The sequence below is a fragment of the Vibrio sp. 10N.247.311.13 genome, assembly GCF_041467595.1.
Classification (GTDB): Bacteria; Pseudomonadota; Gammaproteobacteria; order Enterobacterales; family Vibrionaceae; genus Vibrio; species Vibrio crassostreae_C.
Genome location: NZ_JBFSUX010000030.1, coordinates 1 through 52,102 on the forward strand (window position 1 = coordinate 1; position 52,102 = coordinate 52,102).

Consider the following 52,102-nt stretch of genomic DNA (forward strand, 5'->3'; position numbering starts at 1 on the left):
GACAGCTCTGAAGGATCCTTCAACCGATCGCTTTGGCTTTAACTGATCGGCATTAGAGCCTAGAGCTCCGTTTTTATTTGTCTGTATAAAATGACTTATACAACGAACAAGTTTAAGACCGTTAGATAGTCCAACTATTGCCCTTCTCAACCACGCTGTTTTCGGACGCATAAGAATTGATAATGGTAAAGCTCGACTCGACAGCTGGCTCTTGCCCAATTTGATTCATTGAAACTCCCTCATGATGCCCTTCTCTACAACTGCACTTCTCGCATACTTGCTTCAAAATATGCACGAGCCTCTCTTGGTTAAGCGGCAAAGGGTTTCCTTTAATCGCCACTGATTTGAGCGCGTCGGCAGACACCTCATCAAACTGGGCTTCACAGACACCAAATTCCAACAAGTTGGGTAACTTAAGCGTATCAAGCACTTCCGATAACCAAGAAATTGCCTCCTCTTCTATTGCTTCTACGTTACCTGTTACTATCTGAGCGATTCGCTGATAACGCGCTAGGATGTCGCTTCTTTGCTGCTCTTTTGCAACGGCTATGTTCTCCAACATCACAAACGGCGCTAAACGCGCGGTAATCACACTATGAGGCGCAGAAATCTTACCTCCTAGTGCGGAGGCTAAACCATGGGCTGCGCCAAGCTTGGCATTAGTTATCGCCATACCACCGAGCATAGAAGCGAAAGCAAGATCAGAACGCGCTTGAGGCTCATCATAAACACACGCTTTAACCACAGAACCACTCAACTTACGCAGCCCTTCTTCACAAATCATATCGGTTAACAGATTCGGTTCACCACACACGTAGGCTTCCATTAGATGAGTAAAGGCATCCATCGCACCTCGCCCAGATAGATATAGATTGGTTCCATGAGTTAGGGTTGGGTCGACAATCGCAACGTCGGCCAGCATGTCTGGGCTTCTCAGGCTGATTTTTACTTGGTCTTGGCCTGATTTCAGCACCGCGTTTTTAGTGACCTCGGCGCCGGTACTCGCTGTGGTTGGAATTGCGATAAACGGAAGTGGTTTGGTTTTAAGAGGAACATTACGCCCGACCACTTCAACATAGTCATATAAATTGCCTTGATTAGGTAAAACCGCAGCCAACGCTTTGCCCATATCGATGGCGCTACCGCCCCCCATGGCGACAACCATATCTGGCTTAAATCGACGAGCAGAAATAGCCGCCTCTTCAACCATTTTGATATTAGGTTCACCGGAAACGGCAATGTGCTGATAACGCATACTCTGCGCATCAAGATAGTCAGTAACAATTGAAGTGCGCTCTAATGTATTGCCTGTAACCAATAGCACGCTGTAGCCATATTGATTAAAGAGAGACAATGAAGCGGAAAGTGCTCCATCACCAAAGATGATCTTTGTAGATGTCATAAATTGAAACATGGTGCCTCCTGCGCCTATGACCGAACAAAACTGCGAACTCTTGGTTATTGGAATTTAGCCTTTATATAGTGCATCAGTATTAAGATGCCTCGTTCTGTATGCGCTTTTTTTGACGAGGTGCAACTTGTCGCATTAAAGATGGATTAATGTCGTATTCTTAGGGGTAATTCACACTCTTAAATTAAGGGTAATCAATCTGAATACCCATCAGAAATCAGCATGGATCCTTTTTGTGACCATTATTTGCTCTGATAGACAAAACCTATTGTATTAAGAGGTAATTCCATCTTTATTTCCCCATGGCATTGAGGCATAGTTGGTTTTATGAAATTTTGAGTGGCATTCACTAAAGAATAGTTAACATAATCGAGTTAACGAGCCTCATCCCGTATTTAGGAGAAATTAAATGTTTGTAGTTATTTTTGGTCGCCCTGCTTGCCCATTCTGTGTTCGTGCAAAAGAGCATGCTGAAACTCTTAAAGCTAAACGCGATGACTTCAACTACCGTTACGTTGACATCCACGCTGAAGGTATCAGCAAAGCTGATCTAGAGAAGACTGTTGGTAAACCTGTCGATACAGTTCCACAAATCTTCATCGACCAAGACCACATCGGCGGCTGCACAGAATTTGAAGCATACGCAAAAGAAAACCTAGGTCTTTTCGACTAAGCTAGGATTTCTCAAACGAGAATCAGGGCTAAAGCCTTAAACAGCTGACCCATTTAGGCGTTAGACTGTACGATTTATAGAAAGCCCGCTCACTGTAGCGGGCTTTTTTATGACCAGTTTTCATACGGAATAAGAATAAGGTCAAAATCAAGTAAATTAACAAAATATTGCTTATAATTTATTTATATTTAGATACAATTCACCTCTCAAACTTACCCTGTGTTCCACGCCAATTATTGAGCGACCACCGTGAATATCGACGTTGTTTTTCTGTTAGAACAAAACCCCATTCTCCTCATCTTTGTTGTTTTATCGATTGGATTAGCCATTGGTAAAATTCGTTTCGGTAGCCTCCAACTTGGTAATTCAATCGGTGTTTTGATTACTTCCCTTATCATGGGACATCTTGGCTTTTCTTTTAACGCAGATGCGCTCACCATTGGTTTCATGCTGTTCATCTACTGTGTTGGCATTGAAGCTGGACCAAACTTCTTCGGTATCTTCTTCAGAGACGGTAAGCACTACCTCATTCTGAGCCTTGTGGTACTTTCTACCGCAATTGCCCTAACCTATTTCAGTAGTCATTACCTTGGCCTAGGCTTTGGTTTATCTGCAGGCATGATGGCAGGTGCCTTAACAGCAACGCCGATATTGGTAGGTGCTCAAGATGCTCTGAATTCTGGGCTTGCAGAATTACCAAGAAACATGGACTTGAGCCTGATTATCGAAAACCTTTCAGTCGGTTACGCGATGGCTTACTTGGTTGGCTTAATCAGTATGATTATGTTTGCTCGCTTGATTCCAAAACTTCAAAAAGTGAACCTACACGACTCGGCAGAGCAAATCGCCCAAGAACGTGGGTTAGGCGCTTCAGGTCAGCGTAAGGTTTACTTGCCCATTATTCGTGCTTATCGAGTGGGACCAGAGCTCATCTCTTGGACTGACGGTAAGAATCTGCGTGAACTGGGCATCTATCGCCAAACAGGCTGTTACATCGAGCGTATTCGACGTAATGGTATTCTTGCCCATCCAGATGGTGATGCAATTCTGCAAGAAGGCGATGAGATCGCATTGGTTGGTTTCCCAGATAGCCACGCTCGTCTAGACCCAAGCTTCCGTAACGGTAAAGAAGTTTTCGACCGTAACCTTCTCGATCTGCGTATCGTGGAAGAAGAGATCGTCGTTAAGAGTGACAGTATCGCAGGTAAGCGCCTATCAGACTTAAACCTGTCTGAATACGGCTGTTTCCTTAACCGCGTAGTACGTGCTCAGATTGAAATGCCGATGGACTTAAACATCGTGCTTTCTAAAGGTGACGTCCTACAGGTGAGTGGTGAAAAGAGTCGAGTGCACGGCCTAGCTGAGAAAATTGGTTTCATCTCAATCCACAGCCAAATGGCGGATTTGATGGCCTTCTGTAGCTTCTTCATTTTGGGTATTTTGTTTGGTTTGATCACCATGACATTCGGTCAGGTATCGTTTGGGCTAGGTAACGCGGTTGGCCTGCTTCTATCGGGCATCATGCTTGGTTTCCTACGAGCGAACCACCCTACTTTCGGTTATGTGCCTCAAGGTGCTCTGAACATGGTCAAAGACCTCGGTTTGATGTTCTTTATGGTCGGTATCGGCTTGAGCGCCGGTGGTAAGATATTTGAGCACTTAACCCAAGTTGGCCCACAGGTAATAGGTATTGCCCTAGTAGTGAGTGTGCTGCCAGTATTCTTCGCTTACTTGGTTGGCGCTTACGTATTGAAGATGAACCGAGCTTTGTTGTTCGGTGCAATCATTGGCGCGCGAACTTGCGCTCCAGCGATGGACATCGTAAATGACCACGCTCGCTCAACGATTCCGGCTCTGGGTTATGCGGGTACTTATGCGATAGCCAATATATTGATGACCTTAGCAGGTACTTTCATCATCATAATTAGCTAGCATCTGCTGCATTAAAAGCAGCCAAGCTTAGATATTTCGAATGCACTAATTCACTTTGGGTTAGTGCATTTTTTATAACCTGTTTTAAGCGGTTCAAGCCTTCTTCCCCACTCCTGCTCTTAACTCTCTTCATCCCTTATTTCTACTCTTGTCCCCCTTCGAATCGCGGTAGCCGTATCCGCTCTTAAATCTCTTCGCATCCCGCCACTCGAATCCCATATCTGCTCTTAATCTCTTGAACCAAATAGCAGACAAAAAAATAGGCGCTCAATGAGCGCCTATTTCGTTTAGATTCGATAACTTGAATTAGATGTCAGCTACATCAAATTCAACAGCTGGGTTAACGTCAGCTTCGTAATCAACACCTTCAACACCGAAACCAAATAGCTTCAAGAACTCTTCTTTGTACTCTACGTAGTCAGTCAGTTCTTTTAGGTTCTCAGTTGTGATTTGAGGCCATAGGTTACGACAGTGATCTTGAATGTCTTCGCGAAGCTCAAGGTCATCTAGACGTAGACGGTTCACTTCATCCACTTCTGGCGCGCTGCCGTCTTCTTTGTATAGACGTTGGCTGAACATACGGAAGATCTGTTCCATACAACCTTCGTGAATACCTTCTTCACGCATCTTCTTGAACACCATAGCGATGTAAAGAGGCATTACAGGGATTGCAGAACTTGCTTGAGTCACTACAGACTTAAGAACAGCAACGTTTGCAGTACCGCCAGTTTGGCCTAGCTTCTCGTTCAGCGCTGTCGCTGCACGGTCTAGATCCATCTTAGCTTTACCTAGTGCGCCATCCCAGTAGATTGGCCACGTTAGTTCAGTACCGATGTAGCTGTAAGCAACCGTCTTACAACCGTCCGCTAGAACACCAGCTTCAGAAAGAGCATTGATCCAAAGTTCCCAATCTTCACCGCCCATTACAGTAACAGTGTCTTTGATCTCTTCTTCAGTTGCAGGCTCTACGCTTGCTTCGATGATTGTGTCTTTGTTCGTATCAACCGCAGTTGACGTGTACGTTTCGCCGATAGGCTTTAGAGATGAACGAATTACTTCGCCAGTCTCTGGCATTTTACGCACTGGAGACGCCAGTGAGTATACAACCATATCGATTTGGCCTAGATCTTCTTTGATCAGGTCAATTGTTTTCTGTTTCGCCTCGTTAGAGAAAGCATCGCCGTTCAGGCTTTTTGAATATAGGCCTTCTTCTTTAGCAAACTTGTCGAACGCTGCTGAGTTGTAGAAACCAGCTGTGCCAGGCTTTTTCTCAGTACCGGCTTTCTCAAAGAAAACACCGATAGTTGAAGCGCCGCCACCAAATGCAGCCGCAATACGTGAAGACAAGCCGTAGCCACTTGAAGAGCCAACAACTAGTACACGTTTAGGTGCGTTTGCGATTGGGCCTTGAGCTTTTGTGTAAGCAATTTGTTCTTTTACATTAGCTTCACAACCGACTGGATGTGTTGTAGTACAGATGAATCCGCGAATTCGAGGTTTGATGATCATATTCAACTTCCTTAAAAAATCAGGTTAAGGATAAAAGTTTCGTACGCAAATGGCATCTAATTTCTGTAAAAATGTGGTGAAAATGCAAGTGGTTGGAGCACTCAGCTGATATTTGCTGACTAAGTCACCATTTGTTAACGCATCTATTGCGACTTCTACGACAAAAACAAAAAAGGCACCTAATTAGGTGCCTTTTGTCATTTCTTTATCTAAGCAACGCTATTTAGCTTAGGTTTTAACTCTTTTCGCGTCAAAGTTTCACTGTAATCATGACTGAAGTGGTCAACTTGAATCGCTGCGTAGCGAAGTTTGTCTGCTGCAATGATTTGGTCAACTTCGTCTTGAGTAAGAACATCTGCCGCCAGTGCTTGAGCAAGTTTATCTTGCAATAGACCTTTACGAGCCACTTTGCCCTCTTTCACTGCTTTGAAGATCTTACGTTCGAGAGGCTTGATGCTGTACATCGCATTGAACGCATTCTCCATTAGGCCAACACTATCCTCTTCTTCTTTGCCTATGTAGCAAAGGTGAGTTAGACGTTCACGGTGTGCACCCGGAGTCATCAAGCTTTCTGCCAGTTGTACCGTTAGATTATCACTTGGTTTTTCAAAGTGGTTACCGACAGGGAAAACTAGACCTTTAAGTACTTTACCTACCATCTTGTTCGGGAAGTTTCTGTACGCTTCTTGTAGCGATTTAGCCGCGTTATGGAAACAGTGTTGAATCGCGTAGTGTACGTAGTCTAGGTCAGCTTGTTGACGACCTTCATCTTCATACTTCTTAAGCGCTGCAGACGCCATGTATAGGTAACTTAGACCATCACCTAGACGTGCAGAGATAAGCTCTTTACGTTTCAGTTCGCCACCTAGTGTAAGCATTGCGAAATCCGCACTCACTGCAAGCGCACGGCTCAAGCGAGTTAAGTCTTGGTAGTAAGGCTTCGTTGGACCGCTCATATCCGCTTTAATGAACTTAGAGCCTGTCAATGCCGCACCGAACGCACCAAACGTGTTCTTAGTTGCGTGAGAGATATGCTTGAACAACAAGTTATCGAAATCCTTCGCACCTTGCTTCTCATCTGGGTTTGCTGCCGCTTCCATTTCGCTTAGCACGTATGGGTGACAACGTGTCGCACCTTGACCGAAGATCATCAGGTTGCGAGTTAAGATGTTCGCACCTTCTACTGTGATAGCAACTGGAATACCTAGGTAAGGCGCAGCTAAGTAGTTCATTGGACCATCTTGAATTGCACGACCAGAGTGGATATCCATTGAATCATTCAGGATAGTACGCGCCATTTCTGTCATGTGATATTTCGCGATAGCCGTAACGATACCCGGCTTCTCTTTCATATCGAGTGAAGTAGTTGTTAGTGTACGAGTCGCTTCTAGTAGATATGTTAAGCCACCAATACGACCTAAACTCTCTGCAACTCCTTCAAACTTACCAATCGACATACCGAACTGCTTACGAACATAAGCGTATGCGCCGGTCGTTTTCGCCGTTAGGTGGCCCATCGCCGTGCCAAGTGCGGGTAATGAGATACCACGACCTGCAGACAGACATTCCACCAGCATACGCCAGCCTTTACCTGCGTAATCGGCACCACCGATTAACCATTCCATAGGAATAAATACATCGTGACCGCGTGTTGGACCATTCATAAACGCAAGACCAAGTGGGTCATGACGCTCACCAATCACAACACCTTCGTGGTCAGCCGGGATTAGCGCACAAGTGATGCCAATGTCTTCTTTGTCACCCAGTAGCTTTTCTGGATCGTGCAGTTTGAAAGCCAGACCAAGTACCGTCGCCACTGGTGCTAGTGTAATGTAGCGTTTGTTCCAGTTAAGCTTGATACCTAGCGTCTCTTTACCTTCGTGCATGCCCATGCACACAGTACCGACATCAGGGATACCACCCGCATCAGAACCCGCTTCTGGGCCTGTTAGTGCGAAACATGGGATATCTGTACCGTCAGCAAGACGAGGTAGCCAGTAGTCTTTTTGGTCTTGAGTGCCGTAGTGAGACAGCAGCTCACCAGGACCAAGAGAGTTTGGAACCATTACTGAAACCGCAGTACTGATACTGCGAGTCGCAATCTTAGTTACGATAGTTGAGTTAGCGTGTGCTGAGAATTCACGACCGCCATACTCTTTCGCAATAATTAGCGAAAAGAAACGCTCTTTGCGTAAGAAGTTCCACACCTCTTCAGGAAGGTCTCGATCTTCTTTTACAATTTGGTGGTCATCAAGCATAGCGAGCAAGGTTTCAAGCTCATTATCCATGAACGATTGCTCTTCTGCTGTCAGCTGAGGTTTTGGGTATTGATGCAGCTTAGTGAAATCTGGTTTACCAGAAAACAGCTCTCCGTCCCACCACACGCTACCCGCTTCCATCGCTTCTTTCTCGGTGCTAGATAGTGGTGGTAGTACTTTTTTAAAGAGTTTAAAAGCTGGGTCACTTACCCATTTTTGTCTTAGAGAGCTCATAGTTCAGATCCTTTTGTTCACTATATTGGTTGTGAATGTTTCGCTTTTTATTGTTTTATTCTTCTGCTGACATGCCTGCGGCTAAATATGGAATAAGAATATCGACCACTGCCTTAGCATCTATCTTTCTGTCATAGTCATTCTCTGCAATTTCTACCAGAGCCTGACTTGATGCCATGGTGAATACACAAGTCCCTAGGGTGAAGTGTAATCGCCAAAATAACTGTTCTTGAGTGAGGTTCGGATTCGCCTTCATTACAGATGTCGTAAACAAAGAAAGTACTTCGCTGTAGCGAGTAGTAATGAACCAACGCAAGTGTCCTTGCACATCCGTATAGCCTCTGCCGATAAGTAACATGAATCGGCTTGTACCATTTGGCCTAACATCATTAAGTGCTCTTAGTGGCTGTCTCAACGACTCAAACACGTCACTCATAGAATACGTTTCGTTCAAGTTTAAGTTCACTAATGCATCTTGCAGTGCTGGCATAAATGCTTCTAAGTAACGATTGAGTACCGCACGAACCAGAGTCTTCTTATCGCCAAAGTGATAGTTCACTGAAGCTAAGTTGACATTCGCTTTACTCGTAATCGTACGTAAAGAGGTGTCATTAAAACCGTGCTCAGCAAATAAGCCTTCAGCCACATCTAAGATTTTGTCTTTGGTTGTACTTCTTGGTGCCATTTCAATCACTCGTATTAAACAACTGTTTGAAATATACGCTTAGTACATTTATTTAACAAGCAAGCAACATCACATTTTCACAAATTGGTCGTACCAGTTAATAAAACTCAGCACTAAACGATTGAATCGCTGTGTGTTTATAAAAAAATAAAAAAATAATGAATTTTCTTGGAACTGAAATGGAAATGGAGAGTCCTAAATTAGGTAGAAAACAGCGTATTTAGAAGTTTAACAGGCCGTCAAACTTGTTCTTCTCACTGCTTTCTTAATTACTGCATTTTCCTTATTAACTCCTATACTTGTATCCGCCCAAACCACGTTGGTTTGGGCTTTTTTTTTGTTTGTTGTTTGGGACGAGAGTGAGCCTTACTTACCCCTCTTCACAGCTACTAACTACAACCTGAACAGCGCGACCGCCTCTTTATATGCTGTCATTTCTTCCTAAGAGTCGAACTACCATGCTTGGTACATTGTTATCACTGGAACTCGTATTTCAAACAACCTACTAGCCAACGTTTACCTATCTGAGTCCAAACCTAATACTACGTTTCCTCTATTTACGGTGCATCCATTCGAAGCTTGCCACTTGCTACTATTGGTAAATTAATCAATAAGGATAGAGACTTACATTCGAAATAAAGCCAACAAACTTAGCAATTTCTTGCAGATGTCCTAAGCTTCGTTTAATACCCTTTTCAATTAAGTAGTTAAACGCTTGTTGGGAAGCGGCGGGAGCTTTTAAAAGTAGAAGGAGACCTACTTTGAGACTGTTGAAATTACCTATTATGTGTTGCTTAGTTATTGCAGCTCCACTCTCTGCTCAAACTTTAGAACAGGCCGTAGCCATTACCTTGGCTACCAATCCTGAGATAAAGAGTATCTTTAATGAGTTTGTGAGTGTACGGAAACGAAATGACGCCGCAGGTGGTGCTTATAGACCTAGTATCGACCTGGATGCTGGTATTGGTTACGAAGGCATAAACCCTGCACCAAATAACGGCCCCGATACCGATCTCACAAGAAAGGAAGCGACGATTTCCCTCACTCAGTTGCTGTGGGATGGTTCATCGACTCTCAATGATATTGATCGTACTGCCGCAGAAGCAGAATCGGTTCGTTTGCAATTGCTCGCGGATGCCGAAGACAAAGCGCTAGAGGTCACACAGATCTACTTAGACGCAGTCAAAGCAACTGAAGTTTTAGCCCTTTCGGAAAGTAACCTCGCTATCCACAAGAAAATCTATAAAGACATCAAAAAGCGTGCAGTCTCAGGCATAGGCTCAACCGCAGATGTATCTCAGGTAGAAGCAAGGATTGCAAAAGCTCACGGCAACTTATTAGCCGCACAGAACAACCTAATTGATACCCACACCCAATTTAGAAGAATAGTGGGTCAAGAACCGCTTGGCTTAGTCTACCCAAGAGCCGATATTTCTATGATTCCTCTGTCATTATCAGACGCGCTTGTTGATGCTCTGGACCAACACCCAGTCATCAAAGTCGCGACTGCAGATGTCGATTCAGCGCACTTCCAGTACAAACAATCAAAAGGGGTTAACTACCCGACGTTCTCTATCGAGGCATCTCAATCATGGCGAGATGATGCTGGAGGCGATGAAGGTTCGAGCCAAGAGACTTTGGCAATGTTGAGAATGCGATACAACCTCTACAACGGTGGTACCGATAGTGCTAATTCAGAAGCTGCAGCTTACCAACTCAATAAAGCAAAAGATCTAAGAGATCGTGCTTATCGACAAGTTGAAGAAGGCCTTCGCCTCTCTTGGAGTGCATTGGATCTGACGTTACAACAAAAGAACTTCTTGTCTGATCACGTGGATTCGGCATCAGAAACCGTTATCGCTTATGAGAAACAATATCGAATCGGTAAACGTACGCTACTGGATCTGCTTAACACTGAAAACGAATTGTTTGAAGCCCGCAAAGATTACTTAGATGCGCATTACTCTGAACAGTACGCTAAATACCGTGTAATGAACGCGACAGGCTCTCTATTGAACGCTCTACTGGTCGACATTCCAGACGAGTGGACAACGGCAGTGGAGTATTAATGATGAAAATACCTTACTTATTACTTCCCGTGTTAACGATGACTTTATTTGCCTGTTCAAACCAGCAGGAAGAGGCTTATATCGAGACACCTGAAGCAGAACAGATTGCAGACCTGCAAGACGATGATAGAGATGGTGTGGTGAACGCTCGTGATATCTGTCCAGGTACGCCTGAGACATCACAAGTCGACAATGATGGTTGTGGCGAAACGATTCGTGCGGAAGAAGTCAGACAGCTAAAAATACTCTTTGCTCATGACTCATTTGAAGTGAACCCAATCTTCTCAGACCAGATCAGCACGATGGCAGAGTTTCTTGAAACCTACAAAAGTGCCTCGATTGAAATACAAGGCTATGCGAGTAAAGTGGGTTCTAACGAGTACAACTTAGACCTATCAAAAAAACGAGCAAACAATGTTCAAGACGAGTTACTATCGAATGGTATCGAACCAGAGCGAGTGCGAATTATCGGCTATGGTGAAGAGCGCCTAGAAAGCGATGGCGACGACCCTACTTCACACGCATTGAACCGTAAGGTAACAGCGACGGTGGTAGGGTTAAGTGAACAAATCGTCGAGGAGTGGACCATATTTACCACACTTGAAAAATAGCGTGACATTGTCACTGTGGATCTAGATGTGACATAGAGCGAGTGTCGAACAACAGCAGCTTAGTTATAAGATCAATAAAGCCGTGATAGGGTTGCCCATCACGGCTTTTTTGTTCTTTGTCGTCACATAAGTCGAGGGAGACTCTGTGACTCTTCTTGCTACTCAGAAGTTGACTTGTTACTCAGTGAGTAGGCTCCCTATTAAGCGAGCCGACTACCGATTATAGTTTTACTTCTTGATGCTTAGTTTTCGGTAGAGAAATACTTAGCAGGAAGTAACCTAAGATAGCTGCAGTCGTTGAGCCCATCAGGATACCTAATCGAGCAAGCGTATCAAAATCTGCGTTCGTTGGACCAAATGCCAGTGACGAGATAAAAATAGACATCGTAAAGCCAATACCACACAACACAGATACCGCGAAGATGTTCATGAAGTTCACACCTTCAGGAAGCTTAGCTACGCCGGTTTTCACAGCACCCCAGCTGAATAGGAAGATACCCAGTGGCTTACCAATCAATAGACCCATAGCAATACCAAGCGGTAGCATACCTGTAAGGTTTGAAATTGAGATGCCTTCTAGTGAGATACCTGCGTTTGCAAATGCGAAGATTGGCAAAATTGCAAAAGCGACGTATGGGTGCAGAGCATGCTCTAAGTGTTTCAGCGGAGAACGCTCCCCTTTATTACCTTTCAGTGGGATAGCAAAACCAATTACTACACCTGCCAATGTTGCGTGAACACCAGACTTCAATACTGCGAACCACAGAATTGCACCAACAATAAGATAAACACTCAGCTTAGTCACATGCTTGTTGTTTAGCATGAACAACACACCAGTCGCGATGAAGCCAACTGTAAGTGCAAGTGTTGATAGGTCGCCTGAGTAGAACAGTGCAATGATAACAACAACACCTAGGTCATCGATAATTGCCAATGCTAGTAGGAATACCTTCAAGCTTACCGGTACACGGTTACCAAGAAGAGCCATAATACCCAATGCGAATGCGATATCAGTCGCTGCTGGGATAGCCCAACCTTGAAGCGCTTCAGGGTTACTTGAATTAAATAGCACGTAAATAAGTGCAGGAGCTAGCATACCACCCACAGCTGCGATAGCTGGGAAGATTGCTGTCTCTTTAGACTTTAATGCGCCTTCTAAAAGTTCGCGCTTAACTTCTAAGCCGATTAGAAGGAAGAAGACAGCCATTAAGCCATCGTTAATCCAGTGAGACACAGACATACCAAGAACGTAACTGTGAAGTACACCTTGGTACATTTCGTTCAGTGGTGAGTTTGCTACAAACATTGCGATCGCCGCAGCGATGACTAGTATGATGCCGCCAGCAGATTCCATTTTAAAGAAGTCACGGATGACGTCGGTCATGATTTCGCCCTTATATTTATTATTTAAATAAACGAATAACAAAGAATAACCACGAGTTTATATCCAAGTTTAATTGATAGATAATCACTTCTTCGGATGTTTAACTTCGGTTTTTCCTACAAATACTAAACAATACGTCGTATATTCCATAATGTTGTTATGCACCATGAATTAAGTATAGATGAGATCATCGAACCTGTATGCACAATTCATTGGGGGTGGCTAAAAGTCGCAGGCATAAAAAAAGGCTATCAAATGATAGCCTTAGGTATTTTTTAGTAGCCAGTTAACTGCATAAAGCCTGTCGCTTCATGACTCCCGCTCGCCTTAATTGGCCCTTCCCAATATGGTATGACAAATGGAAGCCACATATCCCTGCGTATAATACGTGTCGTGAGGTTGATATCATGCTTAGGGACGTTGATGATCCACTGTAAAGGCATCCGTCTTCCATTCATCAACGTTGTATTTTGCAATGGTTGAATGGAAATGTCGGATTCCGTTAATTGGTAAACTTTGCCTGAGCGCGTTGCTAATGTCCCGAATATGTAAGGCAACTGTTGGTTATGACGATAGCGGTTAATGCTCAGCGCTGTGCCGTCATCGAGGTTAAATACAAACCAATCCCAACCTTGTTGGCCCACTCCAAGTAAGCCACTGCCCCACTCTTTATGTACCCACGCAGTTCCTTCCACTTCCTTGGTAACGCCGTCTAGGTTCAACACACCGCTCAACGATAAAAATGGAGCGCTGAAGTTATAAGACGCGACAGGTAATAAGTCGTGCTTTTTCTGATAACCGTTATCGCCGTTGAGCACATAGGGCCCTTTTGCAATGGTGTCGAGTTCTAGTCCAAACGTATCAGTTTGCACTTGAAGGCGCCCGGGGAATGGGGTGTTGCCGAGTGCACGCCAGTTCCAGTTATCAATCCAAAGCCTGAATGGACGATTAGTCATTCCCGCTTGGCCAATACCGCCACGAGCCATGCGCTGTTCTTTCCATACTTTGGACTTAGAAGAGGCCACCACATTTGAGATATAGACTTGAGGGCTTTGCCACCCCGGTGTTTCACGTTCGTCCGTTGCGATACGAAAAAAACTCCACTGAACCGAATAGTCTTTACCATCATCACCTTTCAAAGATGCAAAGTAATGCCACCACTCGTGCTGAAACTCTGGGTGGAACTTAAAATCTTGTGGTAGCGAAACATTACGGTCTGGCAAAACAGGTTCGAACACATTGAAGTGTTCATTAACCAATATTGAGTTAACTTCATTCACGCCCTTTTCACCAGGATCGATGAAATAGGAGTAATAACCCCAAACACTTAAAAAGATGCCGAAGAAACTGATTAATAGCAGAGAAGACAGGATTCGTTTTCTTAACTTATTTGAGGTATTCCGTAAAAACATACTAAAGCGCATCCCTCAGTGACTTCATCGGAGTGTTCCGAATCATTCTCATCACTGGTAAAGCACCAGCTAGCATCAATGCTGCCATGGCCCATGCAAATGTCTGCAAATAGTCCCAAGGAATCACTTGTAACTCGAGTGACCACCCAAAAGACTGCTTTATCACGATATCAACAATTAGGCTCGCTAACGCCAATCCGAGCGGAATCGCAATTAAGGAGGAAATAAGCCCAAACACAAACAACTGCAAACTACCTGTCAGGATCAGCTCTTTCGCCGAGACACCCAAACAGCGCTGCAAGGAAATATGCCTTTGGCGAGACACTTCTCCCGCAACCGTCGCAAAGAAAATACCGAAGACGGCGATAACCAAGGTGATGTTACCTAATGTATCTGCAATCGCGAACGTCCTATCGAACACCCGCATTGCTTGACTGTGAATATTGTTGTTATCGAAAACGCGCTCGGAGCCAAGCCTGAATACGCTTTCTAATCGGCTGCGAAGCCCTAATGAATTCACATCGTTTTTGAGTATTACCCCAAGGCCGACATTACCCCGCCCTGCAAAGCCATACAGCCAGTTTCGATGCGACATCATGACTTGATGGTAAGGATTACCGTAATCGTAATAAACACCGACAACCTGCCAACCAGAGCCGAGACTATCATAGAGGTCAATGTAGTCGCCAGGGCGAATCCCCAGCTTGAGAGACATCGATTCACTGATCAACACACCTTTAGAGTGATGTAAGTGATACCAGTAATTCGGAATACCTAATTTGATCGTCAGCGCTTCTAGCTCACCTTCAGAAGGCCCCGTACTGACCACCTGAATACTACCGACTGGAGACGCCACATCTTTCTCCCAACGCCACCAAACCGAATCCACTTCAGGTTGGTCAGATAACCAATTACTCATACGAGCAGCGGCATTGTTGGTTGGGTAGATATACAGATCGGCAGCCAAACGCTGTGTTAGCCATTTATCAGTGGTATCTCTAAAGCTACCGACCATGGTTTCTACACCAATATTGGCTGTTAAGGCTAACATAAACGCCATCGTCGCCACGCCACGGTAGCTCATACTGGAAGCTGCATCAGCAAAGAACCAGCGAGCACGAACCCAGCGCAACGAATAAGAGAGGCTGTTAAATAGCTTCCACATCAAAAACGGGGTAAATAGCGCCACACTGATCAGCATTAGCGCGATAATCGCAAAACCCGTTTCTTGAGTCTGAGGGGCTTGATACACAGCAACAGCAGCAACCAAGAAGCCACAGCCAATCAACGCTTGCCAAGTGAACTCGGTACCCGCAAAACGCATCAAAGACAAACGAGAAGACAGACGAATCGGTTGAGACTTAAGTAAACGAACCAGTGGCCACGCACACGCTAAGAAAGCACCAATCAATGCCATCAGTAAGCTGTAACCACTCCAACGCCAATTCCAGTCGATCGTTAAGCCGACGTTAGCGTCGTATAAATCGCCCAAGCTTGAAGATACGGCAGGTAACAATTGGTTTGCTAGCATCACGCCAAATACATTGCCGCAGATCCAGCTCAGTAAAACCAATAGCAGTAACTCTAAACAGAGCGCTTTAGTCAGTTGCCAACCAGACACACCCGTTTGTCTTAAAATCCCGACTAACGGTTGACGCTGAATAAAAGAAAGCGACATTGCTTGATAGAAAATGAACAAGCCAACCACAAACGACAGCATACCCATCGCTTTTAGGTTTAAGTGGAACGCACTGGTCAGCGACTCAAGCTCTGCCTTAGAGCTACGAGAGATCGTCAAACCATTAGGTAACATATTTTTAAGACGTTCAAACTTCTCAGTGGGCATGTCTGAACAAGCAATCACTGAAAGCCCAGCACTGCGTTTAAGCATTCGGAGCAAGGAGATATCCGCAATCAACCTTGTACCATTAATCATATTATTTTGATCAACAACCACAGGACCAAGTTCAGAACCATCCATCAAAGGGATGTAATCACCGTTGTGCCATTCCATGTGTTCAGCAAGATCATCACTGACAAGGATTGGATATGGTGGCTTCATGAGGTTCAAAGCGGTGAGATCTTTTAACGCTATACCAGGTTGTAGCTGAAGCATAGAAACAGGATCTATACCGACAACCATGAAGTTTGCGCCATTTTCATCAGTGATACGATGGTGATCAAGAGGAGAACACTGTTGAAAACCTTCACGGCGAAGTTGGATATAAAAGCCTTGCGGGATTTTATTGGCGTTGTGTTTTGGTCGAATACGGTAAGGAAGAGGATTCGAAAAGAGTTTTTCGCCATGCGCATAGCTTTGTTTGGCGTGTTGGTTGATAGCAGTAACACCAACCAAAAGTGATACGCCGAGGGTTAAACCAAGCCATACCAAAATAATCTGCAGTGGGTAACGTCGATAGTGACCGAGTAGTGCCTTAACTACGGGCCATAACATGCAGTTGCCCTCCTTGCAGACGGATCCTACCATCCATATGCAGAGCTACTTTTTCACTGTGTGTTACCAACAGCAACGTACATTCTAATTGACGAGCCAAAGAGGTCAGCAAACGCATTACCGCTTCCGCATTACGCTCATCTAAACTACCGGTCGGCTCATCGGCCAGCAATATTTTTGGTTCCATATACAGCGCACGCGCAATGGCCGCACGTTGTTGTTGGCCACCAGACGCTTCTTCAGGGTAACGGCCAAGTAAAGGCATAAGATCTAAAGCAGAGAGAATCTGTCTCCAGAGACCTTTGTCTTCAGGTAAGCCTTTTAACTGGCGGCAAAAACGGATGTTATCGGCAATATTTAACGTTGGCAGTAAGTTGAATTGCTGAAAAATATGGCCAATGTTGTTTCTGCGATAAGCGGTGCGGTCACGCTCGGTTGAGTCGTGCATATTGAAGTGAGGAAAAGCGATTTCACCTGAGTCCGCTAGGTCTAAGCCCGCGATAAGATTCAGTAAAGTACTTTTACCTGAACCGCTTTCTCCCATTAATGCCAGCTGGTCACCTTGGTTTAATGTTAATTCAGCACCTTGCAAAACAGGGTGAAACTCCCCCCCATCGACATAGCCTTTACATAGGTCTGACAGCTTTAACATTAAACAGCTCGCATTAGTTAGAATTTGGAAGGAGAATCTACACTAATTCCCTGTTAGGAGGAAGTATTTTGAAAGATAGATCACACGCCAACGATAAAGTGATGCGATTGGTGCGCCCTACTTCAACTTCCTATCAAGTTTTTAATCCATTTTCTTGTTTTCATGCGATAGAGCGACCCGCCCCACTTGAGGACTTCTTCCGTTAGGAAAAGCAGATATACCCACTCAGGTGGAAACTTAAAATAGATAGCCGCGATGGCTGCCAATGGGATACCGATCACCCACTGAGCAATCAAATCTTGATAGAGGCAGAACTTCACATCACCACCCGCTCTCAACACCCCAACGATCACAGTCAATGGCACCGAGCGAATGACAATACCCACACAGAGGATCAGAATGAACTTCTCTGAGAGGGCTCTGGTTTCTTCCGTCAGTGCGCTAAAGGCATTAAGTATTGGCGTTTGAACGAAATAGAGAAAAACGGCTACAACAATACTAGTTAAGAAACACAAAATTGTTAAGCCAAGCGCTTGATAGTAAACCGCTTCATTGTTTTTCGCACCAAGTTGATTACCCACCAAAACAGCTGCCGCATTCGAAAGGCCAATCAATAAACTCAATGAGATAGATTCAACCGGCGTCATGACCGATAGCGCAGCCAGACCTTGAACGCCCGATTGCCCCATGATCGCGTGGTAAGCAAACAAACCACCCGCCCATGCTAAGAAGTTAAACGTGGTCGGCAGAGACAGCTTCAAGAAGCGAACCACCTTATCAATCGAAGCTGCCGCTTTAATATCGCAAAACTTAAATGCTAATAAATGCTTAGAGAAATAGAGATAACCAAACAAAGTCGCGACTTCAATCGCGCCACTCAGTACCGTCGCAATCGCCGCACCTTTGATTCCAAGCGCAGGAAAGCCTAAGTTACCGAAGATCAGCACCCAGTTTAAGAACACGTTAGACAGGATGCCGATACCGCTGAAAAATGTACTTAGCCCGGGTTTGTGCATCGCTCTCAAACCCACAGCCATACTGCTGACACACGATACCGCTAGCATGCTAAATGACGTAATTACGATGTATTCAACGCCTAAGTTGATGACCTCTTGAGAGTCGGTCGTCACGCCCATGATTTGTGCAGGAAATGAAACGAAAAACGCGATAGTCAGTAAAGCAAACAGTGTCGACACCAGCCACGTCAGCGCAGTGCTTTCTCTCACACCTTGTCTATTACCCGCGCCCCAATATTGAGCAGTAAGAAGAGCACCGCCCGTGGTAACACCCACCAGCATAATGGTCGTCACGAACATCGCTCGGCTCGCCACACCCACAGCTGCGATGTCTGCTTCGCCAAGTTGACCCAACATCAATACATCCACCAAGCCTCGGCTTGAAAACATAATGCTCTGCAAGGTGATGGGCAGTGCAATCGCAATAAGCCTGCGAACAAAATCACCTCGTGTGTGATGAATAATTGAAGAGAGCAACATAGAGAGATACCTAAACGGAACGTATTGATGAATAAAGATAAATATCGCGCTATTATATCAATGTTCGGTTTTTAACCACAGATATAAATGGAGTAACAATGAAGAAAGTACTGGTTTTAGGCGCTTCTGGATATGTTGGTTCGCAACTCCTCCCTCTCCTGCTTGAGCAAGGCTATCAAGTCACGGCAGCAGCAAGGCATATCGACTATTTAAAGGCACGGACCGAGCCTCACGAAAGCTTATCGCTTGAGTATCTTGATCTGGCCGATCAAGCCGCGACACAAGCCTTAGTCCCCGACTTTGATCTTATCTTCTTTCTCGTCCATGGCATGGCGGAAGGCCACGACTTTATCGATTATGAGCTGAACTTAGCCCGTAACTTTGTTTCTGCACTTGGTCCTAAAAACCAGCATGTTATCTATCTGAGTTCACTTCAACCTCAAACCGGCAACTCTGAGCACCTTCAAGCTAGAAAGAAAACGGGTGAGCTGCTTCGTAAAGGTTCAGTTCCTGTTACTGAGCTTCGTGCAGGCGTCATTATCGGCCCGGGTTCAGCTGCCTTCGAGATAATGCGAGACTTCGTTTACAACCTACCAATCATGATTGCGCCAAAGTGGGTCGACTCTAAAGCGAACCCAATTGCCTTGCAGAACCTGAATCACTACCTGCTGAAACTTGCACAAGACACGCCTAACGAAAGCCAAACCTTTGAGGTGGGTGGCCCAGATATCGTCTCTTATCGAAATCAATTCGCGCATATTGCCAAAACTGCCGATCGTCCACTCAGGCTGTGGGCGACATCGCTACTCACACCTAAAATCGCTTCTTATTGGCTTGGCGTGGTGACCTCTGTCCCTTCCAACATAGGTAGAGCCTTGCTTGCGGGTTTAAAGCATGACTTTATTGCTAACTCGACCACCATCCAAGAAAAGTACCCTCAGAAGCTTGTCTCGTTCGAGAGCATGGTTGAACAAGCCATTCACGCTGAAGGAAACTTTGTCAAAAGCAATGTGTGGGGCTTTGATAAAACCGCCTTCAAACGCTGGCAAGCTGGATACGGTTATTATCCAAAGAAAACAGGCGCAAGTATCACTTCAAGCGCTTCACTGGAATCGCTCTGGCACGTGGCTCAACAAATCGGAAGCCCGAAGCAAGGTTACTTCTTCGCTAACGCTTTATGGCGCACACGCGAATGGTTGGATGTTATTTTCGGTGGCGGCGTACCGGTTCGACAAATGCCAGAAGGACCCAACCTCAAAGTCGGTGACAAGATTGACTCTTGGAAGGTTATTCGCTGTGAAGAGAATCAGTTTCTATCCCTGCTTTTCGGTATGAAAGGCCCCGGTTTAGGGCGACTCGAGATTACCGTCTCTGACCACGGTGATGCTCGCGAGCTAAACATCTCGGCTTGGTGGCATCCAAAAGGCTTTCTAGGATTGCTGTATTGGTTTGCGATGATGCCAGCTCACCTGTTTATTTTCAAAGGCATGGTGAAGGCAATTGAGAAGCAAGCTAAAGAACAGGATTAAAAGCAGATGCGAGATTCGGGTAACGGGATGCGAAAAGACTTAACAGCAAATTAGCGACACGCGCTATGAGAGACAAAAAAGAGCGGATAATTCCGCTCTTCGTATCTCTCATCTCGAATCCGCTATTAGCCGATAACGCTAATTGGGATCTCAGCCAGTTGGTTGCCTTGGTTAGCAGGGTAAACGATGTATTCACCGTGATACTTCACCGCAGACTTATAGTCCGTTACTTTGTGAAGCATGAAGCCCGCTTCCATCGCCGCTTGGATGAACTCAGCATGGTTGCCACGAACAAACCAGTTCATTGGCTTAACCATCAACTCCCCGTCGAAAGAGTCGTCACACTGTTTACCGCATAAAGCAAAAGAGTGCTCGCCATCGGTGAAGAATTGAATCTTGCCGCCAGTCGTTAGCTCGTCTTCACTCGATACGCTCCAACCCATCTCGTACATTTTGTCCATGAACGCTTCAACATCACTGTCTTTTAGCGTTTTAGGCTCTTCGCCTTCAGGGAAAAAACGTCCGTAAAACGCAGAAATACGTTTAAAGGTAAAAGTTAAATCAGAGTTGTTGCCTTTTGAGCGACCCTGTTTCTGCCAGCGAACTAAGTCAGGCACAATCACGCGATCATAAGCTTGGGATTTAATTGCCTTTGTTACCCAACGAACCAAATAAAGGTTGTTCGCGATAGGTGCGTCAATGGCCTTGCCAGACTTATGTAGAGCATATAGCTCGCCTAGCGCATCATTCACTAACTTCTGAATTTCAATATAGTATTTTGACATTATGCCTTCTTTCCTAATGTCCAATATAGTAATGCTGACATTACTGCACATGCAGCCATTACCATAGCCATAGACCCAGCACTGTCACTTGGCAGCATCGCAACGATAGCCCCAACGACAGAACCAGTACCAAATCTTAATGTTCCCGCAAGCGATGAAGCCGTGCCTGCCATGTTTGGATAACCACTGAGCAATAGCCCCATAGAGTTACTGCCGATAGTAGAGATGGTGCCAATAAATAGCATCACAAACGGCACGATTCCCCAAAGCCCGAGATCCAGCGCCCAACCGACAAGTAAACCTACGCCAGCCAGTAATTGGATGACCAACGCTGCCCTCAACATTGTATGAGAACCGACCTTCTTAACGATTCGACCATTGATTGTCGTCATCAGAATCATCGCAACAATGTTCAGACCAAATAGGTAACCAAACAGGTCAGGACGTACGCCATAGACATCAATGTAGACAAAAGAGCCTGCAGTTAATAATGCAAACATCCCAGAGAACGAGAATGCACCCGAGAAAATCAAGCCCATAGCGGTCGGGTTTTTACATAAACGGGCGTAATTACGAATCGTGGTTTTAAAGCGCAATGGTTGTCGGTTTTCTGCAGGAAGCGTTTCTGGGATCTTCATCGATACCGCCAGAATCACGATCACCGCAAAAATAGCCAGAACCCAGAAAATTGAACGCCAACCGAACCACAACGCTAAGTAACCGCCAATCATCGGAGCAACCAATGGCGCAACTGTCATCACCAAAGTAACGAAAGACATGGTTCTTGCGAAATCTTCACGATCGAACATATCTCTTACCACCGCTTGGATGATAACGGCCGCCGCAGCACCAGCAAAACCTTGAGCGGTACGGATGTAAGTCAGCGCTTCAATGCCATGAGTTGTCGCACTCACCATAGAAGCGATAGCAAACAAGAACACACCAATAAGCAGTACAGGCTTGCGACCATAGCTATCCGCCAACGGGCCATGCAGCAACTGCCCCAGCGCGAAACCTGCGGTATAGGCTGTTAGCGTGATTTGTACCTCACCCGCCGTCACACCAAGATCTTTAGCAATGGTCGGCATCGCTGGCAGATACATATCAATGGCTAGCGGAGTAAGTGCACCAATCGCACCTAGAATCAAAAACAGCACTAAGCCTAATTGAGGTGTTTCTAGTTGGGAGCTTTGGCTCTGTGAGGTCGATGTTTGCATGGTTCTCCGAATGTTCAACTGATAGAGCTAGGGACTAGCGTGAGTACGCGACTCAAAGATTGGCTGAGACTTTCCTAGTACCAGTCAACATCATCAGCCGACGCTATCCATGGTCGGCTTTACAACGAAAGGGCTATGTCCAGCAAAAGTGGTCTCTTGTGAAGAACAATTTCTTGTTAAGAGCAACTTCTAGCTAAGGACTACTTCCAGATTGAATCGACTTCTTCTTGCGTTAGGTAACGGTATTCACCTAACTCTAAAGATTCGTCCATCTCAATTTCGCCAATACGTTCACGGTGTAGTGCTTCTACCTTGTTACCAAGAGCAGCAAACATACGTTTAACTTGGTGGTATTTGCCTTCGTGAATCGTTAGCAGCACTTCACGCTCTGCACGAACTTCTAGGTGTGCAGGAAGTGTTAGGCCATCTTCGCTCTTAAGCTGGATGCCCTCTTTGAATTTTTCAACGTAATCGTCTTCAACAGGTTCAACCAACCACACACGGTACGTCTTCTCGCACTTGTGCTTTGGCGAAGTGATACGGTGAGACCACTTACCATCGTCGGTAATCAATACAAGACCTGTTGTATCAATATCTAGACGACCAGCAAAGTGCAGCTTGTCCATTTTGATTTCATCAAGTAATTCAAACGCGATACGATTTGCGCCATCTTCATGCGAACAAACAAAGCCTTCTGGCTTATAAAGCATGATGTAACGTGGGCCGTGAACATTCAGTTCATTGCCTTGCCATTCCACAACGCACTCTTCAGTTACCTTGAGTGAGCCGCTTTTTTGAATGACATCATTTACTGTCACTGCCTTGGATTTTAATAAGTGTGTTGCTTCTCTTCGAGTGACGCCTAATGCATCGCACAGAAATTTATCTAAACGCATGAATACCTCAACTAATCTAAGTCGGGTATTATAGTCACCTTTGCTCAATTAGTTGAGCTATTTCACACTATTTGTTTTCCTTCTTACAAGACGCGATATGTATACACTCCGCCCGTACCAAGCTGATTCTGTAAAATCAGTGATTCATTACTTCAGAAAACACCAAACTCCGGCAGTGCTCGTGCTTCCGACAGGTGCAGGAAAAAGCCTTGTGATTGCAGAGTTAGCAAGGCTTGCGAAAGGTCGAGTGTTGGTGCTTGCTCACGTAAAAGAGTTGGTTGAACAGAACCATGAAAAGTATGAAGGTTACGGGCTGAAAGGCTCGATTTTCTCTGCGGGTTTAGGACGCAAAGAGACCGACCAACAAGTCGTGTTTGCTTCGGTGCAATCTGTGGTGCGAAATCTCGATTCATTCTCTAACCAATTTTCGCTGTTGGTTATCGACGAATGCCACCGTGTTCCCGATGAAAAGACCAGTAGTTATCAGAAAGTCATCACTCACTTACACGAGAATAATTCGGGCATCAAGGTGCTTGGATTAACAGCGACCCCATATCGTCTTGGGATGGGTTGGATTTATCAATACCACACTCGCGGTCAAGTGCGTTCAGATGAGCCACGTTTCTTCCGCGACTGTATCTTTGAGCTGCCGATTCGTTACCTGCTCGATGAAGGTTTCTTAACTCCTGCACGCATGATTGATGCACCCGTGTTGAGCTATGACTTTTCGCAGTTAAAGCCCGCGAGCACTGGTCGCTACAAAGAAGCAGAACTCGACATGGTGATCGAGCAATCGAAACGAGCGACCCCACAGATTGTCGATCAGATTATTCACCTAGCCCAAGATAAACTAGGCATCATGGTATTCGCTGCGACCGTTCGACACGCGCAAGAGATCCTCGGCTTATTGCCAGAAGGTGAAGCTTCAATTGTGATTGGTGATACACCAACTCTCGAACGTGACCAAATTATCAGCGACTTCAAAGAACGTAAAATCAAGTTTTTGGTTAACGTATCGGTATTAACCACAGGTTTTGATGCGCCACACGTCGATTTAATCGCGATTTTGCGCCCGACAGAATCCATCAGTTTGTATCAACAAATCGTTGGCCGTGGCTTACGCCTATCTCCGGGTAAAAAAGAGTGTTTGGTGCTCGACTATGCGGGCAACAGTTACGACCTCTACCAACCTGAGGTTGGCGACCCTAAACCCGATTCAGACAGTGAAATCATCACCATCCCTTGCCCTGCGTGCGGCTTCAATAATAACTTTTGGGGCAAGCTAGACAGCAATGGCTTCTTGCTTGAGCACTTTGGGCGCAAATGCCAAGGCTACTTTACCGATGAAGACACGGGCGAGCGCGAGCACTGTAATTATCGCTTCCGAGCGAAATATTGCGGTGAATGTGGTGCTGATAATGACATTGCTGCGCGCATTTGTCATGAGTGCGATGCAACCTTAGTCGACCCAGACAAAAAGCTAAAAGAAGCACTGAACCTAAAAGATGCCTTGGTATTTGAATGCTTGGAAATGGACCTCAACGTGCTTAAAGACGAGAAAGGTAAATCACAACTTAAGGTCACCTATCGCGGAGAAAACCAAGCGCAAGTGCATGAGTTTTGGTCATTAACCAGCAAAAAGCAGAAGCAGAACTTCAAAGACCAGTTTGTTCGCCCTCACCTTGCAGACAGACATCGCCCTTTCGAAGAAGCCTCACCGACGAAAGTGGTTGCTCACCAACATAGATTCCGCCCACCTCAATTCGTGATTGCCCGTAAAGTCGGACGCTTTTGGAAAATGAGAGACAAGATATTCGAAGACGAACTACAGCAGCGTTAAGGTTAAGAATAAAAGTAAGTCTTACGTTCTTAACACTCGGCAATTAATCTTATGTATTAAAGCCTGCGCCATTTAAGCGTTAAGTTTTTCGGTATCAAATTCTCATTATTAATCAGGTTCACTTTCTGTTCAGAATTACTTTTTTATACTGAACGCTATCAACCTTCTCTAGGATTCGCTATGTTTAGTAAAGCTATGATTTCTTTGTTTTCTATAAGCTTAGGCTTATTTGTTTCTGCTGGCGCATGGGCTGACTCACATCATAATGGTCATGAATTAGTGCAGGACGTTCATAAAGCAGGAACCAGCATCGAATTTGAAGAAGATCAAGACGAAGTCTATGAAGCCGTACGAGAAGGCTACATTCGCCCTTTCTCAGAAATGTATGCGGCGGTTGAAAACGATCTTCATGGCAGAATCATTAAAGTAGAACTAGAAGAAGATGACGACATTTGGGTGTATGAACTAAAAATCAATTACCAAAACAACATCATCAAAGTCGAATACAACGCTGAGACGTTAGAAATGCTTATGATCAAAGGCCGCAACTTTAAAGACGCAATTAAACACGGCGACTAGTTACGTACGACGAAGAGCTAAGCACGACGAACAGTCATTAGAAGAAATTAGAAGAACAATTATGAAAATTTTAGTCGTTGAAGATGAGCCTCGTTTGGGCCAACAAATTATTGAAACACTTGAGGGGGCCGACTGGGTTCCAGATCTCTCTCAAGATGGTATCGACGCACTCTACCGTGCAACGTCAGAAGAATGGGACGCGATTGTCCTCGATTTAGGTTTACCTAAGCTTGACGGCCTAACGGTATTAAAAGGCATTCGAGACGAAAACATCAACACGCCAGTGATTATCTTAAGTGCTCGTGACACGCTAACTCAACGTGTTGAGGGCTTGAACGCCGGTGCTGATGACTACCTAACTAAGCCATTTGAGATGGTCGAGCTGATTGCCCGTATCCGAGCTCAACTGCGCCGAGCATCAGGCAGTGCTGCTCCGATACTTCAAATCGGTGATCTAAGCCTAGACACACGCAGTTCTAAAGTGTTGTGGCAAGGTCAAGCAGTTAGCCTCACGGCGCTGGAATATAAAGTTGTCGCGTACTTCATGCATAACCAAAACAAGGTTATCTCGCGCACTGAGTTGGTTGAGCATATCTACAAGCAAGACTTCGACCGAGACTCAAACACGGTTGAAGTGTTCATCGGTCGTATTCGTAAGAAAATCGCACCAAAGATCATCAAAACCGTTCGTGGCCTTGGCTACCAACTGAATGCTGAATAGCTCAGTCGTCAATCACGCCAAGAGCAACCATTAATTAAGTGGACAGCCTGTTCTGATCATCGCAATACGATAAGTTACGATGAGCAAAGGCAGGTTGGAAATGCATGAATCTAAAGAAACGAACACTTAAAAACATCAGTTTAAAAAGCCGCTTGCTCCTTGCTGCGGCTTTTTGGCTAGGTGCGATGATATTAGCGGCTGGTGTCGGGATTCCGAAACTGGTTAACGACTACCTCGTCGATGACATGAAGCAGCAGCTTGGCTTAACCATGGATGAGTTAACCGCCAATATCGAAACCAATGACAGTGGTAACCTGATCATGGCAGAGCGTCTGTCTGATCCTAGGTTCAACCAGCCCTACAGTGGTATTTATTGGCGCGCCGCTACCCAAGAGCAGATCATTCGATCTCGCTCGCTATGGGATAAAGACCTCACCATCAAGCGTTCACCGATTCACACATCAGTCAAAGGGCCAGAGAAAGAAAAGCTGATTTACATCGAGCAAGATATCTACCTGCCTGAACTGAGCGACCCTGTCACGATCACCATTGGTATTGATGAAGATCCATTAGAATCCACACTGACAGAGCTTACTGGTCAAGTCTGGTTGATCCTAATGTTGCTGTTTGTTGGCGTGCTGATGTTGATCGGTATTCAAGTCAGTTGGTCGTTATTACCGCTCAGCAAGATGCAACGCGAACTGGTAATGCTAAGAAACGGCGAGCAACAAGGGTTAAGCGATAACTACCCGAAAGAGGTTTCTCCATTAGTCTCTGACCTCAATGCCCTGCTCTTTCACTATCAAGAGTTATTAGAACGAGCTCGTAACCACGCGGGTAACTTATCTCATGCGTTGAAAACACCGCTTTCAGTTCTAAAAAATGAGATAGAGCGACTTCCAGAGGATGACAAGGCACTGCTGCAACAGCCCATTCATCAGATTCAAAGCCAAATTGATTATCACCTTGGCCGCGCTCGTATGGCAGGTGCAATGAACATTCTTTCGGTGAAGTCTTCACCTTGTGAGCGTGTCGAAGCTATCTCAATGGCGTTTGATAAAGTCTACGCTGCCAATCAAGTCACCATGATTAACGAGCTAGACTCTGAGATTGAAGTGGCAGTAGAAAAAACCGACCTTGATGAAATGGTCGGCAACCTACTCGAGAACAGTTACAAGTGGGCGGGCAGCATTATTCGCGTCCATGCAAATGAACTCGACGATGGCAACATAGAGTTGGTGATTGAAGATGATGGCCAAGGCATTCCTGAAGAGAAGCTTGAGCAAGTGACCAAACGTGGCGTCCGACTTGATGAAACCACACCAGGAACAGGCTTAGGGCTTAATATCGTAAATGAAATGGCACACAGTTACCGAGGCAGCCTAACGCTCAGCAAGAGCTCAATGGGCGGCTTAAAAGCTTCTCTGGTGCTTAAAGTAAGTAAAGGCTGAACAAGCTAAGTAAAAGTTAAACACAATAAGCCCTAACGTAATGCTAGGGCTTAATTCTATCGACCTTATATACAACTCTATATATCGTTCACAGCAACATCCAAAGTTTGTGAATTATCACTAAGGGTCGTTGCTCCAATCGTTAATACCCGGCCATCAGTGTAATAGTCATGATCGTCATTGATCACTTCCACCGTTGCTAATGGGTACTTGTCTAACTCGATGTCTGGTAGTAACGTTCGTATCTGATTAGCAAGCCGATCTCGCTCTTCATCAACATTAGGGTCAATGTTATGAAGCACGGTCACAATGCCTGAGTAAGGCGTGACTTTAAGGCCATCATCATAGCTAATTGCGCCTAACCACTGAGGCTGGTTAGTTTTAATATCAACACCTGCACGCCACCAACGAATATGGCTGCGCTTCATCAGGTTACCCGGCAATTGAAAAGCCATATCTTGCGGCTTGTCTCGCCAATATAAATCAGACACTGGCGGCGTTTTTTCTCTAAGCAATGCGAGATAACCAACCCATTCAATCTCATTTCGAGAGAAGGTTTGATTCTCTATCCAGCCTAATTGCTTCATTAAGTCTCTTGGGGTTGCTCCAACATAAATTACGTTGATCGCTTGCGCCGAGTAGAACGAAGATTTACCGGGGAACGCTTTATAGGTAACCGAGTTCCAGTCGACTTTGTTTATTTGAGCCGTCTCTGGTTGATTCTGAAAGTCATCCGCTTTCCAGAAAAAGTGAGCGTAGTTCGCAAACAATACCCACGCCAACAACAGCGCACTAGACTTAAGTACTAAGCATCGCCACTTCATTCGGTAACCGATAATGGTGAAGACTAATACCGCGAACACACCAACGATCAAGCTATTATGCTCCGAGATAAATATCTTAAGGCTATTAAGCCACGGGAAGTTTTCAACGCCGTGCGCCAGTAACATGCCCCAAGCAATGAACTGCCCTCCACCAAGGGCCAAACCGATAAACGCCAACACACTAAAATTACGCCACGGTACACGATGCGAGCCAGCTATAAATGGCACAACCCAAGCGATAGGCCCTAATAAACGAGCAAAAAGAATGATGTATGTGCCTTTGCGAGCAACCAGATAGCGGCAGCGCGCAATTAATCTTTTGGTTTTAGGGCGAAACTTAATGAGCCTTCGTTGCACCTTAACACCGTATTTATAACCAATGAAATAACTGAGTTGATCACCAAGCAAACCACCTAGCATCACCAAAACCAACGCCATCCATGCACCTGAATACAGTTGAAAGCCCGCTGCGATAAAGAACGGCTCTCCCGGTACAAATAGGTTTGGGCCAATGAGAGCATCACCCAATGCTCCCAGAAACAACCCTAGTCCATCAAACATAACAACCTCAACGCTTACTGTTCTTTGTAGTGACCAAACTTGTAGTTCATCTCGTTATTACGCATTTCTCCTTTAAAGAAGCGTCTTACATTGGCTTTAAGATAAGTAGAGCCTGTCTTCACAACGCCATCTTGGTCTAAGCGACGTGGGTCAAAACCAAAAGTCATATTTAGGAATCTAAATCGCCATGTTTTGCTCGCACGTTTTACGTAGTCACAATCTTCACACAGGACGATCTCTTCATCAAAACCGCCGATCTCATCATGCGCCCGTTTAGTCGAGAAAATACATGCGCCAATCGCCGTCGGGAAAAAGAACTGAGTAGTAAACAAGCCTGCGTTAAATAGCCCGTAACCAAACTTGTGTACAAGCGGCAAACCTTTCGAGCTCATGTACACACCCGCCACTTCAAGCTTCTTCTCTTCTAGTTCATAAAGCGCTTTCGCAAGGAAGTTTCGAGGCAAGCTCACGTCAGCATCTAAGAAAAGGATTCGGTTGTATTGCGCCAAAGCAGCCCCGGTGTTTCGGCCAAGGCTCACACCACGGTTTTCCATGTGATGCACCGTTAATTTTGGCAACGCGTTTTCATAAGCTTGCGCCACTTCTCTGGTGTTATCTTCACTGTTCGAGTCGACAACAATCACTTCAAACTCTTGGTGGGTTTGCACGCTCAACTCTTCCATTAAGCGGCTAATGCGTTTCTCTTCGTTTAGCGTAATTACGACAATGCTTACCGGTTTCATATTTTCACCTATTCATTCTGCTGTTTAATTAACACTAAGATTAACGAACTAAGACTTAACCAAGTCTTAGGCAAACATTCATTTTCCGTTCATTAACTTGATGATTTAGCAGTGATATAAATAGATAAGGATTGCGATGTAAAAGGGAGTAAAATACGCTAAACAAGCGTTAGCGAACGTTTTATCTCCAAACGAACCCATTATCGAAGGAAATTCACTTTGAGATGGGCTTCTGACTTGCTCATATTGGAATGTGATGTTAGTATCCGCGCTCGCTTAAGCATGAACTTTTATGTTTAAGCATTACCACACACTCAAGGTCGCATTGAGGTGTGAAGTTAATTTTTACTAATTTGAGAGTAAAACTATGAAATTTGAAGCAGTAGTACGTACTGAACTAGGTAAAGGTGCGAGCCGCCGCCTACGTCACGCTGGTAAATTCCCAGCTGTAATCTACGGTGGCGAAGCTGAAGCTGTAGCTATCGAACTTGTTCACGCTGACGTGATCAACCAAATGGACAAGCCTGAATTCTACGAAGCAATCACTCTACTGATTGACGGCGCAGAAGTTAAGGTTAAGCCACAAGACGTTCAACGTCACGCGTTCAAGCCAAAAGTTGAGCACATGGACTTCATCCGCATCTAATTCCCTACCAAGGAATAAGATTGGATTAATCCAGCCTTCTGCATAGAAAAGATAATCGATCTTACCAGTCGAGAAATCTAGAAATTCGAAACCCCGATGCTACCAACATCGGGGTTTCACCGTTTTTGAGCCCTCAAAAAACGTCCAAAGCATCTTATCGAATCCAAACTAAAGATACCTACCCACGCGCTCTACTTCTTTCAAAGCAATACCATCGGCTGCTATACCAACAGGAGCTGAACCTAGTGAATACCACTTAACATCATCAGTCTCTTGAGCGGTGATATCTCCTTTCCAGTCACTCACGATAAAATAATGAATCAACTGAAGTTCCTTCGTAGGATGGTAAAGCGAACACAAGTATTGGTAATCAATCGGAACAACATTAAGCTCTTCATCAAGTTCACGAAACAGCGCCTGAACCTGGTTTTCACCGTGTTCAATATGGCCGCCAGGTATAGTGATTAAACCGGGATCGGTCTCCCTAGACTCACTACGCGTTTCTAGTAATACCTGCGATTCCTTCAGCATGATAAAAGAAACACACTCGTGGACATCCATCTAATTTTCCTAAAGCCGTTACAAAAGTAGTTAAGTTTGTTGTTCTAGCTTGTGTTAATGCTTAATTTACAACAAGCTTTTTACTCAGCCTTTCATACAATTCAAAAGCTTCTGTTTTAGATATCAAATTTCCGAGAGCGTATTGATGAGCTAGCTCAATATCGTCGCTTTGATTGGAGTAATAGCGCTTGGCGACTGCAGCGCACTGGCTCAGATTGGTGTACCAACTGCCGTCTTGCTCAGCCACAAAATAATACGCCGCTCGCACTAACTTTTTACCAATTACCTTAACGATATCCGCATCAGTCATTGTTTTGAAACTCGAGGGCATTTGCTTAAGAAAAGTCGATAAATCGCCATTAAGAGCTTGGGCTATTTCATTGCTGGGCTTATATCGTGGAAACTTTATAGATAGATCATTCCCCCAAATACAACAGCAACAATGCTTGAGCCAAAACTGCCAATGGAATTCTTCGTTGGGTTGCAGAACATCCCGCAGGAAGCCAGGATCGATATCAAGCTTGGTCACTTGCGGATAGGTTTGGGGTATGGTGTCGGAAAGTAGGTTAAATACTTCCTTTTCTCTCTGACCAACAGGCGTAGCGAGTACGATAGAAACATCCAAATCAGAGCGACCAACAATGGCCGTTCCTCTAGGCACGCTTCCATACAAGTAGATACCATCAACTTGACTTGGAAGTTCTCTTAGCAACGACTGCTGACACCACGTCTTGAAATTCAGGCGCAATGTTCTTTGGCGAATAAAGATTTTGAATGAACCCTTCTCTATCGAGCCCTCTATCTAGCTTCTGCATACCACTTTCCATCACTAAGCCTTTTTCCAATCAGAACGTAGAACCGCCAACACAACTGTATCCCACCATTGACCTTTGAAGAATCGATGATCTTTAAAACACGCTTCTTGTTTCATTCCTAGTGACTTACATAATTTAATCGCAGCCAAGTTCTTGCTGATGGTTTCAGCGTAGATACGGTGTATGCCTAACTCTGAGAAACCAAAATCAGCGAGGGCTTCAGAAGCTTCTATAGAAAGCCCTTTTCCCTGAATTTCCCTTGAGAAAGCACAGCCCATTGAAGCTTGTTTATCGCGTTCAAGACGTAAACAAACGGTTCCAATAAACTTCCCCGAATCTTTGCTTTCAACCGCTAGCTGATAGGACTGGCGTGGTACTTCCAAAGCCTGTGCAACAAACAACTGGGTTAGCTCTCGATATTTGTTAGGTTCACAATCACTTTCATCATAGAAACGCTGATACTTAGCGTCTTGAGACATCGCAACAAAGGCACACTCGTCTTCGAGACTCATATCTCGAAGAATCAACCTGTCAGTTTCCAGCTTAAACATCAAAATTCCTTTTTATCTTATAGCCTTGAAAGGAAAAGTCTCGGAGGTGTTTACTCGTATACTTTCCCGTTATGCTTCAACCAACCATGAGTGTGATGATTACGAGGGTCTTTGTGCGTCCAGTGCATTACGCCACCTTTCTTGTTCCATTCATATTCACCATAAAATTCAACTCGATCGCCCTTTGCCAGTCCCTGAACACGAGGCGCTAAGTCAATATTATGTGCGACTAACAAGGTTTGTCCGCTATCGAGTCGCAAAATGAATTTCTGATGTCGAGAGCCTTTATTATCATCAGGAAGTACTCGATACACCGTACCCGATCCGCGCACCTGAACGTCGCTTTGGTGATTTTCGTAAGCTTGCTTAAGTCGCGTATCATTCGCTTGAACATGACTGATGCCGAAGCTAAGCAGCACTATAAGTAGAGCGAAAAATTGTTTCATTCCTTTCATTTCCCATATCTGTGTGTTGATTTGGGATACTGGTTGGGCATCCCCTCTTTTAACAATGCTTGTACTGAGTTGGACAATAACCTCTCGAAACGTCCGAACTGCGTAGTTTTACATGCTTGGTCGAGCGCCCAGAAACACGTGAGCGCCACAGCTTAAAACTGCCAAGCTTGAGATGGCTACGCATGAAACGAATCACTTGTGATTCATTTAAACCAAATTGGTGCTCTATTGCCTCAAATGGCGTTCGGTCTTCCCACGCCATTTCGATAATTCTTGATTCATTCTCTTTAGATAGCATCATGCATACTCTTCCTTTATAAACTGGAAGAAATACGCCCGTCTTAGATTTAAAGATCACAGGACAAACACTTTGAATTGAACGCGTTATAACGTTCGATAAAACAACAGACTACCAACTAGGCAATCATGGGGTTAAATAAGCTTGTGCGAACTCTCTAAGCACTCTCGCATTATTGTGGTATTTGCTATCCCCGCACTTTGTGCCATCTACTCTGATGTCCGGTCTGGAATATGCAGGTATAACATCTCGCTCATAAGACATCACTGTGCCTCTGTCAGCACAAATTGTACCGAAGGAATATTGAGGAGCTCTTGGATACGTTCCAGAAATGTAACTTTCTATACTATCAAAATCTTTCAATAACGTTTTATAGTCATGATTAGCACCACTTAAATGGCCAATTTCATGCTCCATTAAGTAATCAGGGCAGTTTATCGCTAAAGAAAAAAAGTAGGATACCGAAGAAGACATACCACAATAATCAGACTCAAAGCTAAAATTATAATTAGAAAATACTATCCCAGTAAAAATGGGGACGCCGTCTTCTGTTGTTTCTGGAATCGGTTCTTCCATCGAGAGTTTTAATAACCTCTCTGCTGCGCCCAAATCTTGAAACCAAAGGCTGTCGATTTCAGACGTATAAGTCACCTTAGTGACTTTTCTCGTCATAGGGACGCAGGAGTTTTTTAACACCAGATTCGAATAGCTTTCCCATGTCGCTATTTTAGAGGCTATAAATGCTTTGGAATATTCATCTAACACCGATTCATCAACATAAAGGTGGATTTCTGTATTCAAAACCTCGCTCTGTACACAAGTAGGAAACTCGATGCTTTGAGCATTGGAGAGTCGACTATTGCTCAACACTATAATCAAAACACAACCAACTAACTGGATGAGCCTTTTAAAAGAACTCTCACTGACTCGTGTATTCATTTCCACCCTCTCCCTATATTCAAAACCACAAAGAGCATCAAAAACGCCGTGACTTAAGATTCATATCAACCCCCATTACACATATAAGCATTGGCCTCTCAAAGTAACCTGCACTACCTGTGTTTTTCAGAAAATAAAAAGCTCGCCATACAATGACGAGCCTTGTTGATTATGGGAGCTTAACGCTTATAAGACCTTAACCTTAACAGATCTAGCCACTAAGACAGCTGATCGCGTAAAGCCAATTCAACGTTTTTCAATACTTTGAACTCTTTTCGAGTACAACCGCGCGCCACGGAAACCCAATGGTCGCCAGTTTCATCGGCCCCTTTAAACTCTGCTCGCAACTCATATCGTCGCCATGTAACAAACGCCAAAATAAAGGTCAGTGCAAGCATTGGTAAACCGAACTGAGGAACAAATGCCCAAGTCGCCGCCGAGAGGACTAAAGCCAACGAAACGATATTGATTGCGTTTTCTTTAAGACCCAATTGACGAATTTCTAACTGTTTGATTTTACGTAAGCTATACACATCTTTTTTAACTCGGAGTTCATCAGAACCCACCAGAAAGTCTGATGCTTTGTATGACCTACGAAGTCGCACTAAATTCGCTAACCTGTTGCGTGTTTGGTTCTTATTCATCGCCTTTCTCCATGTTATTTAAAGGTTAGTAAAAACTAATATAATCATGAAGTTAATGAACGAATGCTTGTTTTATAAATCAAACCAATATTAAAATCAAGCCTATGCAATTAATAACAATTATAACAACACCACTTAGCATATAAAATTCAAATAAAAAGAAGGCTTATTGAGGAGTCTACTCATCGTAAATCGATGTACTTTAGTTAAGTGAGATATAGGCCGATAATATTTCCAATAACCGACCAAACATACCAAACGGCGGGCATAATTCCTCCTGCTTTGTAACCACTTATTTAAACGTGATTTTTGCGACAAACTTCGTGTTCAAGGAATGCTGAACCACGGTCACATAACGCTCCATCTTCCATAATCAGAACATTCACCCTCCCTCTTGATCATTGATTTTTTGAATACCAAAATCATTCAATTGAACATATCAACATAGCTTATCGATTAAGCAATTGATCTCATAACAAAGAGACTGTACGCTTACATTATGCACACGGTTACCTAATGGAGATCACGATGAATGAACTACTGACATGCGCTATGGAACAGAAACAACGAACAACAGTGACGAGTTTATTCGCAAGAAATGGATTCAAGATCGCGGCTACTTACTTTGATGATGTGACTTTCGAACGAGAGAGTGTGTTGGTCAATGTTCGTTTTGATGCGTCTTCAAACGTTGAATCGATTTCAATTCTAAACAACTAACGAGCTCACAAGCAGGTCGCTAAAATAATTGAATGGCCAACATTCGAGTCGTTTTAGCGTATCTTGCGACCTGCCCTTTTCTACTTCATCCCCATCCTCTCTCTTCCAAAAGCCACCGAGTGACAATTAAATCAATAACTCGCAATTCCATGAGCTTGGCTTATATTTATTAATACCCTTTGAACAAAAATTCGAAATGATGCCTATGTTCCTAACTCGGTTAATTTATGTCAGTACGCTTTCCGAATGTTGTGATTCCAAAGCATTGGAGGAGATACTCGCTATCTCGCGAGATCATAATCGGCAAAGCCATTTAACGGGGCTCCTCAGCCATAATCAAAAGTACTTTCTTCAATGTATTGAAGGGTCTAGAGAGGCCGTTAACCACACGTACAATCATATTCTTAACGACGAGAGACACAATCACGTCGCAATACTTTATTTTAAAGAGATTGATAGCAGAGAATTTGGAGATTGGTCGATGGGAGACATTCCGCAGTCCAATTTAACCGAGCTGTTGAACTTACAGTTTTCAACATCTGATCAATTTAACCCGTACGAAATGTCTGGCGAAAGTGCTTATCGAATGCTTTTAGAGTTGAAACAGAATTTGCCATCAGAATAGCTCTTCGACCCGACTTAATCCGTAGAGCAAGCAACAAAAAGCCCCAACGTAGGGGCTTTTTGCGTTTTATTGTAAAGGCAACTATTCGTTATTCTTCGGTGAACTCTAATCGCTCTCGCTGCTCACCGCTTCTTGTTCACTGCCAGCAAGAGCTTGCTGTTCGGCGGTAATATCAGATTCTTTGAACACAATGAACGCGCGGCGGTTTAATGCATCGGCTTTTTCAGAGCGTTCATTAATCGCAGGCTGCAACTTACCAAATGACTTCACTTCCCAGATAAACTGCTTAGGATCGAGTTTGGTTTTGAGGTATTCAACCACCGTTTCTGCGCGGCGCTCTGCCAGCTTTTCATTGTAAGAAAGTGAACCCGATTGGTCGGTGTGCCCTGCCACCATTATGCTGCCTTGCAGGCCGCTCAACTTCGTTGTGAAGTCATCTAACTGAGTTATATCTTCTTGCTTGAGTACTGACTTATCGAAATCGAAGTGTGGCGTCATTGCCATATAAACTTTACGTTCTGGTTTTGGTGGCTCACAGAAAGGCATCTCTTCGTACTTCTGAGCTTCTTCAAACACAATAAATGCGCGGCGGTTCTCCGCTCGGTCTTTATCTGTCTTACCAAACAGAAGGGGTTGAGTCTCACCAAAGTGTTTCACTTCCCAGTCATATTGCGTTGGGTCTAGTTGCCCTTTCAAATAATCTGCGACCGATTTAGCACGGCGCTGTGAAAGACGTTCATTGTATTCCAGAGAACCTTTGTAATCAGTATGGCCGACAATCGTGATACGCCCTTTGAGGCCTCTGATCTCTTTAACAAAGGTATCCAAGTTGATCTTATCGAGGTCGCGTAATTGATATTTATCAAACGCAAAATGCTCTGCGATGGCGATGTGCACCTCACGCTCTGGCGCCAAACACTCGCTGATTAAAAACTTAGACACATCGATGCCAGCAAACTTGTCTCGGTTCTCCTGACTCACGTACGTGTCGGTTGCACAGCCGGACAGCAGCAACGTACTCATCACTGCGCTTATTAGGAAAATAATTGTTTTCATCTTACTCTTAACTGTCACTTTGAATTCTCAACTCTTAACTTTCAACCTACTTTGGGGCACGCTTAGATCTTACCGACTAAGTTAATAAACACGCCGGATGCGTCGTAGTCGTCATCATTGGTTAGATCGCTATCAAACGCAGAGAAGTTATAACCAATCCCCATTTTGAAGTTCTCGCCGATGTGCTTGTTCACCGAAACTAACGCACCGTGTTCTAGCTCATCGTTGAGTGTGTCTGTTTTCCAGTGGTATTCACCCGTCACATCCCACTCTTTCATCACACGGTAAGAAGCGCTTAATCCGTATAGGTCGATATCGCTTTTAACCAGCTCATTCGAACCAGATGCTCGTTCAAAAGCTTGCTGTTTGTCTTTATGGGCGTACTTAGTACCGATATCCCAGTGTTGGTCAATCGAATAGATCGCCTCAACTTCAATGATCTGACTGGTTTCGTCTTGATAATCCACATCGCGATCCAGTTGATCGAAATCTGCAATATACGTGTAGCGGCTCAGTAAGTTGAGTCGATCGTTGTAGATCGGACGATACGCGAGGCCGCCAGTGGCTTCGGTAAATTGCGCCATGGTTTCGCCCGTGGTTTCGCTTTCGGTGATGGAGTAATTGTACTTACCAAATAGCGTGTACTCTTCCGTTAAGTGATGCGTGTAACGGTTGGTCGTCACGATTTGTTGCAGCTCTCGCTGAGCGATGTCAGGGTCGTCTTCACTCTTATCCACTCGATATTCAAATTTGTGGCTTAGGGTGATGTCATCTAGGTCAATTGAAGCATTGAAGCTGATGGACTCACGCTCTGTGGTGATGCTCTGGTCATCTTCAATTTCCCCAAGCTGATAACCGATCCCCATCTCGACATCTTCCGTCACATCGTAGCCAAAGCCGTACGAGTCGATACGGCCATGACCATCGTTTTCATCAACAAACTGGTTCTCTTGGTAGAAATCGACACTGCTAGTCAGGTCTGCACGCTGACCAACAATCACGTTGTTTTGGCCTTCGTAGTTATCATCTACATAAGTTACGTAGGTTGAGTGGTCATCGGATACATCGTAAGTCACAGTCGCTTCTGCTACTTGGCCTCGGTCGCCATCGGTGTATTCGCCACCAAGAGACAAGTCTTCCAACACTTGGAATTCAGCACCAATCGACGCGCTGTCGTTTTCATCATAGTCATCCGACTGGTCGACGGTCTTTTGCCCTTTGACGTAAACGCTGTTCTCACTGTCCCACATGTATTCCAAACGCACACCCGCTAAGGTGGCATCACTGTGCTCGTCGTTTTGGTTAAGCTCTTCAGTTTGTTGCCCTGCCGCCGAAACCTTAATGTGCTCGGTGATTTTAACTTGAGTCTCAATCTCAATCGTTTCAGTATCTGTTTCTAGATTACCATCGACATCGCGCTCTTCATTGGTCGAGAAGCGAGAGAGAACCGCCAAGCGATCGGTAGCTTGCAAACGAAGTTCAGCACCGTATGCCTCTTGCTCTAAATCATCGCTGCTGCTTGCGTAGCTGTATCCCGCGTCTTTGTCTCGATACCAAAGTTTCAGGTCATTACCAACAGCACCAAAAATGGTTGGAGCAAGATCATAAAGGCTGGTGACAGCTGTGATTTGGACACTGTCGCCCTCGCGGTCTTCCAATGTGTCGCCAATTGGCGTAAAGGTTAAGCCGCCATCAACAGAGACAAAATTCGACTCAGTTTGAGTACCTTCACTGTGTGCAAACTCAGCCTTAATGTAGGTACCTTCTGTTGCACGCAACGTTAAGTCCGTACCGTAAGACTCGTAGTCTTGGTTGTCCTTTTCTTGAGTTGCATACGTCACGCCAACACCAACGTAATCGTTGATCCAACCTTTAGCACGACCACCGTAAGACATCGCGTCTAATGAATCTGAACCTTGTGGAACATACTCATAATCGACAACCAGAAAGTTTTCGTAATCATCGCCGTTTTCAATCACGCTACCAAAGCTATCGGATAGGATGTTGTCGAGTGGCTTGGTCAAAATAATTCGACCTTGGTATGGGTCAAAATCATAGTCGACACCCGGCTCAAGTGGGATTTCATTCTGCACTAGGCCAGATTCATCTTTTACTTTTACATAAACCTTGTCGCTTCCAGGTACCGCTTCACCATGACGAAGAAAGTACAGAGAACCGCCTGTGCCCAAGAACTCATCGTGTGCATACAACGAGTCTGCTTCTGCGGTAAAACCAACCACGTTCAAACGATCTTCACCATATTGTGTAGTATCGCGAGTGCGATAATCGGCTTTGAAACCATAGAGGCTACGGTTGTAATCGTTGTTCTCGGTGCCTGTTAAACCCGTGTTGTAGTTACCCCACAAGTATTGAGACTTATCGTATTCAACATTGAGGTAAACCTTGCCTTTGGTGTTGACCACTTTTTCGATGTTTGAGCTGTCACCATAGTTACCGTAATAAAGCTCATCGTCGTCTTCGAGGATATCGAACACATCCGAATCGTCGGAGGCGAACGGATGTTTGAACATGTCTTTGATTTCACTTTCTCGCGTATCAAAGTGAGTCGTTACACGAAGTTTGTCGCCAAATTTACCCTGACCAAAGTACGCTAAGCGACCTTGGTTGTAGATGTCATCTTGGTACTGGTCATCGACACTTAATGCATCGCTATTACCAGACACATTATTCTTACCAACATAAAGATCAGCCAAGCCAGTTTGTGCGTAGTACGTATCTGGAATACGAACGTAAAGCTTGTAACGACGTTCATCACCGTTATCAAACACAACCTTGGTTGGGAAAATGTAGGAATCTGTTGGTAAGTACTGCTCTGCGTATAAGTTGCCATCTTCGACATCAAATTCATCTTCACCGATGATGACTTTATCAACGCCTTTCAAACCGGTGCCAATGAACTTGGCTAAGCCCGCATTGGTTGGGATGTTGTGGCGCATCAGCTTAGCTTGGCCGTAGCTTTTGTCTTTGCTCTCTTCATCGTCGTTATCGTTTCGGTCGATATCGACTTCAGAGTCCGGCTTAACTAAGTCAGTCACACCAACGGTGGTCACATCCATGTTGCCATCTTTGTCCCACGCTTTTAGGCGGAACATCAGCTGCTCACCGACCTCAAACTGATAATCAACATCAGTTTGACCATCCCAATTGATGTCAGAGTCGTTCGCCAGTTTATCGCCTTCAAGCACAGCGATTGGCTCAGACAGACCAAAGTCACCCACTCGGTACACTTCCAACTGGTACTTTTTGATGTAGTAACCGTAGTTGGTGGTAATGGTGAAACCGACGCTGTCACGCAGTGTGCCTTGTTCGACTTCTAATTCATCGCTGACACTGACATCTAATACTGGGTCAAAGCGAGTGATGTCACGGCTTGCCCAAATAGCGCCTTGTTCTAGGTAAATACGCGAACTATCTTGATCTTGGTTCGGCTTAGTGATTTCAATGCCAGTCGTCTCAGAACCGAGTTTTTCAAGCTTACCTGTGTCTTTCGCTACCGCCATCACAGGAATGGCCGTTAACACACACGTCGCTAAACGAGACTTACTAAATACTTTCATACAATTTCCAGATACGGTTCCAATGGCTTACTTCTGTTCACTTTGTTGGTCTTTACGATGAACGCTAAAGTTGAACTTGGTGAGCTTGTTCGGGGTAATTCGCAACACTTTCGGGTTTTCGCTTACTACTTCCATGGAGGTGGAGAGCGAATCAGTGTCCAACTTCACTAAGAAGTTCTTACCTTTCTTATTGAGTACCCATTGGTCGGGCACGTGGTAACGACCGTACTGGTCTGTGTAAATAACGATTCCCTCAACCGTCATCAACTTAACGCCCGGAATACCATCTTCGTAGATACCTTTGTTCTCGATAACGATTTCCCACAGGTAATCCTCGCCATCGCGATACAGGTTTCTGGTTACGTTGAGATTTTCCGCGCTCAGTCCCTTCTTCTTATCGGATTCATGCTTAAACTGAATCTGACCTTGTGCGTCGAACTCGATGCGAGAGCCCGCATCAGTCGTGACGTAGAAATCAAAGCTTTGCTGTGTGCGAGTTTTAAATTGAATCACCACTTTGCTGGTTTCTGGCAGTGTTCGGTTCACTGAATGTCCCCAAAGGTCACCAAGCTCCAAACCTTGTTCAAGTGCAGTGGTTATCGCACCATCTTGAATAGCAACGTCTTGACCATCACGAATGATGTGCGTCGAATCAGCGATGTAGCCTTGTGTTGCTAAGTTCGCAGTTAGCTCAACATCAAACGCGGTTGCATCAGCTTGGAATCCATCTTTGTTATGATCTTCAAAAACTTTACCGATGATCGATGAGGTATCGAACACCTTGTCCGGCTCAATGGTCACTTTGGCGATGTCTTCATTAGAAACAGCCGAGCCATCAACCTTCGCTACTGCGGTGTTGATGTAATCACCAAAAGTGGCACCTACCGAGACACGCAATAAGTAACGAATACGCAGCTTCTCGCCCGGATCAAAGTTCAACGATGTGAACATTAACTTGCCCGTATCTGATGGATCTTGAGAGATAACCTGATCGTCTTCCGTACCGAACTCACCATCAATGCCGCTTAGCACAACTTCTGATGTATCCACGATGTATTTCAGACCACCTGGGTAACGGTCTTCCACAGTCACGTTCTTAAAGTAAGATTCATTGTTGTTCTCAACGATGATCTCGTACTCAACCGCATCACCCACTTGCGCGGTATCTTGCAACGCAGACTTGGTCAGCTCCAACTCTCCAGAATTATCAGGAATCTTCTTGATATGAGTAGTTACACTGTCGCTGGTTTCGGTACCATCAGATTCGGTCGCCGTAAAGGTATTGGTAATGTCGTCATCCAAGCCCTTACCTAGCGTACCCACGACCTCAAACGCGTAAGCATTTCGTTTGTTGGATTTCAGGTTAACGGTAGTGTCTAAGTCTTTATTCGACGGGAAAGAATGACGCTGAATAACCGCGCCCGAGTCGTCGACTTCCACACCTTCAATTGTCCAATCGATAAAGACTTTATTACCTGTGCTGTTTTGTAGTCCACTGATCTCATCGGTTAGACGAACATTAGCCGCGTTACCTTGACCGTTGTTGGTCACGGCTAAGTAATAAGTGACACTGTCGTCATCTTCGGTGTATTCAGGCTTATCAGAACGTTTTTCAACAACCAGATCAGCACCCACTGGCGGCAAATCCAAAGCAGATACTTGATCTGCCACTGCCTGCATCGAGGTTTCAGAGGCCAACATGCCTTTAGAACGAGCGCGCATCGCTGGGCTACCAGTTAAGTCGAGGTAGTATCCAAGCACATCGATATTAGTCAGCATGTCTTCGTTGACCGTCAATGTGAACGTGTAATCAATCTTGCCGCCCGGCGATATGTCGACCAAGGTGAACAGGTCTTTGTCGTCATCAAAGGTGCCAGGTTGAGTTTCAGCCCCTTCTGATGTTGCCGTTAGTGTCCATTCATCAAACGCATTACTAAAATTACCATCAATATGATCACCCATGGATTCAGAGAACTGGGTGTAAAGCGCGACATCTTTGGCTATACCTCGGCCTATGTTTTGCACCACTAAGTGATACTCAACCTGCTCTCCCGGCACGTAATACGGGGCATCGGTAAACAGCTCAGCTTGAACCACAGCCGCAACTGTTTGAACTGGAGGACTGATAACATCGCCGCCATCTACTTGCGCAGTATTAATGATGTGTCCGGTCGCGGTATCGACTACGGTGCCTTTTGAGCGGAACACAACTGTGCCGTGCGGTGCAATATCCACACTGTACTCAATCGGGCTAATTTGCTCCGTCGTCGTTCCTACCGTGGTTGACTCAACAACCAAAGAAGTGGTTCCAGCAACAAAAGCAGGCCCAGTGGTACCATCGTAATAGCCCACCTCTATCGTGCTCATGTCATCGACAACACTTAAATCGCTGATGTAGTTGTTAGAGGTGTTTTCAATGGTAATCAAGAATTCCAGCTCACCACCCGGCTCATACTCGGTTTGTACGTTAGTTTTCGTCGCAACAAACTCAGAGTCTTTCGGTGTCATGACTACCGTTGAGTCTTGTGGTGTTCCGTTATAAGTGATGGTTGCCGTGTTACTGATATCGCCAATCGCCGTCGTACGAATCAACGCCTTAACATGGAATGTCACGGTACTTTGTGGCGCCACATCCATACTCACATCGATATCTTCACTCAAGTCGAACGTCTTGGGAGTGACAACAGAGCGATCATCCGAGGCGTCAAAGCTCACTTCCCATAGTAGGAATGCCGACTCTTGTTTATCCGCGGTCGTGTCGACTTGAATGTCACTGATGATGTCTTGAAGTTGAACACCAGATGCAAACGCATCAGAGCTGTTGGTTACGGTGATGTCGTAGTTAATCAGCTTGGTTACTTCATACGATGGCGTATCAACCGTCTTCTTGACCGAAACCGTCGCCAACACTGGTGTACTGGTAGCACTGTCATCAAATGTTGTGCCGTCAAAGGTCGCTGATGCGATGTTAGTAATATCGCCTGTCGCCAACGGATTAGTCGAAACTTGAATAGTGAAAACAATACTGTCTTGAGGCGCAATATCGAGCGTCTCATGAAGGTCTTCATCACGGGTTGCATCCGGTACTGGGGTTTCACCGGTTGTCGATACCGCCGATATTTGGATTGAAGCAGGGTCAAAAGCTTGTTCAGTCGTACCACCTGCAATCGTGGTTTCAACCGACTTCAGCGCATCTTCAATAGCAACATCTTCAGCCCAACCTAAGCCGTTATTCTTAACGGTCACGGTGTACTGAAGTGTTTCTCCCGGAAGGTACTCTGCTTTATCGACATCTTTAGTGATCTCAACTTGCGCATCTTCTGGAATGTAGGTCGCGTCTGCAGAGTGCTCACCGTCGTCGCTATCAACTTTAACGACGTTAGTGATCTCGCCTTTGGCCTTATCATTAACAGTGTTGGTCACGACAAATGAATAACTGTCACCCGGGTGAATGCTGTAAGTCGCACTATAACCCTGTGCGTTATTAACCACATCTTTGCGAGCGTTCAGGGCTGGATCGCCACTGCCATCAAGCTGTTCGTCGCTAATGATCCAATTACCTGTCAACGCTTGCTCTTGATCTGGGCTGTTAGCCACCTCTGTCATGATGGTGTCGATACGATCGGTTAGAACTTGATCGACAAGGTAACCTTCACCTGTGTTAGCCACGGTGATCTTGTATGAGATAGGTTGACCCGGTTGATACTTAGCATCAGGTTCTGCAATTGGCGTCGTTTCTTTGGTTAGAACCAATTGACCCGACTTCGGAGTGATAAAGCCTTCTCGTAAGCGAGCGATCTTCGAATCGTCCAAACCATGTCGTAGATAAGCCGTATTGGTAAAGCGCCCAATCGCATCATCACGAACCTTACCTTGAACGTGAATACGGACAGCTGTGTACTTATCACCACCACCCGTACCAGCATCGTCACGCCCAGCCATCTTGATCGATTCAACAGGTAAATCGATGTCTGGACTGTTTTGACCAACTAGCTTATCTAACTCTGAAAAATCATTAGCGTCAGGGTCTGACGGCGCCGAGTTATAAAGCACATCGTAATCAACCGTCCATTCTGTCAATGCCGTTTTCATTGAGCCATCGACGGTTTCGACTTCAAAGCCGCTGATGATGTCACGAATCGAAAACAGGCCAGAATCCACATCGTCATTGGTGATGTCGATGTAGTAATTCACTGTTCCACCCGGCACGTACTCAGGCGTATCCGTCCATTTATCAATCAGGATATTCGAGCGGCCCGGATCAAGTACGATGTCGTTGGTGTTATCACCGTTCACTTGCGCCGTGTTGGTAATAGTGCCTGTCGCTGAAGTCGACACGGTGCCTTTCACGTCAAACACAATACGCTCACCAGGACGAAGATCGACAGTTGCATTCAATGGTACGCTACCGTTGTAGTTACCTTGCACGTCATAAGTGCCAACAGGTTCAACCGCAATAGCCGTTGTCCAGCTAGAGAACGCATCATCGCCATCTTCGGTTTTGATGGTGTGAATCGCATCAATAACGCTCACGTCATTTGCGATGCTATCGCCTGTGTTATCTAACGTAACTTGGTACTCAACATCACCACGTGGTGCGTAAGTACAACCGCTGCCATCGTTTGAAGGAACAGAACACCCTGCCGATTCACCATCGGTATACACCAAGGTTTTGAAGTAATCGAGCTCAGCATCTTTAGGTGGTATCACTTGCGATGTTGCAGAGTCACTTCCTGCGGTCACTTGGTTCGCATCAATCGTGCCCAAAGCGTCGTCACGAACGACACCGGTTAAGTTAAAGGTCAGCGCTTCTCCCGCGGCAATATCGGTATCAATATCAAGGTTGCCGCTGGTGTTGTAGCTTGGTACATAAGTATCAGCGTTGGCATCAATACCATTGCTGACTTCATGGGTGATATCGCCAGAAACAAAAGCGGATTCCGTTTTACCGCCAATCACTTCGACTTGAATGTCTGTGATTGTATCTTTGACCTGAATATCATTCGCCCAACCGTTTTCAGGGTTTGTGACTACAAATTCATACTCAACTTCGTCACCCGGCAGATAGGTATCACCATCATTGAACGGGTTGCCGTTGATCGACACCACACGTTTTTCAACACTGGTATTATTTTCAAGCGGCATTAAATTCGCTGTTCGAGCACTACCGTCATACGTCGCTTTATTTTGAATGTCACCCAATGCATCTTCACGAATTTGAGCATGAATAGTGAACGTTAAGCTTTCTTGAGGCGCGATAACAATCTCGTTATCAATATCGATGTTATTGCCCGGTACAAAGTCAATCGCGTCGGTAATAGAGCCTGTCGCAGCCGTTTTATCTAGGCTAACTTCCCAGCCAACCAAGAACGGTTGTCCAACAGGATCACCACCTGAAGTGGTGCTGTCTTCTGCAATACGAGTTTGAATTTCCGAAATCGCATCTTCTAGGCGAGAACCATATTCAATACCATCGCCCGCATTCTTAATCTCAACGCGGTAGTAAACCTCACTCTCGCCAAAAGCTTGAGAATATTCAGTTTTTTGCGAAGAGAAGCCTGCATCATAAAACGCTTTTTTAGAGAACGTGACTTCAGGATCCGCCATCGTTGATGGTGGCGATACCGCGACCAACTCATTGCCATTGTCTTCGTCGATGAAAGCTTTGTTGGTAAAAGAACCAACCGCTTTCGGACTGATCTTGGCTTTTATGACATAGCGGACAAACGCTGACGATGCAGCTCGGCCAAAGTTGTCTGCCGAGATATCGAAGTGAGTATCAATCGGCTTATTGTCTTGGATTGAGTTATCAACATCTGGGTTGGAAATACCTGAGCTATCAGTGAATGTTTCAATCGTCCAGCTATCAAAGGCAGGGCCACGCGTTCCATCAAAGTATTGAGTGTTAATTTGGTCGATGTCATCACGCAAGCTCATATCATCAACGTGGGCGCTCGCAATGTTCTCAATTAAAATTTCATACTCAACATAACCACCTGGCATGTAGTTAGTTGCGCCAACCAGTTCGTTTTCATCCGTGTCGTAATACGCCAGAATGTTCTTTTCAAAATCAACTTTTCGAGCTTCTTGACGAATATCATGAGATATCGTGTCACCATCAACGGTTAGAACGTTAACAACATCACCATTGGCTTTGTCATTGATGGTCGCGACAACTTGGTACTCAAGCTTAGCGCCCATCGGAATATCGGCTTCAACATTTAGGTTACTGTTGGTTGATGTGTAAACATTGCCAGCACCTGCGCCCGCATCCACATACTCAGAATCAGTTCCAGTTGCGATCGATGTGATGGTCCAATCTGAATACGCTGGTCCTGTATTACCATCCACTAAGCTGACCGTAATATCTTCGAGGTTATCGACGATTGGAATATCGTGAGCGTTACCTTTGCCGTCATTCTCAATCACTAAGTGATAGGTCACGGTTTGAGCGGGCTCGTACACCGCTTCATCAGTCGTTTTATCAAAATCTAAATGGTAGTCATCGGGAATCACGACGGTATCTCGATAATGAATATCACCGACCGCATCCGGTCTTACGGTACCTGTTACTGTGTAAGTCACGTCTTCGCCAGCATCGATATCAATCGAGGTTACGATGTCAGTGTCGTTCGCAACATCACCGTCTTTGGTACCATCTGTTGTACCCGCGTTCGCAGGATCGCTCTTAGCAACCGCCACCGTAAACTTGTTTGAACCTACCGAATCATCGAAAAATGGATTACCTGAATTGCCATCTTGTAGCTCCACTGATATGTCATTAATCAGTTCGTTAACGTCTACGTTGTTTCGATAACCATGTCCATCTTGAGAGTTGTACCTAATGGTATAAGTCAACTCATCTCCCGGAGAGTAGCGGTTAATGTTAGTAGTGCGAACAACGCCGCCGTTATTATGTACCTGATGGTTTTCAGCCACGGCACGTTTGGCATACTCACAATCGTCAGTACAACCGGCATTATCATCATGAATCAGCACGGCTTCGTTGCGGATTATGCCGCCGTCTCTGTCCGCTACACCGTTAGATACCGCATTGTCTTTGACATGCGCCTTAATACGCACCGTGACAAAGTCTTTGGCCGGAATTGAAACTGGGAACTCCACATCTTCAGTCGTTTGAGGGCCGAAACCAGAGCCAGTATCAACAGACCAATAGTCAAACGGGTTTTGATTAAGAACATCTTCTACTTCACCATCTTTATCATTCGCTAGCGTAGTAGTGATCTCACTCAGGCGATCCATGAAGATAAGATCGGTCTCATCAGTGTCGCTGTTATTGCCAATAACGATGGTGTAGGTGAGATCTTCACCCGGCGTGTAGCGGACAACATCGGTCGTTTTGGCTAATGAAACATTGATGTCATAGGTACTGTGTGAGTTATCTATTTGAGCGGAAGAGCTGTGGTCACGGTCTGTAATAGGATCGTAAACATCAACACGGTTCGATACTTGTTCTTCTTCATAGTCAGACTTAACAATGCCGCTCACCTCATAGTGAACCCACCCTCCGGGAGTGATATCAACGTCGGTATCGATGTCAGTGTCGTTAGCAATGTCACCGTAACGAGAACCCGGTTTATCTGTGTTGGTCGAACCTACAATTGTCCAACTATTAAAGAAGTTAAGCGCTGAAATACTATCTTGTACCGTTGCGTCATTTGCATAGCCAACACCGCGGTTATAGATATAAATATCGAACGTAGCGCGCTCACCTACAACAAAGTCGGTATTTTGAGCGGTCTTAGCGACTACAAGATTCGGCTCGCTAGGATAGGTACGTACCGTATCCGATAGATTAGTATCTGGTCCTGTCACTGTTGCGGTATTGGTGAATGCTCCCCAAAGAATCTCACTGTCGACACTGCGATCGAGTGTCCCAACAATGGTATAAGTAATCGTCGCACCTGGCGGGATCTGAGCGGTGGCATCCAGATCATTGTTATCCGAGAACGATCCAGGGTCAGTCACAGCTTTCACCCACGGAGAGTCTGCCTCTCTTTCTGCACTGATCGTCCACGATGAGAACACGGGCTTGGTTTCACCCGGCTCGTGAAGGAGCTCAGCTTCTATGGTGCTGATTTCATCTTTGACATTGATGTTAGAGGCGAAACCGTTCCCTGCTGGGTTGGTAATGCTGATCGTATAAGTGACAGTATTGGTGGTGTCGGTATACGCGTTTTGTTCGTTATGACCATCAACACGCTTATCCAATACTAAGTAGTAATCTCGTGGGTATGAGCCTCTGTCGGAATAAAGCACGCTGTCGACCGTCACTTCATTACGGATTTCATCATCGGCAATGGGGTTTACGATCGCTGCAATGCTATAAACGATCTTATCGTGTGGGGCCAGCTTAGCCTTCTCGTCCAGGATAAGTTTATTGCTTTGATTACCTTCAATTTGACCAGTAAAGCCGGGATCACTGTTTGTCGAAATTGAGCCGTCAGAGGCATAAGATTTCGCAGTAATAATCCAGCTCAAATACGCTTTAGTCGGTGTATCATTAATAGACTGAGTCATGACAGAGACTAAATCATCATAAACCGGTATATCAATCGCGTAGCCGTCACCGTTATTCTCTACCGTGATGTCGTAGTTCAGGGTGCCGCCAGCTGAGTAGTAACGAGAATCAACTCCCTTTTGGACTTTTAGTTTCGAGTTTGGCATTTGAACGCCAGAGCCCGACTCGCCTAAGTTATCCCCTAAGCACAAGCCGGCATCGGTACCATCATCAACAATCTGACCCACACTGGTGTCTGCCACTTTTGCGGTCAGCTTATAATGAACGTAGCCCTCAGGTGCGAGGTCGACTTTCAAATTGATGTCGTTTGTTGTCCAAGTATTGTAATTAAATGAGCCATAGTTCGATCCGTCACCACTTCTATCGGCGACTTCAAGCTTCCACTCGGAAAATGCTGAAGCGTTAGAGCCATCCGCTTGCTCTGTCACGATACAAGCAAATTTATCGACAACTTCAATATCGTTGGCAAAAAACTCTGTGTCCTTGTTAGAAATAACAATGTCATAGACCACTTCGTTATCACCGGCTATCCCCGGAACATAAGTAGTATCTGTGGTGTTCTTATTACGTGTAATTTGACTTGATGACGTCGTCAGAACGCCTTTCGAATCAAGAATATTAGCCAAAGCATCGCCAGAATCTGCGAGGCCATCAGCATCAACTACTCGGGCAACAACTTGGGGGATTTGACCAATAGACACAGGGCTAACGTCCACCACAACGGAATAAACAATCTGCTCACCGGGATAGATAGACACTTTGTCTTCTAGTGACTTGTTGGACTCCTTTCCAGATGCATTGAGTTCTGAAAGGCTATTAGAACCGATTGAGCTCACTTCATTAGTCCAAAAATCGTAAGGATTGCCAACCGTGTCAGTTGCGTTCTTTTCGTTGCTGACATCGTTACCTAGATCGGTTTCAAGATCTGCAAGAAACTGCTGAACCGAATAATGGTAAGCAATACCGGAGTTTGCTTGGTTGGCAACCGTGACCGTATAGGAAAACTCATCGTCGACTAGGTAGTTATCCGATTGGTTCAAGGTATGTGTCAGGGTGATACTAGGCTCAGTGGGTGGAGTGATAACCTCATCAACTGTAACCAAGTCATCGCGTGTTTCAGCAGTTATGTCGTCATTAACAATGTCGCCGACTAAATTGTCGGCAACAGTTGCTTGAATTTCGTAAGTCACAGACCCGCCAATATCAATCGACGCAGCACTTACTGATAAGTCCCCTGATTCGGCGAAGGTGCCTGGATCGCTTTTGCTGCCTTCAACCTTGCTAACTAAATTAACGTTGTCAGTAAAGGCTTGTTGCAAAGCTCCTTCAATATTGAGTGCCTTTATGTCTGAAATGACATCTTGAACGTCGATCGTCTGAATAAACGTATCGCCAGTGTTCGAAACCTTAATCTTATAGGTGAGCTTGTTATTGAGTTGATAGTTAGTCTTATCGACCGAAACAACAACATCATGTTGGTACACACCACGCTGAATGGATTCTGTATTTGATTCAACAGCATCCAACAGTCCAGTGCTCGCACTTGCGACGTTATCAATCGTACCGGCTGCGTCACCAGAAACGGTGGCGACCATGGTGTAGGTCACCGACCCACCAGCCGCAATACGCACACCTGATGCATCTAAATTCCCGAAGCGACTGTAATCACCCGGAGATGAAAGGAAGGAGGATTGCGCTTGAGTTGAGACTTGCGAGAACGCGTTGACATTATTCCCTTGATCATCTGTCGTTAAGATATTTAACAGCTCATCTTTAACGTCCAACTCAGCGATAGCTTTATCCGACTCATTCGTTAAAACAAGCGTATAAGCCACCTCTTGGTCGTTGTCGTAATACGCACTGTCAACAGACAGATCCATAACAAGACCCGTTGTGTCCGCATAGGAGGCGAATGGAAACAGCAGAAGGAATAAGAAAAAGGCAAGATTGTATCTGAACATTAACGCGCACTTCACAGTAGATTGACAAGTGTCTAGGCAAAAAGCCATAGATTTGACGTCACTAATTTGGCACCTAGCCTGTTAGGGACATGCGCAAGATACAGTTCAAATAATCCGAACAATTAACATCCGTAAAAAACAAATTACTGAAGATGTTAAATATAGAGTCTGATGTCTAAATTAGAATCAAGACATTGAGTTAATTGTCAGAAGGTTAATGTTTTAATGAGTGAGTTTTCACAGTTGTTACGTAACTTCAGAAAGGAACTTCAATTTACACAAACAGAGTTTGCAACCTACTTAAATCAGCTGGACGATGAGTTTAATGCGGTTGACGTCGTAACGATAAATCGTTGGGAAAACAGTAAGGTAAAGCCTAGTTCATACAAAGCACTCAAGATCTTACAGTACCTTGGCGGAGATTTGTTTGAGACAATAAAGAGCTTTAAGTCCGAACAAAAAGACACGTTAATCGAACTGTTTTTAAACGAATCCTATGGCTCATTTCAAAGTAGAATTTCAGCTCTATCAGGCCTGAATCAACAACAAGGCAAACGCAACTTTAAGTCACGGCCTTTAATGTCAGAGCCGTGTGACACTGGCGTTATCGACAGAATCAAACTACTTTCTAAATTCACAAAAGTCGATATTTCGCCATTGGACCAAATTGATTTATATCTCTACTACTGTGAGAAAAAAGCACATGGTCACAAACTGATCAATGTAGATGGCTTTGTTTCCTAAATCAGGGAACTAATGCTTAAAGCTACGATCAGATCATCTA

36 protein-coding genes and 1 pseudogene are annotated in these 52,102 nt (G+C 45.0%); 13 read left to right on the top strand and 24 right to left on the bottom strand.

Annotation, left to right across the window (positions count from 1 at the left end; translation table 11 throughout):
* Positions 1-121: 121 nt before the first annotated feature.
* Positions 122-1,414: an iron-containing alcohol dehydrogenase gene (locus AB6E52_RS13580; RefSeq protein ID WP_102320604.1), complete on the bottom strand. Its 1,293-nt coding sequence runs from the start codon at positions 1,412-1,414 to the stop codon at positions 122-124.
* Between the two features lie 406 nt (positions 1,415-1,820).
* Between AB6E52_RS13580 and AB6E52_RS13585 the strand changes: the two genes are divergently transcribed.
* On the top strand, positions 1,821-2,084 hold the full coding sequence (locus AB6E52_RS13585) for a GrxA family glutaredoxin (RefSeq protein WP_009847069.1): 264 nt from the start codon (positions 1,821-1,823) through the stop codon (positions 2,082-2,084).
* 249 nt (positions 2,085-2,333) lie between these two features.
* Positions 2,334-4,016, top strand: a complete 1,683-nt coding sequence (locus AB6E52_RS13590; RefSeq protein ID WP_017060395.1) for an aspartate:alanine antiporter — start codon at positions 2,334-2,336, stop codon at positions 4,014-4,016.
* A 306-nt stretch (positions 4,017-4,322) separates the two neighbouring features.
* Here AB6E52_RS13590 and fabV read toward each other — a convergent pair whose 3' ends face one another.
* The 3 genes from fabV to AB6E52_RS13605 all read right to left on the bottom strand — a co-directional run bounded on the left by fabV (position 4,323) and on the right by AB6E52_RS13605 (position 8,702).
* A complete protein-coding gene (fabV, locus tag AB6E52_RS13595) occupies positions 4,323-5,525 on the bottom strand; it encodes an enoyl-ACP reductase FabV (RefSeq protein ID WP_017065406.1) in 1,203 nt (400 codons plus the stop codon).
* Positions 5,526-5,734: 209 nt separating this feature from the next.
* Positions 5,735-8,017: an acyl-CoA dehydrogenase gene (locus AB6E52_RS13600; protein ID WP_102320605.1), complete on the bottom strand. Its 2,283-nt coding sequence runs from the start codon at positions 8,015-8,017 to the stop codon at positions 5,735-5,737.
* Positions 8,018-8,072: 55 nt separating this feature from the next.
* Positions 8,073-8,702 carry a TetR/AcrR family transcriptional regulator gene (locus tag AB6E52_RS13605; RefSeq protein ID WP_017065403.1) on the bottom strand — a complete coding sequence of 210 codons (630 nt, stop codon included), beginning with the start codon at positions 8,700-8,702 and terminating at the stop codon, positions 8,073-8,075.
* A gap of 761 nt (positions 8,703-9,463) precedes the next feature.
* On the opposite strand from AB6E52_RS13605, the gene AB6E52_RS13610 reads away from it, so the two are divergent.
* Both AB6E52_RS13610 and AB6E52_RS13615 read left to right on the top strand, forming a co-directional pair.
* Positions 9,464-10,771, top strand: a complete 1,308-nt coding sequence (locus AB6E52_RS13610; protein WP_017095900.1) for a TolC family outer membrane protein — start codon at positions 9,464-9,466, stop codon at positions 10,769-10,771.
* Positions 10,771-11,382 (top strand): OmpA family protein, encoded by a 612-nt coding sequence (locus tag AB6E52_RS13615; protein WP_052878165.1) that lies wholly within the window; start codon positions 10,771-10,773, stop codon positions 11,380-11,382. The genes AB6E52_RS13610 and AB6E52_RS13615 overlap by 1 nt, the downstream gene beginning before the upstream one ends.
* 220 nt (positions 11,383-11,602) lie before the next feature.
* Here AB6E52_RS13615 and nhaA read toward each other — a convergent pair whose 3' ends face one another.
* The 5 genes from nhaA to AB6E52_RS13640 all read right to left on the bottom strand — a co-directional run bounded on the left by nhaA (position 11,603) and on the right by AB6E52_RS13640 (position 18,781).
* Positions 11,603-12,766, bottom strand: coding sequence for a Na+/H+ antiporter NhaA (nhaA, locus tag AB6E52_RS13620; RefSeq protein WP_017070606.1), 1,164 nt, complete (start codon positions 12,764-12,766; stop codon positions 11,603-11,605).
* A gap of 275 nt (positions 12,767-13,041) precedes the next feature.
* Positions 13,042-14,190, bottom strand: a complete 1,149-nt coding sequence (locus AB6E52_RS13625; RefSeq protein ID WP_102320606.1) for a lipocalin-like domain-containing protein — start codon at positions 14,188-14,190, stop codon at positions 13,042-13,044.
* The gene (locus AB6E52_RS13630) at positions 14,180-16,633 is read right to left on the bottom strand and encodes an ABC transporter permease (RefSeq protein ID WP_102320607.1); all 2,454 of its coding nucleotides are present in this window, start codon (positions 16,631-16,633) and stop codon (positions 14,180-14,182) included. Before AB6E52_RS13630 ends, AB6E52_RS13625 begins: the two co-directional genes overlap by 11 nt.
* Complete coding sequence (locus tag AB6E52_RS13635; protein ID WP_017060385.1) at positions 16,614-17,285, bottom strand: ABC transporter ATP-binding protein; 672 nt, start codon at positions 17,283-17,285, stop codon at positions 16,614-16,616. The genes AB6E52_RS13630 and AB6E52_RS13635 overlap by 20 nt, the downstream gene beginning before the upstream one ends.
* Positions 17,286-17,407: 122 nt before the next feature.
* Positions 17,408-18,781, bottom strand: coding sequence for an MATE family efflux transporter (locus AB6E52_RS13640; RefSeq protein ID WP_017060384.1), 1,374 nt, complete (start codon positions 18,779-18,781; stop codon positions 17,408-17,410).
* A 98-nt stretch (positions 18,782-18,879) separates the two neighbouring features.
* On the opposite strand from AB6E52_RS13640, the gene AB6E52_RS13645 reads away from it, so the two are divergent.
* Positions 18,880-20,310, top strand: coding sequence for a DUF2867 domain-containing protein (locus tag AB6E52_RS13645; RefSeq protein ID WP_102320608.1), 1,431 nt, complete (start codon positions 18,880-18,882; stop codon positions 20,308-20,310).
* A 125-nt stretch (positions 20,311-20,435) separates the two neighbouring features.
* Here AB6E52_RS13645 and AB6E52_RS13650 read toward each other — a convergent pair whose 3' ends face one another.
* The 3 genes from AB6E52_RS13650 to rsuA form a co-directional block, all read right to left on the bottom strand.
* Positions 20,436-21,095, bottom strand: coding sequence for a DUF2913 family protein (locus AB6E52_RS13650; RefSeq protein ID WP_017060382.1), 660 nt, complete (start codon positions 21,093-21,095; stop codon positions 20,436-20,438).
* Positions 21,095-22,312 (bottom strand): Bcr/CflA family multidrug efflux MFS transporter, encoded by a 1,218-nt coding sequence (locus AB6E52_RS13655; RefSeq protein ID WP_102320609.1) that lies wholly within the window; start codon positions 22,310-22,312, stop codon positions 21,095-21,097. The genes AB6E52_RS13650 and AB6E52_RS13655 overlap by 1 nt, the downstream gene beginning before the upstream one ends.
* 200 nt (positions 22,313-22,512) lie before the next feature.
* Positions 22,513-23,208, bottom strand: a complete 696-nt coding sequence (gene rsuA / locus AB6E52_RS13660) for a 16S rRNA pseudouridine(516) synthase RsuA (RefSeq protein WP_017060380.1) — start codon at positions 23,206-23,208, stop codon at positions 22,513-22,515.
* A 97-nt stretch (positions 23,209-23,305) separates the two neighbouring features.
* On the opposite strand from rsuA, the gene AB6E52_RS13665 reads away from it, so the two are divergent.
* The 4 genes from AB6E52_RS13665 to AB6E52_RS13680 all read left to right on the top strand — a co-directional run bounded on the left by AB6E52_RS13665 (position 23,306) and on the right by AB6E52_RS13680 (position 27,799).
* A complete protein-coding gene (locus AB6E52_RS13665) occupies positions 23,306-25,048 on the top strand; it encodes a DEAD/DEAH box helicase (RefSeq protein ID WP_102320610.1) in 1,743 nt (580 codons plus the stop codon).
* A gap of 180 nt (positions 25,049-25,228) precedes the next feature.
* The gene (locus AB6E52_RS13670; RefSeq protein ID WP_017066076.1) at positions 25,229-25,627 is read left to right on the top strand and encodes a PepSY domain-containing protein; all 399 of its coding nucleotides are present in this window, start codon (positions 25,229-25,231) and stop codon (positions 25,625-25,627) included.
* 61 nt (positions 25,628-25,688) lie between these two features.
* Entirely contained in the window at positions 25,689-26,348 is a 660-nt protein-coding gene (locus tag AB6E52_RS13675; protein WP_102320611.1) for a response regulator transcription factor, read from the top strand.
* 104 nt (positions 26,349-26,452) lie between these two features.
* Complete coding sequence (locus AB6E52_RS13680) at positions 26,453-27,799, top strand: ATP-binding protein (protein WP_102320612.1); 1,347 nt, start codon at positions 26,453-26,455, stop codon at positions 27,797-27,799.
* 77 nt (positions 27,800-27,876) lie between these two features.
* On the opposite strand, the gene AB6E52_RS13685 is transcribed toward AB6E52_RS13680, so the two are convergent.
* Together AB6E52_RS13685 and AB6E52_RS13690 are read right to left on the bottom strand one after the other, a co-directional pair.
* On the bottom strand, positions 27,877-29,184 hold the full coding sequence (locus AB6E52_RS13685; protein WP_017070602.1) for an LssY C-terminal domain-containing protein: 1,308 nt from the start codon (positions 29,182-29,184) through the stop codon (positions 27,877-27,879).
* Positions 29,185-29,198: 14 nt separating this feature from the next.
* Positions 29,199-29,927: a glycosyltransferase gene (locus tag AB6E52_RS13690; RefSeq protein ID WP_102320613.1), complete on the bottom strand. Its 729-nt coding sequence runs from the start codon at positions 29,925-29,927 to the stop codon at positions 29,199-29,201.
* A 367-nt stretch (positions 29,928-30,294) separates the two neighbouring features.
* Between AB6E52_RS13690 and rplY the strand changes: the two genes are divergently transcribed.
* Complete coding sequence (gene rplY, locus AB6E52_RS13695) at positions 30,295-30,573, top strand: 50S ribosomal protein L25 (RefSeq protein ID WP_017060373.1); 279 nt, start codon at positions 30,295-30,297, stop codon at positions 30,571-30,573.
* A gap of 168 nt (positions 30,574-30,741) precedes the next feature.
* Here rplY and AB6E52_RS13700 read toward each other — a convergent pair whose 3' ends face one another.
* The 7 genes and pseudogenes from AB6E52_RS13700 to AB6E52_RS13730 all read right to left on the bottom strand — a co-directional run bounded on the left by AB6E52_RS13700 (position 30,742) and on the right by AB6E52_RS13730 (position 34,836).
* Entirely contained in the window at positions 30,742-31,134 is a 393-nt protein-coding gene (locus AB6E52_RS13700) for an NUDIX hydrolase (protein ID WP_102320614.1), read from the bottom strand.
* Between the two features lie 61 nt (positions 31,135-31,195).
* Positions 31,196-31,949: pseudogene (locus tag AB6E52_RS13705) on the bottom strand (nucleotidyltransferase domain-containing protein).
* A gap of 14 nt (positions 31,950-31,963) precedes the next feature.
* Positions 31,964-32,500 (bottom strand): GNAT family N-acetyltransferase, encoded by a 537-nt coding sequence (locus tag AB6E52_RS13710; RefSeq protein WP_102320615.1) that lies wholly within the window; start codon positions 32,498-32,500, stop codon positions 31,964-31,966.
* A 50-nt stretch (positions 32,501-32,550) separates the two neighbouring features.
* Entirely contained in the window at positions 32,551-32,946 is a 396-nt protein-coding gene (locus tag AB6E52_RS13715) for a DUF3465 domain-containing protein (RefSeq protein WP_102320616.1), read from the bottom strand.
* 58 nt (positions 32,947-33,004) lie between these two features.
* Positions 33,005-33,256, bottom strand: a complete 252-nt coding sequence (locus AB6E52_RS13720; protein ID WP_017091136.1) for a TIGR03643 family protein — start codon at positions 33,254-33,256, stop codon at positions 33,005-33,007.
* Positions 33,257-33,379: 123 nt separating this feature from the next.
* Positions 33,380-34,192: a hypothetical protein gene (locus AB6E52_RS13725; protein WP_102320617.1), complete on the bottom strand. Its 813-nt coding sequence runs from the start codon at positions 34,190-34,192 to the stop codon at positions 33,380-33,382.
* Positions 34,193-34,410: 218 nt separating this feature from the next.
* A complete protein-coding gene (locus AB6E52_RS13730) occupies positions 34,411-34,836 on the bottom strand; it encodes a hypothetical protein (protein ID WP_102320618.1) in 426 nt (141 codons plus the stop codon).
* Positions 34,837-35,364: 528 nt separating this feature from the next.
* Between AB6E52_RS13730 and AB6E52_RS13735 the strand changes: the two genes are divergently transcribed.
* Positions 35,365-35,556, top strand: a complete 192-nt coding sequence (locus AB6E52_RS13735) for a hypothetical protein (protein WP_241910591.1) — start codon at positions 35,365-35,367, stop codon at positions 35,554-35,556.
* A gap of 205 nt (positions 35,557-35,761) precedes the next feature.
* A complete protein-coding gene (locus AB6E52_RS13740; RefSeq protein WP_017079037.1) occupies positions 35,762-36,181 on the top strand; it encodes a BLUF domain-containing protein in 420 nt (139 codons plus the stop codon).
* A 105-nt stretch (positions 36,182-36,286) separates the two neighbouring features.
* Here the strand turns inward: AB6E52_RS13740 and AB6E52_RS13745 are convergent, their stop codons facing one another.
* The 3 genes from AB6E52_RS13745 to AB6E52_RS13755 all read right to left on the bottom strand — a co-directional run bounded on the left by AB6E52_RS13745 (position 36,287) and on the right by AB6E52_RS13755 (position 51,237).
* The gene (locus AB6E52_RS13745) at positions 36,287-37,237 is read right to left on the bottom strand and encodes an OmpA family protein (protein WP_102320620.1); all 951 of its coding nucleotides are present in this window, start codon (positions 37,235-37,237) and stop codon (positions 36,287-36,289) included.
* A gap of 62 nt (positions 37,238-37,299) precedes the next feature.
* A complete protein-coding gene (locus AB6E52_RS13750; protein ID WP_102320621.1) occupies positions 37,300-40,815 on the bottom strand; it encodes a hypothetical protein in 3,516 nt (1,171 codons plus the stop codon).
* 27 nt (positions 40,816-40,842) lie between these two features.
* A complete protein-coding gene (locus tag AB6E52_RS13755) occupies positions 40,843-51,237 on the bottom strand; it encodes a DUF11 domain-containing protein (protein ID WP_102320622.1) in 10,395 nt (3,464 codons plus the stop codon).
* Positions 51,238-51,543: 306 nt separating this feature from the next.
* Between AB6E52_RS13755 and AB6E52_RS13760 the strand changes: the two genes are divergently transcribed.
* Positions 51,544-52,062 carry a helix-turn-helix domain-containing protein gene (locus AB6E52_RS13760; protein WP_241910592.1) on the top strand — a complete coding sequence of 173 codons (519 nt, stop codon included), beginning with the start codon at positions 51,544-51,546 and terminating at the stop codon, positions 52,060-52,062.
* Positions 52,063-52,102: the final 40 nt, after the last annotated feature.

Coding starts and splice junctions, on each gene's coding strand:
- AB6E52_RS13675 (WP_102320611.1), top strand. CDS start 25,689: ATGAAAATTTTAGTCGTTGAAGATGAGCCTCGTTTGGGCCAACAAATT.
- AB6E52_RS13700 (WP_102320614.1), bottom strand. CDS start 31,134: ATGGATGTCCACGAGTGTGTTTCTTTTATCATGCTGAAGGAATCGCAG.
- AB6E52_RS13755 (WP_102320622.1), bottom strand. CDS start 51,237: ATGGATCTGTCTGTTGACAGTGCGTATTACGACAACGACCAAGAGGTG.
- AB6E52_RS13650 (WP_017060382.1), bottom strand. CDS start 21,095: ATGTCAAAATACTATATTGAAATTCAGAAGTTAGTGAATGATGCGCTA.
- AB6E52_RS13710 (WP_102320615.1), bottom strand. CDS start 32,500: ATGTTTAAGCTGGAAACTGACAGGTTGATTCTTCGAGATATGAGTCTC.
- AB6E52_RS13655 (WP_102320609.1), bottom strand. CDS start 22,312: ATGCAAACATCGACCTCACAGAGCCAAAGCTCCCAACTAGAAACACCT.
- nhaA (WP_017070606.1), bottom strand. CDS start 12,766: ATGACCGACGTCATCCGTGACTTCTTTAAAATGGAATCTGCTGGCGGC.
- rplY (WP_017060373.1), top strand. CDS start 30,295: ATGAAATTTGAAGCAGTAGTACGTACTGAACTAGGTAAAGGTGCGAGC.
- AB6E52_RS13585 (WP_009847069.1), top strand. CDS start 1,821: ATGTTTGTAGTTATTTTTGGTCGCCCTGCTTGCCCATTCTGTGTTCGT.
- AB6E52_RS13680 (WP_102320612.1), top strand. CDS start 26,453: ATGAATCTAAAGAAACGAACACTTAAAAACATCAGTTTAAAAAGCCGC.
- AB6E52_RS13630 (WP_102320607.1), bottom strand. CDS start 16,633: ATGTTATGGCCCGTAGTTAAGGCACTACTCGGTCACTATCGACGTTAC.
- AB6E52_RS13665 (WP_102320610.1), top strand. CDS start 23,306: ATGTATACACTCCGCCCGTACCAAGCTGATTCTGTAAAATCAGTGATT.
- AB6E52_RS13580 (WP_102320604.1), bottom strand. CDS start 1,414: ATGTTTCAATTTATGACATCTACAAAGATCATCTTTGGTGATGGAGCA.
- AB6E52_RS13720 (WP_017091136.1), bottom strand. CDS start 33,256: ATGATGCTATCTAAAGAGAATGAATCAAGAATTATCGAAATGGCGTGG.
- AB6E52_RS13600 (WP_102320605.1), bottom strand. CDS start 8,017: ATGAGCTCTCTAAGACAAAAATGGGTAAGTGACCCAGCTTTTAAACTC.
- AB6E52_RS13750 (WP_102320621.1), bottom strand. CDS start 40,815: ATGAAAGTATTTAGTAAGTCTCGTTTAGCGACGTGTGTGTTAACGGCC.
- AB6E52_RS13740 (WP_017079037.1), top strand. CDS start 35,762: ATGTTCCTAACTCGGTTAATTTATGTCAGTACGCTTTCCGAATGTTGT.
- AB6E52_RS13715 (WP_102320616.1), bottom strand. CDS start 32,946: ATGAAACAATTTTTCGCTCTACTTATAGTGCTGCTTAGCTTCGGCATC.
- AB6E52_RS13730 (WP_102320618.1), bottom strand. CDS start 34,836: ATGAATAAGAACCAAACACGCAACAGGTTAGCGAATTTAGTGCGACTT.
- AB6E52_RS13735 (WP_241910591.1), top strand. CDS start 35,365: ATGAATGAACTACTGACATGCGCTATGGAACAGAAACAACGAACAACA.
- AB6E52_RS13635 (WP_017060385.1), bottom strand. CDS start 17,285: ATGTTAAAGCTGTCAGACCTATGTAAAGGCTATGTCGATGGGGGGGAG.
- AB6E52_RS13615 (WP_052878165.1), top strand. CDS start 10,771: ATGATGAAAATACCTTACTTATTACTTCCCGTGTTAACGATGACTTTA.
- AB6E52_RS13605 (WP_017065403.1), bottom strand. CDS start 8,702: ATGGCACCAAGAAGTACAACCAAAGACAAAATCTTAGATGTGGCTGAA.
- AB6E52_RS13625 (WP_102320606.1), bottom strand. CDS start 14,190: ATGCGCTTTAGTATGTTTTTACGGAATACCTCAAATAAGTTAAGAAAA.
- AB6E52_RS13685 (WP_017070602.1), bottom strand. CDS start 29,184: ATGTTTGATGGACTAGGGTTGTTTCTGGGAGCATTGGGTGATGCTCTC.
- AB6E52_RS13745 (WP_102320620.1), bottom strand. CDS start 37,237: ATGAAAACAATTATTTTCCTAATAAGCGCAGTGATGAGTACGTTGCTG.
- AB6E52_RS13760 (WP_241910592.1), top strand. CDS start 51,544: ATGAGTGAGTTTTCACAGTTGTTACGTAACTTCAGAAAGGAACTTCAA.
- rsuA (WP_017060380.1), bottom strand. CDS start 23,208: ATGCGTTTAGATAAATTTCTGTGCGATGCATTAGGCGTCACTCGAAGA.
- fabV (WP_017065406.1), bottom strand. CDS start 5,525: ATGATCATCAAACCTCGAATTCGCGGATTCATCTGTACTACAACACAT.
- AB6E52_RS13670 (WP_017066076.1), top strand. CDS start 25,229: ATGTTTAGTAAAGCTATGATTTCTTTGTTTTCTATAAGCTTAGGCTTA.
- AB6E52_RS13725 (WP_102320617.1), bottom strand. CDS start 34,192: ATGAATACACGAGTCAGTGAGAGTTCTTTTAAAAGGCTCATCCAGTTA.
- AB6E52_RS13640 (WP_017060384.1), bottom strand. CDS start 18,781: ATGTTGCTCTCTTCAATTATTCATCACACACGAGGTGATTTTGTTCGC.
- AB6E52_RS13690 (WP_102320613.1), bottom strand. CDS start 29,927: ATGAAACCGGTAAGCATTGTCGTAATTACGCTAAACGAAGAGAAACGC.
- AB6E52_RS13645 (WP_102320608.1), top strand. CDS start 18,880: ATGAAGAAAGTACTGGTTTTAGGCGCTTCTGGATATGTTGGTTCGCAA.